Annotated in this window: 57 protein-coding genes and 1 tRNA gene (2 of these 58 running past the window's edge); 35 read left to right on the top strand and 23 right to left on the bottom strand. The window is 56.5% G+C overall.

The genetic code is table 11. The annotated features are described in order from the left end of the window. The 5 genes from W822_RS44455 to W822_RS44435 all read right to left on the bottom strand — a co-directional run. Nucleotides 1-338, bottom strand: the beginning of a protein-coding gene (locus W822_RS44455; RefSeq protein WP_024007291.1) for a class 1 fructose-bisphosphatase. The gene continues 745 nt to the left of window position 1, outside the view; 338 of the gene's 1,083 nt are visible here — the first part of the coding sequence; its start codon is at nt 336-338; the stop codon falls past the left edge of the window. 36 nt (nt 339-374) lie between these two features. After that, nucleotides 375-1,139, bottom strand: a complete 765-nt coding sequence (locus tag W822_RS44450) for an HAD family hydrolase (protein WP_024007290.1) — start codon at nt 1,137-1,139, stop codon at nt 375-377. Between the two features lies 1 nt (nt 1,140). Next, nucleotides 1,141-2,109, bottom strand: a complete 969-nt coding sequence (cbbX, locus tag W822_RS44445) for a CbbX protein (protein WP_081724479.1) — start codon at nt 2,107-2,109, stop codon at nt 1,141-1,143. Between the two features lie 71 nt (nt 2,110-2,180). Further along, nucleotides 2,181-2,600, bottom strand: a complete 420-nt coding sequence (locus W822_RS44440) for a ribulose bisphosphate carboxylase small subunit (RefSeq protein WP_024007288.1) — start codon at nt 2,598-2,600, stop codon at nt 2,181-2,183. Between the two features lie 103 nt (nt 2,601-2,703). Then, a complete protein-coding gene (locus tag W822_RS44435) occupies nt 2,704-4,167 on the bottom strand; it encodes a form I ribulose bisphosphate carboxylase large subunit (protein ID WP_024007287.1) in 1,464 nt (487 codons plus the stop codon). A 140-nt stretch (nt 4,168-4,307) separates the two neighbouring features. On the opposite strand from W822_RS44435, the gene W822_RS44430 reads away from it, so the two are divergent. The 17 genes from W822_RS44430 (at nt 4,308) to W822_RS44360 (ending at nt 19,809) form a co-directional block, all read left to right on the top strand. Beyond that, complete coding sequence (locus W822_RS44430) at nt 4,308-5,219, top strand: LysR family transcriptional regulator (protein WP_024007286.1); 912 nt, start codon at nt 4,308-4,310, stop codon at nt 5,217-5,219. A 325-nt stretch (nt 5,220-5,544) separates the two neighbouring features. Next, on the top strand, nt 5,545-7,452 hold the full coding sequence (locus W822_RS44425; RefSeq protein WP_024007285.1) for a methanol/ethanol family PQQ-dependent dehydrogenase: 1,908 nt from the start codon (nt 5,545-5,547) through the stop codon (nt 7,450-7,452). Between the two features lie 101 nt (nt 7,453-7,553). After that, nucleotides 7,554-8,438: a methanol oxidation system protein MoxJ gene (gene moxJ / locus W822_RS44420; RefSeq protein WP_024007284.1), complete on the top strand. Its 885-nt coding sequence runs from the start codon at nt 7,554-7,556 to the stop codon at nt 8,436-8,438. A gap of 58 nt (nt 8,439-8,496) precedes the next feature. Next, nucleotides 8,497-9,018 carry a cytochrome c(L), periplasmic gene (gene moxG / locus W822_RS0124190; protein WP_031243720.1) on the top strand — a complete coding sequence of 174 codons (522 nt, stop codon included), beginning with the start codon at nt 8,497-8,499 and terminating at the stop codon, nt 9,016-9,018. A 114-nt stretch (nt 9,019-9,132) separates the two neighbouring features. Next, the gene (locus W822_RS0124185) at nt 9,133-9,438 is read left to right on the top strand and encodes a methanol dehydrogenase [cytochrome c] subunit (protein WP_031243718.1); all 306 of its coding nucleotides are present in this window, start codon (nt 9,133-9,135) and stop codon (nt 9,436-9,438) included. 131 nt (nt 9,439-9,569) lie between these two features. Beyond that, complete coding sequence (locus W822_RS44415) at nt 9,570-10,604, top strand: AAA family ATPase (protein WP_024007283.1); 1,035 nt, start codon at nt 9,570-9,572, stop codon at nt 10,602-10,604. After that, nucleotides 10,601-11,479 (top strand): DUF58 domain-containing protein, encoded by an 879-nt coding sequence (locus W822_RS44410; protein ID WP_024007282.1) that lies wholly within the window; start codon nt 10,601-10,603, stop codon nt 11,477-11,479. Before W822_RS44415 ends, W822_RS44410 begins: the two co-directional genes overlap by 4 nt. Nucleotides 11,480-11,487: 8 nt before the next feature. Continuing rightward, nucleotides 11,488-12,411 (top strand): hypothetical protein, encoded by a 924-nt coding sequence (locus W822_RS44405; protein WP_024007281.1) that lies wholly within the window; start codon nt 11,488-11,490, stop codon nt 12,409-12,411. Next, the gene (locus tag W822_RS44400; RefSeq protein ID WP_031243714.1) at nt 12,408-13,457 is read left to right on the top strand and encodes a vWA domain-containing protein; all 1,050 of its coding nucleotides are present in this window, start codon (nt 12,408-12,410) and stop codon (nt 13,455-13,457) included. Before W822_RS44405 ends, W822_RS44400 begins: the two co-directional genes overlap by 4 nt. Beyond that, nucleotides 13,429-14,076 carry a hypothetical protein gene (locus tag W822_RS44395; RefSeq protein WP_024007279.1) on the top strand — a complete coding sequence of 216 codons (648 nt, stop codon included), beginning with the start codon at nt 13,429-13,431 and terminating at the stop codon, nt 14,074-14,076. The genes W822_RS44400 and W822_RS44395 overlap by 29 nt, the downstream gene beginning before the upstream one ends. Further along, entirely contained in the window at nt 14,073-15,140 is a 1,068-nt protein-coding gene (locus W822_RS44390) for a vWA domain-containing protein (RefSeq protein WP_024007278.1), read from the top strand. The genes W822_RS44395 and W822_RS44390 overlap by 4 nt, the downstream gene beginning before the upstream one ends. A gap of 11 nt (nt 15,141-15,151) precedes the next feature. Beyond that, complete coding sequence (locus tag W822_RS44385) at nt 15,152-15,679, top strand: SRPBCC family protein (protein WP_253272352.1); 528 nt, start codon at nt 15,152-15,154, stop codon at nt 15,677-15,679. 1 nt (nt 15,680) lies between these two features. Next, nucleotides 15,681-16,667, top strand: coding sequence for a YncE family protein (locus W822_RS44380; protein ID WP_024007276.1), 987 nt, complete (start codon nt 15,681-15,683; stop codon nt 16,665-16,667). A 22-nt stretch (nt 16,668-16,689) separates the two neighbouring features. Then, on the top strand, nt 16,690-17,313 hold the full coding sequence (locus tag W822_RS44375; RefSeq protein WP_024007275.1) for an amino acid kinase family protein: 624 nt from the start codon (nt 16,690-16,692) through the stop codon (nt 17,311-17,313). Nucleotides 17,314-17,549: 236 nt separating this feature from the next. After that, nucleotides 17,550-17,870 carry a DUF485 domain-containing protein gene (locus tag W822_RS44370; protein ID WP_024007274.1) on the top strand — a complete coding sequence of 107 codons (321 nt, stop codon included), beginning with the start codon at nt 17,550-17,552 and terminating at the stop codon, nt 17,868-17,870. After that, a complete protein-coding gene (locus W822_RS44365; RefSeq protein ID WP_024007273.1) occupies nt 17,863-19,581 on the top strand; it encodes a cation acetate symporter in 1,719 nt (572 codons plus the stop codon). Before W822_RS44370 ends, W822_RS44365 begins: the two co-directional genes overlap by 8 nt. A 152-nt stretch (nt 19,582-19,733) precedes the next feature. Next, nucleotides 19,734-19,809: transfer RNA gene (locus W822_RS44360), tRNA-Asn, on the top strand. 78 nt (nt 19,810-19,887) lie between these two features. On the opposite strand, the gene W822_RS44355 is transcribed toward W822_RS44360, so the two are convergent. Further along, complete coding sequence (locus W822_RS44355; protein WP_024007272.1) at nt 19,888-20,154, bottom strand: hypothetical protein; 267 nt, start codon at nt 20,152-20,154, stop codon at nt 19,888-19,890. Nucleotides 20,155-20,425: 271 nt separating this feature from the next. On the opposite strand from W822_RS44355, the gene W822_RS44350 reads away from it, so the two are divergent. The 8 genes from W822_RS44350 to ftsB all read left to right on the top strand — a co-directional run bounded on the left by W822_RS44350 (nt 20,426) and on the right by ftsB (nt 28,723). After that, complete coding sequence (locus W822_RS44350) at nt 20,426-20,803, top strand: hypothetical protein (protein ID WP_155848226.1); 378 nt, start codon at nt 20,426-20,428, stop codon at nt 20,801-20,803. Nucleotides 20,804-20,863: 60 nt separating this feature from the next. After that, the gene (locus W822_RS44345; protein ID WP_024007270.1) at nt 20,864-21,253 is read left to right on the top strand and encodes a cupin domain-containing protein; all 390 of its coding nucleotides are present in this window, start codon (nt 20,864-20,866) and stop codon (nt 21,251-21,253) included. Between the two features lie 9 nt (nt 21,254-21,262). Then, entirely contained in the window at nt 21,263-22,150 is an 888-nt protein-coding gene (locus W822_RS44340) for an NAD-dependent protein deacetylase (RefSeq protein WP_051401868.1), read from the top strand. A 230-nt stretch (nt 22,151-22,380) separates the two neighbouring features. Beyond that, nucleotides 22,381-24,033 (top strand): CTP synthase, encoded by a 1,653-nt coding sequence (locus W822_RS44335; protein ID WP_024007267.1) that lies wholly within the window; start codon nt 22,381-22,383, stop codon nt 24,031-24,033. 7 nt (nt 24,034-24,040) lie between these two features. Beyond that, on the top strand, nt 24,041-24,901 hold the full coding sequence (gene kdsA / locus W822_RS44330) for a 3-deoxy-8-phosphooctulonate synthase (RefSeq protein WP_155848225.1): 861 nt from the start codon (nt 24,041-24,043) through the stop codon (nt 24,899-24,901). A gap of 122 nt (nt 24,902-25,023) precedes the next feature. Further along, entirely contained in the window at nt 25,024-26,670 is a 1,647-nt protein-coding gene (locus tag W822_RS44325) for an MDR family MFS transporter (protein WP_024007265.1), read from the top strand. A gap of 255 nt (nt 26,671-26,925) precedes the next feature. Continuing rightward, complete coding sequence (gene eno, locus W822_RS44320) at nt 26,926-28,212, top strand: phosphopyruvate hydratase (protein WP_024007264.1); 1,287 nt, start codon at nt 26,926-26,928, stop codon at nt 28,210-28,212. Nucleotides 28,213-28,243: 31 nt separating this feature from the next. Next, nucleotides 28,244-28,723, top strand: a complete 480-nt coding sequence (ftsB, locus tag W822_RS46240; protein WP_024007263.1) for a cell division protein FtsB — start codon at nt 28,244-28,246, stop codon at nt 28,721-28,723. A gap of 143 nt (nt 28,724-28,866) precedes the next feature. Here the strand turns inward: ftsB and W822_RS44310 are convergent, their stop codons facing one another. The 13 genes from W822_RS44310 to W822_RS46470 all read right to left on the bottom strand — a co-directional run bounded on the left by W822_RS44310 (nt 28,867) and on the right by W822_RS46470 (nt 42,394). After that, on the bottom strand, nt 28,867-29,835 hold the full coding sequence (locus W822_RS44310; RefSeq protein ID WP_024007262.1) for a TadE/TadG family type IV pilus assembly protein: 969 nt from the start codon (nt 29,833-29,835) through the stop codon (nt 28,867-28,869). Nucleotides 29,836-29,993: 158 nt separating this feature from the next. Next, nucleotides 29,994-30,917, bottom strand: a complete 924-nt coding sequence (gene hslO / locus W822_RS44305) for an Hsp33 family molecular chaperone HslO (RefSeq protein ID WP_024007261.1) — start codon at nt 30,915-30,917, stop codon at nt 29,994-29,996. Between the two features lie 22 nt (nt 30,918-30,939). Beyond that, nucleotides 30,940-31,461, bottom strand: a complete 522-nt coding sequence (locus W822_RS44300) for a gamma carbonic anhydrase family protein (RefSeq protein ID WP_024007260.1) — start codon at nt 31,459-31,461, stop codon at nt 30,940-30,942. A gap of 14 nt (nt 31,462-31,475) precedes the next feature. Beyond that, the gene (locus tag W822_RS44295; protein WP_024007259.1) at nt 31,476-32,813 is read right to left on the bottom strand and encodes an AMP-binding protein; all 1,338 of its coding nucleotides are present in this window, start codon (nt 32,811-32,813) and stop codon (nt 31,476-31,478) included. 95 nt (nt 32,814-32,908) lie between these two features. Next, on the bottom strand, nt 32,909-33,439 hold the full coding sequence (locus W822_RS44290; protein ID WP_031243701.1) for an RDD family protein: 531 nt from the start codon (nt 33,437-33,439) through the stop codon (nt 32,909-32,911). A 10-nt stretch (nt 33,440-33,449) separates the two neighbouring features. Then, nucleotides 33,450-35,009: a THUMP domain-containing class I SAM-dependent RNA methyltransferase gene (locus W822_RS44285; RefSeq protein ID WP_024007257.1), complete on the bottom strand. Its 1,560-nt coding sequence runs from the start codon at nt 35,007-35,009 to the stop codon at nt 33,450-33,452. 11 nt (nt 35,010-35,020) lie between these two features. Further along, entirely contained in the window at nt 35,021-35,440 is a 420-nt protein-coding gene (locus tag W822_RS44280) for a CopD family protein (RefSeq protein ID WP_024007256.1), read from the bottom strand. A gap of 7 nt (nt 35,441-35,447) precedes the next feature. After that, a complete protein-coding gene (locus tag W822_RS44275; protein WP_024007255.1) occupies nt 35,448-36,728 on the bottom strand; it encodes a glutamate-5-semialdehyde dehydrogenase in 1,281 nt (426 codons plus the stop codon). 7 nt (nt 36,729-36,735) lie between these two features. Then, a complete protein-coding gene (gene holA, locus W822_RS44270) occupies nt 36,736-37,797 on the bottom strand; it encodes a DNA polymerase III subunit delta (protein ID WP_024007254.1) in 1,062 nt (353 codons plus the stop codon). 5 nt (nt 37,798-37,802) lie between these two features. Beyond that, on the bottom strand, nt 37,803-38,372 hold the full coding sequence (lptE, locus tag W822_RS44265) for an LPS-assembly lipoprotein LptE (RefSeq protein ID WP_024007253.1): 570 nt from the start codon (nt 38,370-38,372) through the stop codon (nt 37,803-37,805). A gap of 18 nt (nt 38,373-38,390) precedes the next feature. Continuing rightward, nucleotides 38,391-41,048 (bottom strand): leucine--tRNA ligase, encoded by a 2,658-nt coding sequence (gene leuS / locus W822_RS44260; RefSeq protein ID WP_024007252.1) that lies wholly within the window; start codon nt 41,046-41,048, stop codon nt 38,391-38,393. 148 nt (nt 41,049-41,196) lie between these two features. Then, a complete protein-coding gene (locus W822_RS44255) occupies nt 41,197-41,898 on the bottom strand; it encodes a helix-turn-helix transcriptional regulator (RefSeq protein WP_024007251.1) in 702 nt (233 codons plus the stop codon). 148 nt (nt 41,899-42,046) lie between these two features. Next, a complete protein-coding gene (locus W822_RS46470) occupies nt 42,047-42,394 on the bottom strand; it encodes a hypothetical protein (protein WP_034281056.1) in 348 nt (115 codons plus the stop codon). A 236-nt stretch (nt 42,395-42,630) separates the two neighbouring features. Here W822_RS46470 and W822_RS44250 point away from each other — a divergent pair, with 236 nt between their 5' ends. Continuing rightward, nucleotides 42,631-42,888 carry a hypothetical protein gene (locus W822_RS44250; RefSeq protein WP_024007248.1) on the top strand — a complete coding sequence of 86 codons (258 nt, stop codon included), beginning with the start codon at nt 42,631-42,633 and terminating at the stop codon, nt 42,886-42,888. Nucleotides 42,889-42,942: 54 nt separating this feature from the next. Here the strand turns inward: W822_RS44250 and W822_RS44245 are convergent, their stop codons facing one another. Next, the gene (locus W822_RS44245; protein WP_024007247.1) at nt 42,943-43,611 is read right to left on the bottom strand and encodes an LOG family protein; all 669 of its coding nucleotides are present in this window, start codon (nt 43,609-43,611) and stop codon (nt 42,943-42,945) included. On the opposite strand from W822_RS44245, the gene polA reads away from it, so the two are divergent. The 3 genes from polA to W822_RS44230 all read left to right on the top strand — a co-directional run bounded on the left by polA (nt 43,610) and on the right by W822_RS44230 (nt 48,568). Next, on the top strand, nt 43,610-46,327 hold the full coding sequence (polA, locus tag W822_RS44240) for a DNA polymerase I (protein WP_024007246.1): 2,718 nt from the start codon (nt 43,610-43,612) through the stop codon (nt 46,325-46,327). The genes W822_RS44245 and polA overlap by 2 nt on opposite strands. 116 nt (nt 46,328-46,443) lie before the next feature. Continuing rightward, nucleotides 46,444-47,742, top strand: coding sequence for an MASE1 domain-containing protein (locus W822_RS44235; RefSeq protein WP_031243695.1), 1,299 nt, complete (start codon nt 46,444-46,446; stop codon nt 47,740-47,742). A gap of 7 nt (nt 47,743-47,749) precedes the next feature. Further along, a complete protein-coding gene (locus W822_RS44230) occupies nt 47,750-48,568 on the top strand; it encodes an alpha/beta hydrolase (RefSeq protein WP_024007244.1) in 819 nt (272 codons plus the stop codon). Here the strand turns inward: W822_RS44230 and W822_RS44225 are convergent. Beyond that, a complete protein-coding gene (locus W822_RS44225) occupies nt 48,563-49,480 on the bottom strand; it encodes a LysR family transcriptional regulator (protein ID WP_024007243.1) in 918 nt (305 codons plus the stop codon). The genes W822_RS44230 and W822_RS44225 overlap by 6 nt on opposite strands. Nucleotides 49,481-49,660: 180 nt before the next feature. Here W822_RS44225 and W822_RS44220 point away from each other — a divergent pair, with 180 nt between their 5' ends. Together W822_RS44220 and W822_RS0124175 are read left to right on the top strand one after the other, a co-directional pair. After that, nucleotides 49,661-50,686, top strand: coding sequence for a TauD/TfdA family dioxygenase (locus W822_RS44220; protein ID WP_031243693.1), 1,026 nt, complete (start codon nt 49,661-49,663; stop codon nt 50,684-50,686). Between the two features lie 82 nt (nt 50,687-50,768). Continuing rightward, nucleotides 50,769-51,740 (top strand): Bug family tripartite tricarboxylate transporter substrate binding protein, encoded by a 972-nt coding sequence (locus W822_RS0124175; RefSeq protein WP_081724489.1) that lies wholly within the window; start codon nt 50,769-50,771, stop codon nt 51,738-51,740. 17 nt (nt 51,741-51,757) lie between these two features. Here W822_RS0124175 and htpX read toward each other — a convergent pair whose 3' ends face one another. After that, the gene (htpX, locus tag W822_RS44215) at nt 51,758-52,642 is read right to left on the bottom strand and encodes a protease HtpX (RefSeq protein ID WP_024007241.1); all 885 of its coding nucleotides are present in this window, start codon (nt 52,640-52,642) and stop codon (nt 51,758-51,760) included. A gap of 188 nt (nt 52,643-52,830) precedes the next feature. On the opposite strand from htpX, the gene W822_RS44210 reads away from it, so the two are divergent. Further along, nucleotides 52,831-53,715 carry a DMT family transporter gene (locus tag W822_RS44210; RefSeq protein WP_024007240.1) on the top strand — a complete coding sequence of 295 codons (885 nt, stop codon included), beginning with the start codon at nt 52,831-52,833 and terminating at the stop codon, nt 53,713-53,715. A 107-nt stretch (nt 53,716-53,822) separates the two neighbouring features. Here the strand turns inward: W822_RS44210 and W822_RS44205 are convergent, their stop codons facing one another. After that, the gene (locus W822_RS44205) at nt 53,823-54,980 is read right to left on the bottom strand and encodes an aromatic ring-hydroxylating oxygenase subunit alpha (RefSeq protein WP_024007239.1); all 1,158 of its coding nucleotides are present in this window, start codon (nt 54,978-54,980) and stop codon (nt 53,823-53,825) included. 304 nt (nt 54,981-55,284) lie between these two features. Here W822_RS44205 and xseB point away from each other — a divergent pair, with 304 nt between their 5' ends. The 3 genes from xseB to dxs form a co-directional block, all read left to right on the top strand. Beyond that, complete coding sequence (gene xseB / locus W822_RS44200) at nt 55,285-55,539, top strand: exodeoxyribonuclease VII small subunit (RefSeq protein WP_024007238.1); 255 nt, start codon at nt 55,285-55,287, stop codon at nt 55,537-55,539. Then, nucleotides 55,536-56,450 (top strand): polyprenyl synthetase family protein, encoded by a 915-nt coding sequence (locus W822_RS44195; protein WP_024007237.1) that lies wholly within the window; start codon nt 55,536-55,538, stop codon nt 56,448-56,450. The genes xseB and W822_RS44195 overlap by 4 nt, the downstream gene beginning before the upstream one ends. Nucleotides 56,451-56,525: 75 nt before the next feature. Beyond that, on the top strand, nt 56,526-56,772 hold the 5' end (the start) of the coding sequence (dxs, locus tag W822_RS44190; RefSeq protein ID WP_031243686.1) for a 1-deoxy-D-xylulose-5-phosphate synthase. 1,622 nt of this gene lie beyond the right edge of the window; 247 of the gene's 1,869 nt are visible here — the first part of the coding sequence; its start codon is at nt 56,526-56,528; its stop codon lies off the right edge, out of view.

The following is a 56,772-nucleotide window of genomic DNA, read 5'->3' as shown; positions in this document are numbered from 1 at the left end:
AGCAGGTATGCGCCGCGACTGTAGGGTTTGGGGATACGATAAGGTTCATCCAGTTCTTCCGAGACCATGCCGGCCAGCTGTCCGCCCCATTTGTTTCCTTCAATGAACAGATCATTGCTCAGCACATCCAGTTTCTTTTGCTCTTCGCCCTGCACATTGGTGGAATCGGCGCTTCCATTGATGCCCGCAAGGGCGCCGCAGGCAATAGCATGTGAAATTCTGCGGCAGACCAGCGCGATATTGAGTATCACGCTGTTGAAGTCTCCGCCCGCTTCGGGAAAGCGCTTGCGTTCGTCGATCAGAAACTGTGTCAGGGTAGGGCGTTGTGGGTAGGGCATGATCGTCTCCTCTTTCTGAATCATGGATATCGGTATTCAGCCGGCCTTGAGCAGCGGATCGGCATGCAGGCATTTGAGCGTGAGCAGATCCACCATCGTCTGGTGAAGGCCGTTGCCGGACGGCACTGGCAAATCCGGTTCACCCAGATGCGGCAGCACCAGCATGGCAGCGCTGAAATCCTGATCACGGGTGTAATGCGTCGGCGTAATGATGGTTGCAATACCGGCCTGTGTAGCCGCTTGCAGGCCGTTCGCGGAATCCTCAAAGGCGATGCAATTGGCCGGTTCCACCTTAAGCTGGGCGAGGGCGTGCAGGTAGACGTCGGGGTCCGGCTTTTTTTTGCCCGGGGAGCTGGCGTCGCAAATGACGGCAAAGAACTTTCGCCAATCTGCGCCAAGGCAATGCTCCAGCAGGGCTTGTACATTGGCTGGGGTGGTGGTGGTCGCAATGGCGACCGGCATGCCGGCGCAATACGCGTCAATAATCAGGCGATGGATACCGGGGCGCAAGGTCAGCTGTCCGTTGTCCACCAGGCGCGCATATTCCCGGGTCTTCAGTGCATGAATCTCACGAATTTTGCGTGCCGCTTCCAGTGTACTGGCGCCCCTGGGATCGATGGACAGCCAGTAATGGGCAATGCGCTCCTTGCCGCCACTGATGGCAAGCAGTTCCTTATAAAGATCCTCGTTCCAGTACCAGTCCAGGCCTGCAAGGATAAAGGCAGTGTTGAATGCGCGCAAATGGACCGATTCGGTATCGGCCAGTGTGCCATCTACATCGAAGATCAGTGCCTTGAGCATGTCATGTCTCCCTGTGGTCAGCCTTGTGGTTATTCTGTTCATGGGCGGCGTCTGTATCCGGAGCGGCTTCACTGAACACCCGGCTGGCCAGAATGTCCTGCGCGGCAATCGTCTGCAGTGCTTCGTCGCTGACGCTGTCGGGATTTTGCATGAGCCTGGAGGCGTGACGCAGGCGCGCCCGTTCAAGGGCGTTGCGCACGCTGCGGGCATTGGCAAAGTAGGGCTGTTGCATGCGTTTGACAATATAGTCGGCAAAGGCCTGTTGCGCCTGCGCGTCGAGCCGGTACTGCATGCCTTCGAGCATAATGCCAGCGATCTGTTCCAGTTCGCCGGGTGCATAATCCGGAAAATCAATGTGATGGGCGACACGTGAAGACATGCCCGGATTAGAGGAAAAAAATCGATCCATCCTGTCCTTGTAACCCGCAAAAATCACCACCAGATCATCACGATTGTTTTCCATGACCTGAAGCAGAATTTCAATGGCTTCCTGGCCATAGTCACGTTCATTTTCCGGGCGATACAGGTAATAGGCCTCATCGATAAACAGAACACCGCCCATGGCCTTTTTAAGAATCTCTTTGGTTTTTGGCGCCGTGTGCCCGATATACTGGCCGACCAGATCGTCGCGAGTCACGGCCACTAGATGACCGCGCCGCAGATAGCCCAGCCGATGCAGGATCTCGGCCATGCGCATGGCGACCGTGGTTTTGCCGGTGCCGGGATTGCCGGTAAAACTCATATGCAGGCTGGGCGCACCCGTACGCAGGCCGCGCTCGGCCCGCAGCTTGTCGACCAGAAGCAGGGCGGCAATATCACGAATGCGCTGCTTGACCGGCGTCAGCCCGATCAGCTCGCGATCGAGCTGCTGCAGTGTAGCGGCAATGGCCTGCCTGTCCTGGGCAGACGTGCTGTCGCTTGTCTTGCGTTCTGTGGGCGGGCGTTCTGCGGTGACCGTCGCTTGGGTCATCATGCTCTCCTTTTATTTGCAGTGATTTTCGTCAGGCGGCTTGATTTCCCGGTGCCGCCCGGGCAAGGCCATCAATAGCGGTTGCCTTCAGGTGCAGTCACGACGGCGTAGCTTTCGGTGGTGTAGCGCATGCGTCTACCGTCAATTTCCTGGCGAACCAGGCGGAAACCCGGCTCGTTTTCAGGGCGATTGACGATGAAGGACATCACAACAGACTCGACGGTATGGGTCGAATCAAACGCTGTGACCCGGATATAGTGATTCGGAAACGTATTGCGCGCCTGCTCGATTTCCTGCAATATGCCGGCGGCATCGCGCAGATCGAACATGGGGTTGCCGAACATCTCCCAGAAGGTATTGCGCGGGTGCGGATCATCGGTATATTCAATGCCCACCGCCCAGCCGTTATCCAGGCAATACTGGAGCTGTTTAGTGATCTGTTCGTTGGTCAGATCGGGAAGAAACGAGAAGGTGCCTTGTGTAATTCGCATGATGTTTTTTCCTGTCGTGAAATGCGGTAATTTTTGCCTGCCTGTGGCAACTGTGAATACAGCAACTGTGAGTTGAAAAACTATGATTCCAACAACTGTGACTTCAGGCAACAGAAGGCATGGGCGTGTAGTCGGACGTGTCGGTGGACTGATAATTGAAAGTGACTTCACCCCAGGTATCCAGGGCTGCGCGCAAGGGGCCGCAGTGTTTGGCGGCGTCCTTGAGAATTTGCGGGCCTTCCTCTGCGATATTGCGACCCTCATTGCGCGCCAGCACCATCGATTCGAGTGCGACCCGGTTGGCGACCGCGCCTGCCTGAATGCCATCGGGGTGACCAATGGTGCCCCCGCCAAACTGCAACACCACATCATCGCCGAACAAGTCCAGCAACTGGTGCATCTGCCCGGCATGAATGCCGCCAGAGGCTACCGGCAAAACCTTGCGCAATGCCACCCAGTCCTGATCGAAGAAAATACCGCGCGGCAAGTCGGTTTCTGTGTAAGACTGACGGCAGACGTTGTAGTAGCCCTGTACGGTCATGGGATCGCCTTCAAGTTTGCCGACCGCGGTGCCAGCATGCACATGGTCCACGCCGGCCAGGCGCAGCCATTTGGCAATCACCCGGAAAGAAATACCGTGATTTTTCTGGCGCGTATACGTGCCGTGGCCGGCGCGATGCATATGCAAAATCATGTCGTTCTGCCGGCACCAGTGTGAGATCGACTGAATCGCAGTCCAGCCGACCACCAGATCGACCATGACAATAATAGATCCGAGCTCCTTGGCAAACTCTGCGCGACGGTACATCTCTTCCATGGTGCCGGCGGTGATATTCAGATAACTTCCCTTGACTTCGCCGGTTGCCGCAGATGCCTTGTTGACGGCGTCCATCACAAACAAAAAGCGGTCGCGCCAATGCATAAAGGGTTGTGAGTTGATGTTCTCGTCGTCCTTCATGAAGTCCAGGCCGCCTTTGAGGCCTTCATACACTACACGGCCATAATTGCGTCCGGACAAGCCCAGCTTCGGCTTGGTCGTCGCGCCCAGTAACGGACGTCCGAATTTATCCAGGCGTTCGCGTTCCACAATAATGCCTGTCGGTGGGCCCGCAAAGGTTTTCACATAGGCTGGCGGAAAGCGCATATCTTCAAGGCGCGCGGCTTTCAGCGGCTTGAAGCTGAAGACATTGCCGATAATGGATGCGGTCACGTTTGTGATCGAACCTTCTTCAAAGAGCGACAGATCATAGGCGATATAGCAGAAGTATTGATTCTCGCCGTTAGGGACGGGCTCGACCTTATATGCTTTGGCCCGATACTTGTCGCAAGCAGTCAGCCTGTCGGTCCAGACGACAGTCCAGGTGGCAGTGGACGATTCCCCGGCCACGGCGGCAGCCGCTTCGATCGGGTCGACGCCTTCCTGGGGTGTGATACGGAACACGGCAAGAATATCGGTGTCGGAAGGCTCATAGTCGCCATCCCAGTAGCCCATTTGTGCATATTTGAGTACACCGGCGGCGTAACGTTTTTTCTGATCTCTGATCTGGACGTTGCTGATATCGTTCATTGTTTATCTCCTGAATGCCTTGTGTGATCAAGCCGGCAGGATGTTGCGTCTGACGGGTATGAACAAACTATACAAACGCGCATGCTTCAGGTCTAATAATAAATATCGGAAAAATCATAAGCGCAGGCTTATACATCACCATGCGACGTTACACACTGAGACAGCTTGATACTTTCCTGGAAGTGGCCCGCGCCGAGTCGGTATCGAAGGCGGCCGAGAAACTGCATGTCACGCAGCCGGCGGTATCAACGCAACTGAAGCAACTGGAAGAGGTGCTGGGAATTGCGCTGGTGGAGGCCAACGGGCGGCAGATCCGCCTGACCGATGCGGGGCGAGAGGTCGAGCAGTTTGCCATCGCGGCCACCTCGCAACTGAGCCAGCTTGATGATGTGGTCGAAGACCTCAAAGGCTTGCAGCGCGGTCGTATCAGCCTGGGTATAGTGGGTACGGCAAAATATTTCGTCCCCATGCTGCTGGTGCATTTCCGGCGTAAATTTCCGTCAATTGAAATTTCACTGCAGATACAGAACCGGGACCAGATATTCAGAATGCTCGAGCGCAACGAACTGGATCTGGCGATCACAGGTCGTGTGCCCGAGGCGCTCGATTGCCTGTCCGAGGCGTTTGCCACCAATCCGCTCGGGTTTGTGAGCGCGCCAGGCCACCCGCTGTCGCGGCGGCGGCAGGCGCCGCTGTCCATTTTCAACGATGTTGATTTTGTGGTGCGCGAGAACGGGTCGGGCACACGCGCGACCATGGAAAGTGTTTTTGAAAAGCACCAGATCGCTCCGCGCATTGTGATGGAAATGCCCAGCAACGAATCCATCAAGCAGGCCGTCATGGCAGGCATGGGCGTGACTTTTTTATCGTTGCGTACCGTACGTCACGAGCTGGCGGCAGGGCATTTGGTGCTACTCGATATGCAGGGGATGCCTATCGTCCGTCAGTGGCGGGTCGCCCATTTGAGAACCAAAAAGCTGGCGCCCGCCGCGCTGGGGCTCAAGGCGTTTCTGATCAGTGATGGTGCTGCACTCATTAATGTGTGGGCCTGAGCCGACGTGGTACACAGTGTCACGCATGCGTCACATCAGCGTGTGCGGTTGGGCAAGATGTCTCGATTTCGGTTGCAAGCCATCGCGGTCCTGCGATTGCGAAGCCGGTTTTCATATCCATTTGTTAACGTCAGGACGCGGCTGGCGCAAGAATAGATCGACTGTCTAAGGGTTTATCACTACTGCGGGCCGTCTGGTATGGATATTGCTTAAGAAGGAGCGCGAGAGGTTTAAACGCACACACTGGCAGGGGTGTTATCGCGCCGGCAGATCAGCGCGGGATAACGAAATGATACTTCTAAGCAATAATGGACGGAGACAATAGATGAAGCGAATACTGCTTTCTATCACGCTCGCGATGGGAGTTGCGGTTCCCTTCGCGCATGCGAACGACAAACTGATCGAACTTTCCAAAAGCGATGAAAACTGGGTGCTGCCCGGCAGAACCTATAGTGAAACCAACTACAGTCCGATGAAGCAGATCAACGTTGACAATGTCAAGACGTTGAAGCCGGCCTGGAGTTTTTCAACGGGCGTGCTGAACGGACATGAAGGAACGCCGCTCGTTGTGAATAATGTCATGTACATTCACACACCGTTTCCCAATACAACTTACGCGGTAGACCTGAAGGAACCGGGGAAAATTTTGTGGAAACACGTGCCCAAGCAAAGTGCTGCTGCCCGTTCCGTGGCTTGTTGCGACGTTGTTAACCGTGGTCTGGGCTATTGGCCGGGTGATGGTAAGACACCACCGCTGATTCTCAAGACTTTGCTTGACGGTCACGTTGTTGCATTGAATGCCGAAACGGGCGAGGAGTATTGGAAGGTCGAGAACTCGGATTATAAGGTGGGTTCAACACTGACCATCGCGCCTTATGTTGTCAAGGATATCGTGCTGATCGGTTCCTCGGGCGCGGAACTGGGTGTGCGGGGATACGTGACGGCGTATGACGTCAAAACCGGTGAGCAGAAATGGCGTGCCTATGCCACAGGCCCTGACGAAGATATTATCCTTGCAGATAATTTCAACGAGAAGAATCCACATTACGGTCAGAAAGGCCTGGGTACCGAGACGTGGGAAGGGGACGCATGGAAAATCGGCGGCGGCACCAACTGGGGCTGGTATGCCTACGATCCCGATACCAACATGGTGTATTTCGGTACCGGCAACCCCGCTCCATGGAATGAAACCATGCGTCCTGGCGACAACAAATGGACGATGGCGATCTGGGGCAGGGATGTTGATACCGGCCAGGCAAAATTCGCCTATCAGAAAACACCTCACGATGAATGGGACTATGCCGGCGTGAACGTCATGATGCTCAGTGAGCAAAAAGACAAGAACGGTAAAATGCGTAAGCTGCTGACCCATCCCGATCGTAACGGCATTATCTATACGCTGGATCGGGAAACAGGCGAAATGGTATCTGCCGACAAGATTGACGATACGGTGAACTGGGTCAAGAAAGTCGACCTCGAAACCGGCCTGCCATTGCGCGATCCTGAATTTGGAACCCGCATGGATCATAAAGGTCGTGATATCTGCCCATCCGCCATGGGTTATCACAACCAGGGGCACGATTCCTACGATCCCGAGAAGCAACGATTCTATATGGGTGTGAACCATATTTGTATGGATTGGGAGCCATTCATGCTGCCTTACCGTGCCGGCCAGTTCTTCGTGGGCGCGACCTTGAGCATGTATCCGGGGCCCAAGGGTGACCGCCAGAACTTTACTGGTCTGGGTCAGGTCAAGTCATATGATGCCATTACCGGCAAATTTGACTGGGAAGTGATGGAACGCTTTGCAGTCTGGGGCGGTACCATGGCGACTGCCGGCAATCTGGTGTTCTACGGTACCCTGGATGGGTATATCAAAGCACGTGACACCCGTAATGGCAACCTTGTCTGGAAATACCGGCTGCCTTCCGGCGTCATTGGCCATCCTATGACGTACATGCATGACGGCGTTCAGTATGTCGCTATTTTCTACGGTGTGGGCGGCTGGCCTGGCGTCGGCCTGGTGTTCGATCTGGATGATCCGACAGCAGGTCTTGGCTCGGTCGGCGCGTTCAAAAATATTCAGCACTACACCGCGATGGGTGGTGGGGTGATGGTCTTCTCACTCGATGGAAAAGGAGTGTACGACGATCCTAACCTGGGTGAATATGCCGCCATGAATACTTCTGCCAAGCCAGCAGGCAAGGCAGAGGACAAGAGCGCCAAGCAGTAACGGCAGCAAGGGTACACCCGCCGTTTCTGAGGGAAATGGCGGGTGGTTGGATAGGCAGATTAAAAAGAACCGGCAAACAGGCCGGGATAATGGAGACAAATATGTTGAAAGTGACGCGAGGGAAATGGGCCGGCTCATGTATACCTGCTTCGGCAATGTTCGTGGCGCTACTCTTGGCAGGAAGCAGCAGTGCGCAGCAGGTTGAAGGCGAAGTTCCAGCGTCGGCAGACACGTTGCGTATTTGTGCGTCATCTCACGAAAATCCCTATACCAGTAAAGACGGGACGGGTTTCGAAAATAAGGTGGCAGATCTGGTCGCAAAATCCATCAACCGGAAGCCTGTCTTCGTATACACAGACAAGCCGGCTATCTATCTGGTTCGGGATTTCCTGGATAAAAATCAGTGCGACGTGGTCATGGGATTGGATACGGGCGATGAGCGGGTACTGACGTCAAAACCGTATTACCGTACCGGCTACGTATTCGTGACACGTACCGATAGAAATATTCATATCAAGGACTGGGAAGACAGTCAGCTGGAGAAACTGACCAGCATCGCCATGTCGGTCGGTTCGCCTGCCGAGCTGATCCTGAAGGCTATCGGAAAATATGAAACCAATATGAATTACATGTATTCACTGGTCAATTTCAAATCGCCACGCAATCAGTATGTGCGGCTTGATCCTTCTCGAATGGTCAATGAAGTCATTCAGGGCAAGGCCGATGCCGCCATTGCCTATGGCGCCGAGGTGGGACGCTATGTAAAAGCGTCAAGTGTTCCCCTGACGATGGAGTTTGTGCCCGAAGACCGAATTGCCGACGGCGCGGGCAACAAGATCGAATTCAATTATTCACAATCGATGGCCGTTCGCAAGAACGATCAGGCGTTGATGAAAGAAATCAACGAGGCCATTGCCAAAGAGCAATCGCAGATTACCAAGTTACTGGAAGACGAAGGTATTCCATTGCTGCCCATTCCGTCTTGAGCGCGGTCGGCCGGTATGTTTCGCAAGACACGAAAAAATTTCAGGAGATAACCACAGTATGATGAAGCTAGCATTGATCAAACGTCTTGTATGTTGTGTAGCGATTGCTTCGGTTTATGTTGTGCCTGCTGCTGCCCAGCAGATGCCATTTATCAATATCGTAACAGGTGAGCCCCTGGACCTGAAGTCCGGTAAGGAAGAAGGTCGGGATACGCCGGCGGTCAAGCAATTCATGCAGACCGGCCAGAACCCTTATAACGAAGACAAGGAAGCTCTGGTGAAGGGAAAGGATATTTTCAATACGTCCTGTTCCGGTTGCCATGGACATCTGGCTGAAGGGAAAATCGGTCCCGCTCTGAATCACGGGAACTGGCATTATGATCTGGAAGAAGACAAAGCCATGTTTGAAGTCATTTTTGGCGGCGCTGAACGCCAGATGGGCCCGCAGAACGAATTTCTCACTCAGGATGAAATATTGCATGTTATGGCCTGGGTGCGCCATCTCTATACCGGCAAGGCTGAGGATGCCAGCTGGCTGACAGAAGAGCAAAGGAAGAACTTCAAGCCATATAAAGAATAATCCATCCCTGATGGGTGGATAGCGGATCTTGCGTTTCAAACGCGGGAAAATCGGAACCTGCGCTGTTCGGCCAGCAGTCGCCGTCTGGCAGGTATGACAAAAGAGGAGAAACTGATGAGACATTCTATAGTACGTTCGGCGCTCGTGCTGGCCGGGGCTGCAGCGATGACCCTGGGTTCACTGAACGCAATGGCCTATGACGGTACGAAGTGCAAGGCGCCAGGCAATTGCTGGGAGCCCAAACCTGGCTACCCGGACCAGGTGAAAGGATCAAAGTACGATCCCAAGCATGACCCCAAGGAGGTTGCCAAGCAGCAGGAAAGTATCCAGGCGATGGAAAAACGCAACAAATTGCGCGTGGATAACTTCAAAAAAACCGGCAAATTTGAATATGACGTCAAAAAAATTCCCGCTTCATAAGGCTTTGTCCGGTCGATGTGCCCATCCCCGGCCGGGTGTCGTCCGGGGATGGCTGGAAGGGAGGCATCAAAAAGCCGGCGTGTGATTGTCATAACGCAGAAACATGCGACGGCCGTCGGGAGAAGAATTTCATGATTCAAGGCACTGCCGAAGACGCGATTGATCTGGTGCAATGGCGCCAGCATGCGTTGTTGTTTGAGCAGGAGGTCGCGAAAGCGGCTATCGGGCAGACACGCGCTATCCGGTTAATTACGATTGCAATATTTGCCAGAGGCCATGTCCTGCTGGAAGGGGATGTCGGCGTTGGCAAAACGTTAATGCTCAGGGCAGTAGCGCGGGCCATTGGCGGTGCATACAGTCGCGTGGAAGGTACGATCGACCTGATGCCATCAGATCTGATTTACCATACCTATCTGAATGAAGAGGGCAAGCCGCGCGTCGAAGCCGGACCGTTACTGTCGCACGGCGAGGATATTTCGGTTTTTTTCTTCAATGAAATCAATCGTGCCCGACCGCAGGTGCATTCGCTATTGCTCCGGCTCATGGCAGAAAAGGCGGTCAACGCGTTCAATCGTGATATTCAGCTGCCCAATGTTCAGGTTTTTGCGGATCGCAATCAGATCGAAAAAGAAGAAACCTTCGAGTTGCCGGCTGCGGCCCGCGACCGGTTCTTCATGGAAATACCCGTACAGGCCCCGCGGGACAGGCAACTGCGCCGGGAACTGATTTTCAATACACGTTATCACGATGTCGATCTGTTAATTGAGCAAGTCGACCACAGGGTCTTGGATTACACCCGGCTCAATGACGTTGCCAGACACATTCAGAACCATGTTCAAACCAGTCGGACGCTGCAGGACTATGTCGTGACTCTGTGGGACGCCGTCAGAGAGCCGCAGCAGGCGGGTATCGACATTGCTGGCGTCGATACCGCCAGGCTCATCAAAGGGGGCGCCAGCCCGCGCGGAATGGCGGTGCTCGTGAGAGCCGCCAAAATTCTGGCGTGGCTGGAAGGGCGGGACATGGTTCTGCCTGAGGATGTGCGCGAAGTCTTCTATGAAACCGTGGGCCACCGCATATTCCTCAACCCGATTTATGAAATGCGCAGGGAGGATATCGTCAGCCAAATGTGTCGCCAGGTTTTCTCCAAAGTGGCGGTGCCATGAGTACCGTGAGTGCCGCGAGAGAGCAGGCCGGCGACAGCGGTGTGATTGATTATTCGTTGCGCTGGCGCGCACAGGGCGTGTATCCCGGTAGTCATCGTGGTGCCGGCGGCGCAGCAGCAGGTCTGTTTCGCGCGCTTGTTCCCTTTGAACGGGCGCCGGACATGCGTCGGCTGGACTTGCGACGCAGCATGCGCGATCCGTACGGACAGTGGTATGTAAAAGAGTATCAGCCACGCCTGTCGGTGCAGGTATATGCGCTTGTCGATGTGTCTGCATCCATGGCCTGGCGTGACGATAATCGCAGTAAGCTGGACGTGGCCGGTCAGTTTTGCGATTTGCTGGCTCGCGCGGCGCATCGCAATGGAGACAGTTTTGGTTTGTATGCCTGTGGCGGGGATATTCTGGAAGAGATCAGTTTGCCCTCCAATCGCAATCGTGCTGTTGTAAGCGATATTGTTTCCCGGCTCAGAACGCTGTTGCCCACCGCCGATAGCGCGGCCGCGCTGGAGACCGCCGCCGAGTATTTACAGGGACCCCGCAAGCTGGTCTTTCTATTTTCAGATTTCCTTTTTCCAGAGCAACAGACGGAGCGGATTCTTGCTGCGATTTCCAGTCATGATGTGATACCTGTGGTGCTGGAGGACTATTCCGTTGCCGATTTGCCCAACTGGGGGTTCACTGAACTGGCTGACCTGGAAACCGGTCAGCGCCGGTTTGCAATTGTCCGGTCATCGCTAAAGCAACGCTGGCTGCAGGAGAGCGAACATCGCCGGGTGCGTCAGGACGCCTTGTTCGCACGCTATGTCAATCGGCCTTTTCGGGTGGGGCGAACGCTGGATATTGAGTCCTTGAACACGTATCTGCTTGAGCGATAGGGGATGCAATGAGAGGACGCATTTGGCCTTTTCTCCGCTTGATCGTCGCGCTTTTTCTGGTCGCAGTCTGCTCCCAGGGACAGGCCGCAGACCTTCGTGTTCAGGTTGCTCCGCTGCGGCCTGCCGGCTGGCTGCTTGGCGATGTGGTGCCGGTTACCATCCGGATTGACAGTCCGAATGCGACGCTGCAACAGTCCTCGCTCCCCGTTCCGGGTTCCCTGAACTATTGGCTCGATTTGCGCTCGGTTGTCGTTGAGCAAAGTGGTTCGGGTGCAGATACCGTTTATACGCTGACACTGAATTACCAAACCTTTTATGTCCCGCTGGATGTGAACCGTCGCGAAATCCCGGCGCTTGATCTGCTTTTCAGCGACGGTGCGTCAGAGCAGACGATTAGGGTTCCGCCTCAGGTGTTTTACATGTCGCCCCTGCGCGGCGTGGCGCAATCGGGCACGGAAGTGTCGGAACAGATCCGGCCGGATGTGCCGGCCGGACGGATAGATGAAAAGCCCTTATGGCAAAGGGCTGGCGGGCTGATTGTGCTCGTCCTGCTCTGGCTGCTGCTACTCTCGATGCATTATTCAAGATGGCCTTTTCACCAGCGCCAGGCCCGTCCTTTTGCCCGTGCCTATCGAGCCATCCGAAAGAATCTGAAGCGTGCAGATCATGAATCTTACTCCCGCAGTCTGATTGAACTGCATCGCGCACTGGATGCAAGCAACCAGACGCGTCTGATGTCCAGTGATGTCAGTGCCTTCGTTGCCCGCAATCCGCGATTTGCGCCCGTGCAGGATGACCTTGCGCTTTTCTTTACGGCTTCGGCAAGCACCTTTTTTGGTGGTGCTCCGAGACAGACCGATCCGGGGCTGACGGCGGCAAGATTACTGGATATAGCCAGCCGTCTTGCGGCGACCGAAAGGAGAGGCTTATGAACGGGCTGTTGCGAGACCTGTCAGTTGACTCGCCTCATTTGTTGTGGCTGCTGCCGCTGGCCCTGCTGCCTTTTATTCTGCGGCCGCGCCGGCAGTCCGATTGGCCCTGGCTGGGAAGCGTGGGCACGGATCCTTTTTCCGAAATGGTCGACTGGGGGTTAAGAATCCTTGGCTGTGTTGCATTGCTTGCGCTTGTTCTTTGCATGGCCGGATTGCACTTGAAAGGCGGGACTGTTCAGAAAATCGGCGCGGGCGCGCATCTGGTTTTACTGATCGATCGCAGCTCAAGCATGAATAGCAGCTTTGCGGGCAGGATGCCGACCGGTCAGGAGGAATCCAAGGCGGCTGCAGCCAAACGTTTGCTCAAAGGGTTTGTCGATGAACGCGAACAGGACCGCATCGGGATGGTGGCCTTCTCGACCATGCCCCTGTTCGTATTACCGTTAAGCGACAAGCCTGATGCTGTCAACGCCGCTATTGACGCAATCGATCGTCCCGGTCTTTCGTATACCGATATTGGACGCGGGCTCGCAATGGCGCTGTCGGCATTCGACAATGACAATGATCCGCTGGCATCCCGAGTTATTCTGCTCGTATCCGACGGGGCGGCGGTTATTGACATGCGTGTGCAAAATGCACTGAAAAAGGCAGTGGCGGCCCGACCTGTACGGTTGTACTGGCTTTTTCTGCGCACAGCCGGTGCCGCAGGAATCTGGGATGCGCCTGCAGATCCGTCCGAGGACACCCCTCAGGCAATGCCCGAGCGTCATCTTGATATTTTCTTTAAATCGCTCGGGATCAACTATCGCGCTTTCGAAGCAGAGAATGCGCAGGAGGTGGGTGCTGCGATCGCGGAAATTGACAAACGCGAGAAGGCGCCCCTACGGTACACAGAACATATCCCGCGTCGCGAACTGTCGGGGTATTTGAGCGCGCTTGCGGCTGCCGTGCTGTTATTGCTGCTCGCGGTGCATTGTGCGCAAAAAGTGGTCAGTACAGGTTCGATAAGGAGCAGGCATGGCCGGCAATCCAAGCTCACTGCGTAGTCTGAACCGGTGGCCATTGTACCGTCGGGTGGGTGGCCGGGCGTTTGCCTGGATCCTGTGGCTCGGATTGGGCCTGACCCTTTGCGCGCTGCTCGCGACACTGATGCAATTGTATGGGGCCAGGTCTGATAATAAGACCATCGATGCACTGGAGCGCAGAGAGGACATCGTCGTGGTCGAACAGGCCTCGCCGGAGGTATCGTTTGCGCGCCTGCGTTTTCTGGCCGCCGTGGGCCGTCTGGATGAGGCGCTGCCGTGGGTAGAGCGGCTTGCCGCACAGGCGCTGGTGCAGGACGGAACGGTTGCCTCCGAAAAATCGACCGACATTGCCGTTTGGTCACTCTATAACATGGGCAACGCGCGATTGCGTCAGGCTCTGGAGTTGCTCGGCAGCACCAGGACAGAAGAAGCCCCGTCGCTGGTCAGGCTCGCCAAGGAATATTATGTTCGTGCCTTAAGACTGGACGCCAGTTTCTGGGATGCCAGATATAACCTTGATATCGCTTCACGCCTGGTGCGCGATTTGCCGCCTGCAGAGGTTTCCGAAGAAGACGAATCGCCGGAAAAACCGAAACGTCTCTGGACGGATTTGCCGGGCCTGCCCAAGGGGCTGCCATGAGACTGCCTTCAGTCCTGGATTATCGATTCTGGTTACTGCTTGCGGCCTTCTGTTTGAGCGTCATCGCCAGTTTTCAGCCTCAGTGGCGCACGCAACAGGACAGACCGGAAGTCCTGTTCGTCGTCGATATTACCGGCAGCATGAACGTGCGCGATTATGGTCCTGAAGGACACTTGCATAGCCGGCTTGACGAGGTCCGGCAACGACTGCAGCAGACACTCGTTCGCCTGCCTTGCGGCAGCCGTGTCGCCCTGGCTGTCTTCTCCGAGAGGCGGGCATTTTTGCTGCTTGAACCGATAGAGGTGTGTGAAAACTTCGCATCCTTGTCGGACACCATCGCGGAGCTGGACTGGCGCATGGCCTGGGAGGGAGACAGTTACATTACCAAGGGTCTGGAGTCCGCGCTGGAGATGGCAAAAGGTATGAATTTGAGCGTGGTCTATATGACCGATGGCCATGAGGCGCCGCCTTTACCTGCGGCGCAGACGCAAATCGGCCACATGATGATGCAGGGCGAAGCCGAAGTCCGGGCGCAGACGCTGAATAGATCGCCATCCCCGCGGGCTGACGCCTCTGCTGCAGAGGGCGTAATCGTGGGTGTGGGGGGGGCAAAACTGTCGCCCATTCCCAAATTTGATGAGACGGGGCACCAAATCGGTTTTTTTGGCGCTGATGAAGTTGAACAGGAAAACCGCAACGGCCCGCCTCCAGCCGACGCAGCCAACCGGGAAGGCTGGCATGCCCGAAATGCGCCTTACGGCGCGCGGCCCGCAACTGGTGTCGAACATTTTTCGTCGCTTAAGGAACCCCATTTGCGATCACTGGCAACGGCATATGGGCTGGCCTATACAACCTTGGGCAGTGCCATTGATCTGAGCAAGACCATCGTGGCGCATTCGAAGAAACATCAAGTGGCAACGCCAGTCCGCCTGACTCCCTATTTAGCTGGATTGGCGTGTGCATTGTCCGTGATTTTTTATATGTCGGCCTTTTCCGGGGTGCGCCGTCGCGGTCTGTTCCGCTCCGCCGGACACCCGGCCAAGTCTGTTTCTTTTACTTCCTGAAGGAGATGCAATTGATTAAAGCAACATTGATTACCGCACTTTTTTGTACCGTGGCCATTGCGCCTGCTGATGCCCACGGTCCGACACCCAAGAAAATCGAAGAGACGGTCAGTATTTCTGCACCCGTTGACAAGGTCTGGAAAACGGCCGGGCAGTTCGGCGAGATTGCCGCCTGGCATCCGGATGTGAGCAAAAGCAGCGCAACCAAGGGAAATGAACCGGGGTCAGTGCGTGAACTGACACTCGAAAAAGGCGTGATCAAGGAGAGCCTGGACGAATATGATGAAGGTGCTCATTCATACAGCTATCGGATGGATGGCGAAAATCTGGAAGCGCTGCCTGTCAGTTCCTACTCCTCAACCATGACTGTGCAGGCCGATGGCGAGGGGAGCAAGGTGTCATGGATCGGCCGATTCTATAGAGGGGATACAAGCAATGAGCCGCCTGAAAACCTGAACGATGAATCGGCGATCGCAGCGATGACGGCAATTTATAAGAACGGGCTTGCCGGTCTGAAGAAAACGGTAGAAGGCAAGTAGGATGCGCAAGGGCTACTTAAGCGGGCCGGCGCGGTTTGTTATCAGTCTTTGTGCCGGACTGGCAGTGTGCTGGCTGCCCGGTCCGTCCGGGGCGCTCGCGACCGCTGAGCCCGTTTATATAGTTAGCCAGGATGGCAATACCGTGAGCGTACTGGACACCGTCAATGGGTCTGTGGTCTCCCGGATTGAAGTGGCAGACAAGCCGGTATTCATCGCGGTCTCGGCCGATGGTAAGCGAGGCTATGTCACCCATCCGGACAGCGCGCGCATATCGGTCCTGAATCTGCCTGAAGAACGGGTGGAAAATACTTATGATTTTCCGGGCGAGCCTTTCTCGCTGGCTCTCTCTGCGGATGAACGATCGCTTTTCGTATCTGACTGGAAAGGCAATGCTGTCGTCAGGCTCAATGCCGAGGACGGCCGGGAGACCGGTAGAATTGCCGTGGGTAAGGCGCCTGCGGGACTGACGCTGGATAGTGCCTGCAAACGGCTTTTTGTGGCTGACCGCGCAAGCGCTACTGTGAGTGTGATTGACGCAGATGCGTGGACGCTTTTGCGCGATATTGAGGTAGGAGCTTCCCCTTTTGCCGTTGCGGCGCACGGCAGCCAGATTTATGTCGCTAATGTCAAGGATAATACACTGAGCCGTCTCGCCGCGGACTCGCTGCAAGAGGTGTGGCGTACCGGGATGCAGGCCATGCCTTACGGTATTGCCATTTCAGACGATGGTGAACAAATATGGGCGACTGCCCAGCAAAAAGGCGTGCTGCAGCGGATTAATGCTGACGGCAGTGCTACCCCGGTTTCAGTCAAAGTCGGTCGCTATCCGGAAGGGGTCGCCATTATGGGCGATCGTGGCTACGTCGCCAACTGGTTTGATGATGCCATTGCGGTCGTGGATTTGAACCAGGCGAAGGTGACAGAAAAAATTGAAGTCGCCGCGGGACCGCGTATCGTGGCGAGGCGTTCCTCGTGCAAAAAAGAATAGTCGGAAAGGCAGGGAGGCGGGTATGTGGGTAGTGAAGCTTGATGGTGATCTGGCGCACGACAGTACGCTTAATTTGTGGCTTGCACAATTGGGGACGTTGGGCGGCGGCAGAATCATTATTGTGCCGGGTCGATGGCGTGGCGGCGATTTTATTCGGGATATGAAAGCGCGCTGGGGGTTTGACAACGTGGTCGCCCATAACATGCTGGTGTTATCAAGGGCGCAGTACGGTCTGATGCTAACGGCACTGTCGCCACAATTGACGCCTGTTGTTAATGCCAGTGCTGTTCGTGATGTGCTTGCGCGTGGCGGCGTAGCAGTGTGGGTCCCGTTGTCTCTTATGCGGGAACGGCCGGATGAATTAACCTCGGTCTACATGTCATCAGATTGTATCGCAGCCTGGCTGGCCAACCATTTGAAGGCGGAACGACTGGTTCTGGTCAAGAGCCGTCCCTTTTTTCCGAGTGCCGGGATCTCCCAGCAAATTCGGGACGGCGTGTTGAATCCACAATTTGAACAATATGCGAAGCAGATTGCCTGCCCGATTAATTTGTTGCATAAAAGCGAATTGTCGCAGTTCCATGACATGCTGCTCAATGGAGATACAGCGGATCTATCTGCGGGCTATCCCCGTGATCTGCAGTAGTAGGAGAAGAAACGGTCCGCATTGGCCGGGCAGGAACGTATTACAAATGTGAAGGGCTTATGGCCGGACGGGCGAAAGTATAGCAAAGAGCTGGCCCGGTGCAATTGCAATGCTAGGGTATATCACTAATTGCGCAAACACTGCGCTGCGGGTAAAACGATTATCAATGCCCTCTAAAAAACGAGCAGTATATAACCATTAGTGAACATTTAACGATACTTTCTGGGAGGAAAGATATGAGTGAGGATATCGTTCAGCGGGTGATGGCAAACCCGAAATACAAGGAAATGACCCGCATGCGCAGCATGTACGGCTGGGTTTTTTCTGCCATTATTCTCGTGGCCTATTATGTCGGATTTATCGGCATTATCGCATTTGACAAACAGCTGTTTGCGCAGTCCATCAGCGGGGGCGCCATGACCTGGGGCATTCCTGTTGGCTTTGGCCTGATGATTCTGATTATCGCGCTTACGGGCATCTACATTCTGATCGCCAATTCCAAATTTGACGCGATGGAAAGAAGTTTGTTGAATGATGTAGGGGTATCACATGAATAAAGGTGTATCGCGATTTTTGATCGGTATCGCGTTTACCGGTCTGTTTCTTTCTCTTGCCTACGGCGCAGATGCCGTGGGGGAAACCACCAAGCAGCAGGTCAATTTAACGGCGATCATTATGTTCGTCGTTTTTGTTGGGCTGACGCTTTTCATCACCAAGTGGGCTGCGGCCCGAACCAAGTCGGCGTCAGACTTCTATACGGCCGGTGGCGGTATCACGGGCTTTCAGAATGGTCTGGCGATTGCCGGCGATTATATGTCTGCTGCGTCGTTCCTGGGCATTGCCGCCCAGGTCATGGCCAGCGGCTATGACGGGCTCATTTACTCTATCGGGTTTCTGGTCGGCTGGCCGATCATCATGTTCCTGATGGCCGAGCGGCTGCGCAACCTGGGCCGGTTCACGTTTGCCGATGTGGCCAGCTATCGTTTTGCCCAGGCACCGGTGCGCACGTTTGCCGCTTGCGGCACCATCGTGGTGGTGCTGTTTTATCTGATCGCCCAAATGGTCGGGGCAGGCCAGCTGATCAAGCTGCTGTTTGGTCTGGATTACTGGATTGCCGTGGTCATCGTGGGTGTGCTGATGATGGTGTATGTGCTGTTTGGCGGCATGACCGCCACGACCTGGGTACAGATCATCAAGGCGGTCATGCTGCTTGCCGGCGCGACGTTCATGGCTTTCATGGTCATGAAACTGAACAACTTCTCTTTCGAGGCCATGTTCGCCAAGGCGGTTGAAGTCAAGGCGGCAGGCGCGCAGGCGGCGGGCAAAACAGCTGAAGAGGCGGCTGCTGCGGGCTCGTCCATCATGGGGCCGGGCTCGTTCATCAAGGATCCGATTTCCGCCATTTCTTTCGGGATGGCGCTGATGTTCGGAACGGCGGGTCTGCCGCATATCCTGATGCGCTTCTTTACCGTTCCCAATGCCAAGGAAGCACGTAAATCCGTGTTCTGGGCCACAACCTGGATCGGTTACTTCTATGTGCTGACGTTCATTATCGGCTTCGGTGCGATTATTTTCGTGTCGACCAATCCCGAATTTCTGGATGCCAAGGGCGGGCTGATCGGCGGGGCCAATATGGCGGCCGTGCACCTGGCCGACGCCGTGGGTGGTCATATCTTCCTGGGCTTTATCTCGGCGGTGGCCTTTGCCACAATTCTGGCTGTGGTGGCCGGTCTCACGCTCTCCGGAGCCTCTGCCGTTTCCCATGACTTGTACGCATCGGTTTTCCGCAAGGGTAATGTAGATTCTGCGACCGAGTTGCGGGTCTCACGGATCACGACCTTTGTTCTGGGTATTCTGGCCATTCTGCTGGGCATTCTGTTTGAGAAGCAGAATGTGGCCTTTATGGTGTCGCTGGCCTTCGCCATTGCGGCATCGGCCAATTTCCCGGTCCTTTTCCTGTCTATCATGTGGAAGAGAATGACTACACGCGGTGCCGTGATCGGCGGTTTTCTGGGTTTGATTTCTTCGGTTATTCTGACGATCGTGTCTCCCGATGTCTGGGAGGTGACACTGGGTAATCCGGCGGGCAGCTCGCTGTTCCCATATAAATCGCCTGCGCTGTTTTCGATGATCATTGCCTTTGTCGGTATCTGGTTTTTTTCGATCAGCGACAAGAGCAAGCGTGCAGCAGTGGATATTGCCGGCTATGACGCCCAGCGCGTTCGTGCCGAAACGGGCATCGGCAGTAGCAAGGCATCAGCTCATTAATCAGGGTGTTTGCTAGATAAAAACGCGGCTTCGGCCGCGTTTTTTGTTGAATGCGTCGCTTAAAAGCAACGATTGAGACAAAGATTTAAAGCCAGAGGGCAGGGGGCTTGCAATAAAAACAGATTTCTCGCTATAATCATTTTCTTAATTGATCCCCGATAGCTCAGTCGGTAGAGCGACGGACTGTTAATCCGCAGGTCACTGGTTCGAACCCAGTTCGGGGAGCCATCAATTTACTCAGTACCTTGTACTTGGCAGTACAAACAAAGCCAACCACCTTTTCAGGTGGTTTTTTTGTGTCCAAAATCAGCGGGAAACCACCTTCACCGTGCGAACGCTTTTGGTCAACCTGAGTGTCTGGGCCTTATTCAAGCGCCTGGCTTCTTCTTCTGCAAACTTTCTTTCCCCTGACTCATACGATCCTTTAAAGATACAGCTGCTGCGCTTGCTGCATTCTTTGGTGATGGGTGCCGATGCGGTGGATGTGGCTTCTTCCCTGGAGGTGCCGCAGCCGACCGCTGAGGTCAATAGAAATAGCACGAATCCGTACCGGGTGAGCGCGCGCATAGGCATGTTTTCGGCTCCTGAGGGAAAAAGCCTTTTATAGCACGACCGTCAATGGATTCGCTTCATCAAAAGTGTAAAACCGATAACAGCAGCTTACAGGGGTAAGGCGCCCGGGAGTGCTGAATCAATTGCGTAAATTGTGGGATAATTCTTTGAGTTCTGATTAGCCGGGAATGTGTTTCGGAAATGACGCGGCTCATTTTGTCGGAGCGATGGTGGGAGTCGCTGCCATTCAACTTATGTTCAGGGGTGCAAGATGAAAGGATTTTTCCAGTATATGGCCATATGCCTCGTCAGTCTGGGTCTGGCCGCCTGCAGTGTGCCCGGCAAAACCGATATCATGGGGAATGCCGACTATTTTGATCCGGTCTTCCTGAACAGCCATCTGGTCAAGGACAAGACAACGGTGTCCGAAGCCGTGCAGGTGTTCGGCGAACCGGATCGGACCACTCGCAATTCCAACAATGAAACCACGCTGAAGTACGTGCGCAAATCATCCGGCAATATGGCGGGCAATATGGTGGGCGCCGTGCCGATCGTTGGCCCGGTTGTCGATTCGGCAGGCAAACTGCTGAACCCGGGCAAAACCGATATGGGTCAGCAGGTGCTGGAGATTAAGTTTGTCAATGATGTTTTTCAATCCTGGGAAATGTAATGCCCGGGACCCCCAGGTGACCGGGATCCGGCCGCCTTTATTTTTTATGGAGTATGCCGTATGAAAGGGTTTGTCGATGATATCGAGGAATTGACGTTAAACAATGATCTTTACCGCAAGGTGTTATACACGGGCAAAAATCTGCAATTGGTGTTGATGACCCTGCAGCCTGGCGATGAAATCGGCGAAGAGGTGCACGAGGGTCATGACCAGTTCTTTCGCATCGAAGAGGGCGAAGGCAACGTGGTCATTGATGGCGAGACGCATGCCGTGAGCGATGATGACGCGGTCATTGTGCCTGCCGGTGCCCGGCATAATGTGATCAACTCAGGGGATCATCCCTTGCGTCTGTACACCATTTACGGACCGCCCGAGCATCGTGACGGCGTGGTGCATGCCACCAAGGAAGATGAGCAGGAAGAGCACTTTGATGGTAAAACCACAGAGTAAAGCGGCGCAATGAGTGCCGCGGCAATCACCGAGTTACAGACCTTCGTGCACCGGCACGCGGGTCTGCTGGTGATTACCGGTGCCGGTTGCAGTACTGACTCGGGTATCCCTGCCTATCGGGATACCGACGGTGCCTGGATGCGGCCTCCGCCCATGACGTTCCAGAAATTCATGAGCGGCGAACCGGCACGCCAGCGCTATTGGGCGCGCAGTATGGTGGGCTGGTCGCTGTTTTCGGGCGGCAGGCCCAATGCCGCGCACCAGGCCCTGGCCTCGCTTGAGGCAAAAGGCTATACCGGCCTGCTGGTCACACAAAATGTCGATGGCCTGCACCGGCAGGCGGGTCAGTCCCGCTTGCTGGAGCTGCATGGTTCTTTGGCCAGCGTCATTTGCATGCAGTGTCAATGCCGGCTTGATCGCGCTGATTTTCAACAGCAATTGCAGCAATGCAATCCCGACTGGGTGCACATGACAGCGGTCATGGGTCCCGACGGGGATGTGGATCTGGAGACGGATTTTTCGGCTTTTTGTGTTCCGCCCTGTCCGCGTTGTGGCGGTATCCTCAAGCCGGATGTGGTATTTTTTGGAGAAGCGGTGCCGCGACCCCGCGTCGATGCTGTTTATGCGGCGCTGGATAAGGCCAGCGCAGTCCTGGTGGTGGGCTCTTCGCTGATGGTATATTCCGGCTATCGGTTTGTACGGGATGCAGTCAGGCAGGGCAAACCGGTGGCGGCAATTACCCAGGGTCGTACCCGTGCCGATAACGTGCTGGCATTCAAATTGAACACCGCTTGTGCACCTGTGCTGTCCGCGCTGGATACGGTGCTGGAGCCGTTCGCAGTGGCTGAATCCGGATCGGAAGCCCCGGCGGGACCCTTTGATTTATTTCAGGTATAGCGTGGTTGCCCACAGTGAGAGCAGGCCAATGGTGACAAAAAAGGCCAAGACATAGCCTAACAGCATGAGCAGGGTTTTACGTTTTCGGTCCATGATCGTTTCTTTAAATTTCCACCTGTCATTATACGACCTGTTTTGAGGGGAAGGCTGCTGCCGCCTTACAAAAGAGGCGGGCTCAAGCTATAATTCAAATTTCCTGCTACGGCCCTTTTCGCGGGGCCCTTATTCCAATGACAAAGTATGTATTCGTTACGGGCGGCGTGGTCTCTTCGTTAGGCAAGGGAATCGCCGCCGCGTCATTAGCGGCTATCCTTGAATCGCGTGGCCTGAAGGTCACCATGCTCAAGCTGGATCCCTACATCAACGTGGATCCCGGCACAATGAGCCCTCTGCAGCACGGTGAGGTCTTCGTGACCGAAGACGGTGCCGAGACTGACCTGGACCTGGGACATTACGAGCGGTTCATTTCCGCCCGTATGCACAAATTCAACAATTTCACGACAGGCCAGATCTACGAATCCGTACTGCGCAAAGAGCGCCGTGGCGACTATCTGGGCAAGACTGTCCAGGTCATTCCGCATATCACAAATGAAATTCAGGACTTCATCATCCGCGGCGCCCGCCAGGCGTGGGATGGCCAGACCGATGTCGCGATCGTAGAAATCGGCGGCACAGTCGGCGATATTGAATCCTTGCCGTTCCTCGAGGCCGTTCGACAGATGAGTCTGCGCCTGGGGCGCAATGGCGCCGCATTCGTGCACCTGACGCTGGTGCCGTTCATTGCCTCTGCCGGGGAACTGAAAACCAAGCCCACGCAGCACTCTGTACAGAAATTGCGCGAGATCGGCATTTATCCGAATGCGCTGTTGTGTCGCGCCGATCGTGAAGTGCCTGAAGACGAACGCGCCAAGATTTCGCTGTTCTCCAATGTGCCGCTGGACGCCGTGATCTCCGTATGGGACGCCGATTCCATTTACAAAATTCCGTCCATGCTGCATCACCAGAAGCTCGATGACCTGGTGTGTGATGCCCTGGCGATTTCTCCGCCACCGGCCGATCTGTCCATGTGGGATGGTCTGATCGATGCGCTGGAGCATCCGCAGCATGAAGTGCATATCGGTATGGTCGGCAAATATGTTGATCTGACTGAATCCTACAAGTCGCTGATTGAAGCCCTGCAACATGCGGGCATTCACACCCGCTCAAAAGTGATTATCGACTATATCGATTCGGAAGACCTGGAAGGTGGCGCAACCGACAAACTGTCATCGCTGGACGCCATCCTGGTGCCAGGCGGCTTCGGCAAGCGCGGAACAGAAGGCAAGATCCGCGCGATTCAGTATGCGCGTGAACACAATGTGCCTTATTTGGGTATTTGCCTGGGTATGCAACTGGCCGTGATTGAGTTTTCGCGTCATGTCGCCCAGCTGGGCGGCGCCAATAGCACTGAATTTGATCCGGCTGCACCACACCCGGTAGTGGCCCTGATCACCGAATGGATGGACCGCGAAGGCAAGGTTGAAAAGCGCACGGCGTCGTCCGATCTGGGCGGAACCATGCGCAAGGGCGCGCAGCGTTGTCCTGTGAAGGAAGGCACGCGCGCCTACGAGATCTATGGTCCTGAAGTGAACGAGCGGCATCGTCATCGCTACGAAGTCAACAACGTTTACGTGCCGCGTCTTGAAGAGGCCGGCATGGTCATCAGTGCCCGTACGCCCACCGAGAATCTGCCGGAAATGATGGAACTTCCAGCTCATCCGTGGTTCATGGGCGTACAGTTCCATCCCGAATTTACCTCAACGCCGCGCAACGGCCATCCGCTGTTCACGAGCTACATCAACGCCGCGCTGGAATACCAGAAAAAGCGGCAGAACCAAGGATAGGGTACAGATCATGAATCTATGCGGCTTCGACGTCGGTCTGACGAAACCTTTTTTTCTGATTGCCGGACCCTGCGTGATCGAATCGCGCGAGATGGCGTTCGACACCGCGCGCACCCTGATTGAGATCACCGGGCGTCTTGGCATTCCCTTTATCTACAAAAGCTCTTTTGACAAGGCCAACCGCAGTTCCGGCAAGTCTTATCGCGGTCCCGGTATGGACGAAGGCCTGCAGATCCTGGCCGATGTGCGGGAACAGCTGAACGTGCCGGTGCTGACCGATGTTCACGACATCACCCAAGTGGCGCGGGTTGCCGAGGTCGTCGATGTCCTGCAGACGCCGGCATTCCTGTGTCGCCAGACGGATTTCATTTCGGCCTGTGCTGCCACGGGCAAGCCGGTCAATATCAAGAAAGGCCAGTTTCTGGCGCCGGCCGATATGCTGCAGGTGGTCGCCAAGGCCAAAGCCGCAGCCATCGAGGCAGGCGGCGACGGTTCCAATATCATGGTGTGTGAACGGGGCGCCTCTTTCGGCTATAACAATCTGGTGTCGGATATGCGTTCGCTGGCCATCATGCGCGCAACCGAATGCCCGGTCGTGTTCGATGCCACGCATTCGGTGCAGTTGCCGGGCGGGCAGGGCACGTTTTCGGGCGGGCAGCGCGAGTTTGTACCGGTGCTGGCGCGCGCGGCCGTCGCGGTCGGGGTCGCGGGGCTGTTCATGGAAACCCATCCGGATCCGTCCGTGGCCCTGTCCGACGGACCCAATGCGGTGCCGCTCGGGCATATGGAAGCCTTGCTGCAATCGCTGTCAGCGATCGACAGCATCGTGAAAAAACAGGGTTTTATCGAAGATCAGTTCAGCGCCTAGCTTGGTGCTGTCACCCATACAATTATCGGCGGCGCCGATGACTGACTGAATCGCCGTACTGCCTCAGGGCGGCAGGCCGTCCCGGTGAAGTACGATGCCGGTGCGTACGAAGAACGGGAAGCATGGTTACCAAAACGATCGAAGTGAATGAGGAACAATCGGCAACGGGGCGGCTGCTGCCGTTTCGACAGTCGTTGATGGCCGTGCTGGGCATCTGCTTCGTGGGTATGCTGGTTGGCCTGGACCAGACCATTGTGGGTACCGCGTTACCCACCATCGTGGCTGAGCTCAACGGGTTTGAGCTTTATGCCTGGGTCGGGACTTCCTATTTGCTGACCTCCGTCATCACCGTTCCCATCTGTGGCCGATTGAGTGATTATTATGGACGCAAACCCTTTGTGGTGGCGTCCGTTATTATTTTCACCATTGCCTCAATGCTTTGCGGCATGGCGGGCGACATGACGCTGCTGGTCCTGGCCCGGGCGCTGCAGGGGATCGGCGGCGGTATGCTGGTCGGCACGGCCTTCGCCTGCGTACCCGACCTGTTTCCGGACGCCAAAGTGCGGCTGCGCTGGCAGATTCTGCTCAGTTCCTCTTTCGGTGTCGCTTCAGCCGTCGGCCCCTCTCTCGGGGGATTTCTGACGGAGTATTACGGCTGGCGATCCGTATTCTATGTGAATCTGCCGGTCGGACTGATCAGCCTGTTCTTTATCTGGCAATATCTGCCCCTGATCCGCTATCGCCGTGATCAGGCGATTCGGCTTGATTGGCAGGGGGCCTTGCTGATTGCACTGTTCCTGGGGTGTTTGCAGTTGGCAGTCGAGCTGTTCGCGACGCATGGGGTTTCGTGGCAGGTGGCCGTGTTTTCTGTGGCCTCTGTGCTCGCCTTTATCTCTCTCATTCTCTGGGAGCGCCGTTGCGCGTATCCGCTGCTGCCACTCGAAGTATTCCGGGATCGCAGCCTGGCGACCATGTTCATTCTGTCGCTGCTGACCGGTTTTGTCATGTTCGGCATGTTGTTTTATATTCCGCTTCTGCTGCAAAGCGGGTTCGGGTTGTCGCCCAATGACGCCGGCATGCTGGTAACGCCGCTGGTTGTCTGTATCACGTTTGGCAGCATACTGAGCGGACGCGTGGTCATTCGTCTGGCGCGGCCCAATCTTATCCTTTATATGGGTTTTGTGCTGACGGGCATTGCAGTCGCTGGCGTTGTGCTTTACGATCGGCATATGTCGCAGTGGCTTTTTGTGGCGTATATGACGCTGGGGGGTGTCGGGCTTGGTTTTATCATGCCCAATTTGACCATTTTCAGCCAGGAACTGTCGGGACGGAGCAATCTGGGTATCGTGACTGCGCTGGTACAATCCATTCGCATGATTGGCGGTATGCTCGGAACGGCTATTATCGGCGCCATGGTCAATTTTTATTTTGTGGCCGGCATACAGCAGGAAGCACGCACCATGCCTTCTCAGGAGATGGTCGGCGCATTGTCCGACCCGCAATTGCTGGTGCGCCCGGATAGTCAGACGGAACTGATCGCGCAAATGGCAGCGCTTGGCCAGGACGCCCGGCCATGGCTGCTGGCGGCACGGGAACACATGGTGGGCGCGATCGAGTCGGGCCTGATCGTGGTGCTGATTGTAAATGTGGTGGCCTTGCTGTGGCTGTTCAGGCTGCCGCTGATCCGCTTTAACAGCCTGGTGAGCACCCGGGTTGAACAGGAGCCGCGCAGGCGCCGCCGGCGTCTGCGGCGTCGTAGAGAAAAGTAACGTCCCGCCAGGTGGTGAGCGCTACGACGGGTAGTGAGTGCCTGACCGGGAGCGCTGCAACTGGCAGCTGACGGGACAGGACGGTGGCCTTGACAGTCAAGTTCCGAGCCGGTGGCATCAGGCAAAAATTGTAAAAAATACGATACAAGTTTGATTGCCCCTGCGTGCAAAATTACAAGATTGGCTGAGTAAGGTACAATCTACGCAATCAAATCCCATCAAAATTACTGTTTATCAGGCAGGAAAGTCATAACCATGAGTGCAATTGTTGATATTATCGGTCGCGAAATTCTGGATTCCCGCGGGAATCCGACGGTAGAGTGTGACGTGTTGCTTGAATCCGGCGTTATGGGTCGGGCTGCGGTGCCCTCTGGCGCCTCAACCGGCGCGCGTGAAGCCATTGAGTTGCGCGACGGCGACAAATCCCGCTACCTGGGCAAGGGCGTATTGAAGGCGGTAGAAAACGTCAACACCGAAATTTCCGAAGCACTGATGGGACTGGATGCTCAGGAGCAGACCTTTATCGATCATACGTTGATCGATCTGGACGGCACCGAGAGCAAGGAACGCCTGGGCGCCAACGCATTGCTGGCCGTCAGTATGGCCGTGGCCCGCGCAGCTGCCGATGAATCCGGTCTTTCCCTGTATCGCTATTTCGGTGGCAGCGGCCCCATGAGCATGCCTGTACCCATGATGAACGTCATCAATGGCGGTGCGCATGCAAACAACACGCTGGATATGCAGGAATTCATGATCCTGCCGGTCGGCGCCACCAGTTTCCGTGAATCGCTACGCATGGGTGCAGAAGTATTCCATGCCCTGAAAAAACTGATCCACGGCCATGGCATGTCTACGGCAGTAGGTGATGAAGGTGGTTTTGCGCCCAATGTGGCCAACCACGAGTCAGCCATCCACCTGATTCTGAACGCCATTACCGAAGCCGGCTACGAGCCGGGCACACAGATCGCGCTGGGTCTCGATTGCGCCAGCTCGGAATTTTTCCGTGACGGCAAATATCATCTGGCAGGCGAAGGCAATATTTCCCTGACTTCAGCGGAATTTGCCAATTTGCTGGCATCCTGGTGCGATAAGTACCCCATCATTTCCATCGAAGACGGCATGGCCGAAAACGACTGGGATGGCTGGAAAGTGCTGACCGAGCAACTGGGCAAGAAAGTGCAGTTGGTGGGCGATGATCTGTTCGTGACCAACACCAAAATTCTGAAGGAAGGGATCCAGAAAGGGGTTGCCAACTCTATTCTGATCAAGATCAACCAGATCGGTACGCTCACAGAAACCTTTGCTGCGATTGAAATGGCCAAGCGCGCGGGCTACACCGCCGTGATTTCACACCGCTCCGGAGAAACCGAAGATTCAACCATTGCCGATATTGCCGTGGCCACCAATGCCATGCAGATCAAGACCGGTTCGCTGTCGCGTTCCGATCGTATGGCCAAATACAATCAGTTGCTTCGGATTGAAGAAGAACTTGCAGAAGTGGCCCGCTTCCCGGGTCTGGATGCGTTTTACAACATCCGCTAAGCGCTTTTTGCGCGAGCATTGAGACCTTGTCATGCGCTTACTCTACCTTGCCCTGATGGTCGCTTGTGTTGCCATTCAATACCCGTTGTGGTGGGGCGAAGAAGGTTGGGCGCGCGTGACAGTGCTCAAGCAGCAGCTGGAGCTGCAGGAAGAAAAAAACAAGGCTCTGCTGGCACGTAACAACGCAATGGACGCCGAGGTTCATGACCTTAAAACAGGCACGGACGCGCTGGAAGATCGTGCGCGCATTGAGATGCGCATGATCAAGAAGGACGAGACCTACGTCCAGATCCTGACGCCTAATGAGCCGCAGCCGCAGGTGCCGGTCAGCTATGAAGTACCGGCGCCGGCTGACGGCAAAAAAGCTGAAGTAGCGGCCGCAGACAAACCCAAGGCGGCGGCCAAAACAACCGCCAATGCCCGGACGCAGGCAAAATCCGGCGCGAACCAGGGGCGCACAAAATCTGCACAGCCCAAATCAGCCACGTCGTCCAGATCTCAACAACAATAATCTGTAGAAACAATAGCTTGAACGACTGAGTACCAAGTCCCCGTAGATTGACGGCCCCCGAACCGGGTACGAATCAGTGACCTGCGGATTAACAGTCCGTCGCTCTAACGGCCGAGCAGTTGAGAATAAATTAAGAAAATGATTCAAGGCCGGCAGGCCGATTCGTTGATCAGCAGATCTTCAGGCGCACCTTGTATACCAGCACCATTGCGCGAGGCTACCTCCGGCGCCGAAGCGTTCGAGGCATCACTGGCTGCAGTCGAGACCGATGGTTTTGCGCCGGATGTCTGCCCGGCGGGTTCGGTCCGGTTGTGGACACCAGAGGTCTGCGGCTTTTGCGGCGTATGGGGGGGTGCTGCGGGTCTGTTGGCAGCCAGGCCCGCACGCTGCGCATAATGCACGTGGCGGGTTTCGCCGGACTGCCAGAATACGGGGTGCGACTGCATTTCGATTGCGATTGCCGAGACGATGGGCAAGGCTCCTTGAGTCGCCGCTGCTGAGTTGGCGAGACCCGTGGCTGAAAAGACGCTGCGCAGCAGGGTACGCATGCCCGGCACCACAGGCTGGTACAGATAGCGCACCTGCAATTGAAGCGTGTTGGCATCATAGATCGTGCTGCCTGACAGCTGACCTTTGCCGTGCTGTTGATGTTGCCGGAATTGATAGTGATTATTGATGGCCGGCAGGCCGGTTGTCAGGGCGATGGGCAGGTCTTTTTGCATAAAGTCGGCAAATTCCGCTGCCGACGGATGCAGGATGGTGATGTCCCATGCCAGACCACCGCTTGTCTGTTCAAATTGATCCAGCTCGAACATCATGCGGGCTTGCGGGTTGCGACCCTGTCCCGCAGATGCAAATAAAGGCGTCAGGCCGTTCAGAAAGGCGTTTTCAATCGCTTGTGGTCGTGCATGTGCGACACTGCCCGCGCGAGCCGCCTCAAGCAGCGCCAGATTGACGGCTTCGCGCGTCATATACCAGCGCGACGCTTCAAAGGTGGCCATGGCGGAAAACAGCAGTGGAACAGCGGCGACAAGAAATTCAATAGTGCCGACGCCGCGCTGGCGTCGCAGCAAAGCCCTGTCGGCATGCCGAGGTTTGCCGCGGCGTGTCATGGCAGATAAGTGCTCAGGCGGGCAAGGGCAGGTGCGCAAAGAGGTAGCAGGCAGAATGTTCATCATTCTGCCAGTGTGCGCAATTGATGAAAAAAAGTATAGTGTGGCTTGTGGCACTGGATCATCTGACCCAGCACCGGATGGCAGGCAGCGCCCCGTCAGTGTTCGACGGGTTTGTCCGGGTCTGCGCTTGACTGCCCGTCGATAAACAGACGGGCGCAATCGATGGCGTCGAAAGAATAGGGTTTGCCGCAGAAGTTGCAGGCAATATCGACTTTTTCCTGTTCGCTCAGAATGCTTTCGATTTCAGCCTGCCCCAGCATTTTCAGCATATTGGCGACACGCTCGCGGGTGCACGGGCAGAACCAGCGCACCGGCTGGGGTTCGAACGTGAGCAGCGGCTCTTCCCAGAACAGCCGATGTATAAGGGTATCGGGTGATTCGCTCAGCATTTCCTGGGTAGTCAGCGTCTGGGCGAGAATACCGGCGCGTTGCCACGACTCGTGGTGCGTTTCCGTATCTTCGGCTGTCCCGCCATGATCGGGCAGCCTTTGCAGCAGCAGGCCGGTCGCACGGCTGCCGTTGGCGGCCAGCCAGATCCGGGTATCCAGTTGCTCGGACTGCTTCATGTAATGCTCCAGGACCTGGGCCACCGAATCACCCTGCATGGGAACAACGCCCTGATAGGGTTGCTGGCCTTCCTGGCGGTCTGCTGGGTCCAGAATGACAATGAACCGGCCATTGCCGTTACTGTTGAGCAAGGATTGGAAGGTGGCATTGTCGGGCACCACCAGTTCCTGTCGCAGTTGAACCGTGGCGCGCAGGCTCAGGTCGGACTGACACTCAACCACGATCAGCGCCAAAGGCCCGTCGCCCTGCAGCTGCAGAACGAGTGAGCCGTTGAATTTGATATTGGAGGCGAGCAGTACCGAGGCGGCGCACAGTTGACCCAGCAGGTCGCGTACGACCGGCGGGTAGCTTTGGTGGGCCAGACCGGTCAGCCAGGTTTCGGTCAGGTCGACGGTCTGGATGCGGGTGCTGCGATCTTCCAGGAGGTACTTCTGTAAATGGTCAGTTGTCATGATAAATGGCGCGCAGCCGGTGTTACGCCAGGCGTTTGAGACTCCGGCTGTAGCGCTGGCCCTGTTTTACGTAGTGAGCCGTATTTTTGTGGATGGTCGCGATTTCCTCGTCGCTCAGGGTACGGGCAATCTTGCCGATACCGATCACGAGTGAACCATCGGGAATGTCTTTGCCTTCGGTGACGATGGCACCGGCGCCGATAATGCAGTTTTTGCCGATGCGCGCATTGTTCAGTACGATGGCCTGCATGCCGATCAGTGAACCTTCGCCGATGGTGCAGCCATGCAGCATGGCCTGGTGGCCAACGGTGACGTTCTTTTCAATCGTCAGCGGAACGCCTTCGTCAACATGAAGAACACTGCCTTCCTGAACATTGCTGCCTTCCTGGATAACGATCGGCGCATTGTCGCCGCGAATGGCCACATTGGCCCAGATACTGACGTCTTTTTCCAGCGTGACGTTGCCGATAACCGTTGCGCTTTCGAAAACAAAAGCGCTGGGATCAATCGTGGGTGCCAGCTCATCGATCTGATATACCGCCATGGTTTATTACTCCGTTACTCGCCCGTTGTGGTCGTGGTGTCGCGCCATACGTAGCCATCTTTATCAATATGGCCGCGAATCGCGGTGGGAATCCATTCCAGGGGTTCGGCCTGCAACGGGTGAATCTGGGCACCGGACCAGTATTGCAGCGCGACGGCCGGATCGGGATAGTCATTCTGATCAGTCCGGTTGACGGCGATCCAGCCATTCTGGCCCGTTTTCACGGGTTTGCCGGCTTCATCGACCACCATGATACGGTGGCCCGGATAGACGCGGCCCATGCTGCCGGCGCGAGGCGCCCATTTTTCCTGGCTTTCACCAATAATATAGCCAAAGCCCAGCGGGGCCGCGACGATGTTGATATCGATACCAAAGCGTTGTCTGGCCCATTCGCCCAGGGCCGGCTCGTAGTCGGTATCCTGGCAACTGATGCTGCGGATGGCCAGTTCGAATTCTTCCAGGGCATCGGGATAAGCGCGAATACGCTCCAGATCCTGGCCCGAGGCGTAAATATTGGTGATCTGGTAATGTTCGAGCAGGGTGAATAGTCGCGGAATGGTGCGCCCGGCCGGACAACCGACAATGGATTTGCCGAAGTACAGGGTCGGCAGCAGCGCATTCAGCAGCCCGTTGGGACTGTTCCAGTCGTAGGAGGTCCAGAAAATATCGTTGGTTTTGGGAAACCAGTTTTGAGACGCGACAAAGCCAGGCAGGGTGCCGATCAGGGAACTGTGATCGAGCAGCACACCGCGCAATGGCTGGTTTTCCGAGGGGGCCGGATAAATCAGGATTGCCGGGGTCGCGGCGCTCACCACGTGCGGGGTAAAGGTAGAAGGTTGCCGCGCCAGCAGGGTGCGCCAGGAAATAATACGATCATCATCAGTGTGAATGCCGATGATCTGTTTGACCGACGAGTGATTATCCACGGCAGACATGAGCGCCGTGATGGAATGCTTGTCCACCACCGCTACCCGCGCCTGTGAGTCATGCAGTCTTTCCGCATATTCAGGACCCGTCAGCGAGGCGGTCAGGGGCACGACGATAGCGCCGACCGTCAGGACGGCCAGCTGGGTGATGGCGCTTTCGGCCGAGTGCTGCAGGGCAACGGCAATGCGGTCTTGCGGCTGAATACCCATGCGGATAAAGCCGTTGGCCAGCTTGTTGACCTTTTCGGACAACTGCCCGTAGGTCAGTAATGTCAGCTGCCCTACCTGATCTTCGAAATAAACGGCGACCTGACGGGCTTCGTGCGGGCTGGAGGCCCAGCGATGACAACAGGCATCGGCTATATTGAATACCGTGGGCACCAGCCATTCAAATGATTTGTAGAGTGACGAATAATGATCGGTCATAAGGTGGCGTAAAGAATCAGAATCGGGAGTGCTAATAAAGTAGGGCAATGCGTGCAAAAATGATCCTGCACGTTGCCCATGGACCTCTGATTCTATCATTGAATCGCCGCCGGGGATAGATCGACCAGACGGGTGCCGGCCAGCCTGTCATGCAGCATCAGACCGTTCCGGTCAAACCAGCTATAGACAAAATTCAGAAATGGCGTGACCACAATGAACATGGTGACCGACGGCCAACCCAGGGAGGCCGAGACGACGTAGACAAGATAGGCGCCTGCCAGCGGGATCGGCCAGCACAGGAGATAGCGCAGCACCAGCTGTCCCCAGGTGGGCTTGCCGCCCTGGCGGTCAACCAGGCGGATATTCCAGGTTTTCATGGGCAGCGTCTGGCCGTGCTTTCTCCAGCACAGCACGAAATACAGACCGATGGCCACAAACAGCACGGCCTGGCGCGGGCCAAGCAGCATCAGGCCACTGCGGCTTTGCGTCAGGGTGTCGAAAATATAATCGGTAAAAAATACCACGCCAAACAGCAGGACGGCTTCGTACATCATGCAGGCAAAAAGGCGCAGGCGGGAAGGGCGGCGCGACAACCGGGTCGCGTCAGAAGGAGCAGAGGAGTTCATGCGGTCAATATCAGGGTTTGCGGTAGCTGTCGGCAACCATTTCAAATGCAAAAAGGCGGCAGTCAAGGGCGCCATTGTACAGTGGCGTACGGCGCCGGGGTTTGAGGCGCAGTTTTCCGGGCAGTTCCAGGTCGCTGGAAATCACGTGAACCTGCCATCCCGCAAATTCCTGTTTCAGGCAGGCAGACCAGTCGCGCCAGAATTTGTCGTCCTGCTCGTCCAGGCGTTCGCCGTAGGGCGGGTTGGTGACCAGCCAGCCTCTATTCATGGGCGGCTGCAGATCCAGCGCGTTGGCCCGCGCAAACTGAATAGAATCGGGCGCCAGATTGGCGCGCGCCAGATTTTCACGGGCGGCTTCCAGCGCGTGGGGGTTCAGGTCGCAACCGAAAAGCGGAGTCTCCAGTTGCGGCGCGATTCGACTGTGGGCGTCTTCCTTGAGTGCGGACCATTGTCGGGCGTCAGCGTTGCGCAGTCGCTCGAATCCGAAAGGACGGTTGATGCCCGGCGGCACACCCTGGGCGATCCAGGCGGCTTCAATCAGAATGGTGCCGCTGCCACAAAAGGGGTCCAGTAACGGTTGGGAAGGATCCCAGCCGGCCAGGGCCAGAATGCCGGCCGCCAGATTTTCACGCAGCGGGGCCTCGCCCTTGTCCAGGCGCCAGCCGCGCTTGAACAGTGACTCGCCCGAGGTATCCAGGTACAGCGTGCCCGAATCCCGGGTCAGGAACAGGTGGACCCGTGCGTCGGGCCTGACGGTATCGATACTGGGTCGTTCGCCTTCACGGTCGCGCAGACGGTCGCAGATTCCGTCTTTGGCCTTCAGGTTGCAGAACATAAGGCTTTTCATCGGGCTCTGTATGGCAGACGTGTCAACCCGCAGCGTATGCTCGGCGCCGAACCAGCGTTCCCAGGGCGTATCGTAGGCCAGTTCGTAAATGTCGTCTTCCTTGAGTACCAGGCCGTGTCCCACCTGCACCAGAATGCGGGTGGCCAGCCGGGAATACAGGTTGGCGCGCAAAATACCGGCCCAGTCTGTTTCAAAGGCGCAGCCTGCGCGCCCCTTTTCCACGTGTTCGAAGCCCAGCGCCTGCATTTCTTCACACAGAATTTCTTCGAGACCCTGCGGGCAGGGCGCAAAGACGCGAAAGGTTTCGGTCAGGCGTGAGGAAGGGCGGGAAGCCGATTGCCTTTGTGTGCGTCCGGTACGCTCGGTGTTGTCTTTGGGTCTGGCCGTACTGCGCTTGTCCTGCACGCCGTCGCCCTTGGCGAAACTGCGCTTGTGATCGACAGGACGGGCGGGTGCGCCCCGGTTGAGACGCGGTCCTTGTGCTTCGCGTACCGGGTTTGCGCGCTGTGCGCGTGTATCCGATTGTCGCTCCGGCAGGGCGCGCTGAGGCCGGGCAGGCCTGGCCTGGGCTTGGGCCTCGCCTGTACGCAGGCGATTCTGGGCCACAGCGCGTGCCCGGGCGCCGGACCGTACCCGGGGTTTGTCCTCACTGTCGTTTTCAGGGCGTGGAGAACGACCAAGGCTCAGTTTCTTGCGGGCAGGAGGCGTATTATCGTCGGTCATGGCTAGGTTTTTCAGAAAGGTTTGGTGACCACAAGAATGACCACCACCAGCAGCAGCAATACCGGTACTTCATTGAACCAGCGGTAAAAGACATGGTCGCGCTGGTTGCGGCCCAGTTCAAACTTTTTATAGATGCGAAAACAGGCGTGATGGTAGCCGATAATCAGCAGAACAAACAGCAGCTTCGCGTGCAGCCAGCCATTGGTCAGTCCGATCCGGTAGTACAGCATCAGAATCAGTCCAAACGCCACAGCGGGGACTGCCAGCATGGTGGTAAAACGCAGCAATCGCTTGGCCATGCCCAGCAGGACCGGGTAGACCGGGCCGTCCTGGGGTTGCTGGGCCAGGTTGACAAAGATGCGCGGCAGATAGAACAGCCCGGCAAACCAGGCCACCACGAACACAATATGAAGCGATTTGATCCAAAGCATACGATTTTTACCCGCGCAACTGACCGTTGCCTTCGAGTACCCATTTATAAGTTGTCAGACCCTCAAGGCCAACCGGCCCCCGCGCATGCAGGCGATTGGTGGAAATGCCGATTTCGGCTCCCAGGCCGTATTCAAAGCCGTCGGCAAATACCGTTGGTAAATTCACATACACCGAGCTGGAGTCGACTTCCCGCTGAAACCGGTTGGCCGCGGTCAGACTGTCGGTGACGATGGCTTCCGTGTGGCCGGAACTCCACCGGGCAATATGCACCATGGCCTCATCAATGGAATCGACAATGCGAATGGCCAGGATGGCCGCCAGGTATTCGGTCGCCCAGTCTTCGTCTGTAGCCGGCGCGGCCTGGGGAACCAGTTGCCGGGTGCGCTCGCAGCCTCTGAGTTCCACGTCTTTTTCGATATAGGCAGCGGCCAGCGCAGGCAGGATTTGTTGCGCGACATCCTGATGCACCAGCAGTGTTTCCATGGAGCCGCAAACGCCATAGCGATAGGTTTTGGCCTGAAAGGCGATGTCATGGGCCATTTTCAGGTCTGCGTCACGGTCAATATAAACATGGCAATTGCCATCGAGGTGGCGGATCATGGGCACGGTCGCCTCGGCTTCAAGACGCCGGATAAGCCCCTTGCCACCGCGCGGAATGATGACGTCCACGTAGTCCGCGAGGGTGATCAGGCGCCCTACGGCTGCGCGGTCGGTGGTGTTGATGGTTTGGACGGCATGCGTGGGCAGCCCGGCATGGGCCAACCCTTCCTGGATGATCTGGCCCAATGCCTGGTTGGAGCAGAAGGCTTCACTGCCGCCGCGCAAAATGGCCGCATTGCCGGATTTCAGGCATAGCGCCGCTGCGTCGACGGTGACATTGGGACGCGATTCATAAATAATACCGACTACCCCAAGTGGAATGCGCATTTTTGACACGCGCATGCCGTTGGGCCTGATCCGAGTTTCGCTGCGACTGCCGACCGGGTCTTCCAGTGCGGCGATCTGGCGCAGGCCGGTCGCCATCAGCGCGAGGGATTTGTCAGAGAGGGTCAGGCGATCGAGCATGGCCGGTTCCAGGCCATTTGCTCGGGCTTTTTCAACATCCTGGGCATTTTCTGCCTTGAGCACCTCGGCCTGCGCTTGCAGGCGGCTGGCGATATGAAGCAGGGCGGCCGATTTCTGGGCGTCGTCGGCGCGCATCAGTAATCGGGAGGCGGCCCTGGCCTGCTGGCCGTAAGCCAGCATGTCTGCATCCAGGGTCGTTGTTGTACTCGTGTCGGTCGTCATAATGGAATCAGTGGGTAGTTACGGTTGCGTCGGCCATACGCAGCACCAGTCGGGCCATTTCCTGCCAGGGGTCGGTCAGCCGCCCGTCTGCCGGGAAGCCCTTGAACAGGCGGTCAATGTCGTGAGCGTGCTGGACCAGCCCCATGATCTGCGAAAACGGCAGCCGGTCCAGTGTATTGATGATTAATTGGTCCTTGGGCGGAAACAGGCCGAGCTTGCGTGTCAGATTGCGCGGATTGTGTCCATTTTGCCTTTCCTGCGCCAGCGTGTAAAGATTGCGGATGTCATAAGTGAGCAGCCCCAGTACCATGGGCAGCGCTTCGCCTTCGGCCTGCAGGCCATGCAGCACTTTGAGTGCGCGCTGGCCGTCGCCACGCAGAATGGCATGGCTCATGTCAAAGACATTGTAGCGGCTGACGTCCAGAATGGCGTTTTCCACGTCTTCCAGCGTCAGGTCACCCTCGGGATACTGAAGTCCGAGTTTGAGTATTTCCTGATGGGCCGCCAGCAGGTTGCCTTCAACCTTGTCGGTAATCCAGGCCAGTGTGGCGGCATCGGCGCGCTGCTTTTGCCGTTTGAGCCGACTCTGGATCCAGGCGGGCAATTGCTCACGGCTGATGACCGGCGTGCTGACAACCACCGCCTGCTGTGCAACGGCGGTATACCATTTGGCCGAGGACATGGCCTTGTCTGCACGCGGCAGGACCAGGACTACGGACAGGTCGCTCAGTTGCTGGTTTGCGGCACGCGTTGCCAGCGCCGTCAGCGCTTCGCCGCCGGTTTTGCCCGGCTTGCCGGTAGGCAGTTCGATTTCCATCAGCTTGCGATCGCCGAATAGGGAAATGGATTGCGCGTTTTCTTCGATGGCATTCCAGGGGCCCGTCGCGGTCAGGCTGAGCGAGACCCTTTCGGTATACCCCTGCAGTCGGCAGGCGGCACGCAATGCATCCAGGGCTTCATTACGCAGCAACAGTTCGTCGCCGCTGATCACATAAAGTGGCTGCAACGAGACGTCCGGTTTTGCCAGATCGGCGATGAAGCGCTCGTAACTGAGGGTCTGTCCGGCCATTGCGCCTACCGCGCGAACTGCGCATCACTGCTTGTTGCGCCGCCCTGGTTGTAGCCGTTGATGACGTCATCGGAACTGATACGCCGGACCAGCTGATTGACCATCTGCGCTTCCATGTCCTGGTACAGCGTGACCATTTCCTGGGCCTTGGCCTGCGAATTGGCTTCGTCGTACGGCAGGGTACGCGTGGCAGTCAGGGTTGACGGGGCAATCAGCAACTGGCCGCTGCTGGTGGTCAGCTGAAAGGTCAGGCGCAGGGTCAGTTCGTATTCTTCGACCTGGCCCTGGGCGTTAAGCGAGACCTCGCGTTGCGACTGTGTTCTTTCCAATTGCGACAACGTGACTTGCGCGCCGGCTGTTGAATCTACAAATTGCAAAGTTGGCGAACTGGCCCTGAGCGAGCGGCGCAAATAGGCGCCAAATCGGGAGTTTTCGTCAATATTGGTGTACATGGTGGTAAAGGGCAGCGGCTTGGTGCCACGCAGTTTGAAGCCGCAGCCGGCCAGCACCAGGCACAGCAGGAGGGCGGCCAGCGCAGCCTGATACCAGCGCAAGGAAGAAGTAGAATACACCATGGTGTTCACCTGCTCAAATTAACCAACGATATTGACGAGTTTGCCGGGTACCACGATAACACGTTTCGGTGGACGTCCTTCCAGGAACTTTTCCAGGGAAGGATGGCTTTTGGCCACGCTTTCAATATGTTCGCGATCGGCGCCATTGGGAATCTGGATCGAACCGCGCAGCTTGCCGTTGATTTGCAGCATGAGTTCGATTTCATCCGCAACCAGTGCGCTCTCGTCGATCTCGGGCCACGGAGCGTCAAGCAGATCACCGTATTGCTGCGCGTAACCCAGCTCGTTCCACAAATGCCAGGTGACGTGCGGCACGATCGGGTACAGCATGCGAATCAGAATGCCCATGACTTCGCGCAGGGCTGCGTTTTCGACGGCCCCTTCGGCAAGTGTTGCACTGTCAATGGCATTGAGCAGCTTCATGTTTGCAGACACAACGGTATTGTACTGGATGCGTTCGTAATCGTAATTGGCCTGACGCAGCAGGGAGTAGGCCTGCAGGCGCAAATCCTTGACGGCTTTGTCGGCCTGGCTGAAATCGCAGATGTCGGTCGGTGCCGCCAGTATCCGTTCTTTCAGGTTATGGGCAATAGACCACAGGCGTCGCAAAAAGCGGTGTGAACCGTCTACGCCGGAATCGGACCATTCCAGCGTCTGTTCAGGCGGGCTGGCAAACATGACAAACAAGCGTGCCGTGTCGGCGCCCATGGTGTCGATCAGGGCCTGAGGATCCACGCCGTTGTTCTTGGATTTGGACATGGTGCCGACGCCGCCATACTGCACGGCAGAACCGTCCCGGTTCAGTGTGGCGCCTGAAATTGCGCCTTTTTCGTCGTAGGTATTGGTGACTTCTTCAGGCCAGAAATACTCGACGGCCCCCTGGGGCGTGCGGCGTGAATAGATGTGGTTCAATACCATGCCCTGACACAGCAGGCGGGTGAACGGTTCATCAAAGTTCAACAATCCCAGATCACGCATGACCTTGGTCCAGAACCGGGCATATAACAAATGCAATACCGCGTGCTCGATGCCGCCGATATATTGGTCCATCGGCATCCAGTAATCATTGCGCTGGTCGACCATGGCCTGATCGTTACCCGCAGAGGTATAGCGCATGAAATACCAGGAGGAGTCCACGAAGGTATCCATGGTATCGGTTTCGCGTCTTGCGGGTTTACCGCAGGACGGGCAGGTGCATGACAGGAAGGCCTCGTCTTTGGCCAGCGGATTTCCGCTGCCGTCCGGAATGAGGTTTTCAGGCAGGCGTACCGGCAGATCAGCCTCGGGCACCGGTACCGGGCCGCAGCTGTCGCAGTGAATAATCGGGATGGGCGTGCCCCAATAGCGCTGTCGGGAGATGCCCCAGTCGCGCAGACGCCAGGTTGTCTGTTTTTCGCCCAGCCCTTTTTCGTTTAATGCACGGGCAACCGCGTCAACGGCTTCACTGTATGTCAGGCCATCGAACTGGCCGGAGTTGACCACGCGCCCCTGCTGCTTGTCGCCATACCAGTCCTGCCATTCGGTCTGGCTGAACGGTTTGTCGGCGACCTGCACCACCTGTTTGATGGGAAGCGCATATTTGAGCGCAAAGGCAAAATCGCGTTCGTCATGCGCCGGCACGCCCATGACGGCGCCATCGCCGTAACTCATGAGTACGTAATTGCCGACCCAGATTTCAACCGACTCGCCGGTCAGGGGATGCACCACGCTCAGGCCGGTTGGCATGCCTTCTTTTTCACGAGTGGCCATTTCGACTTCGGTCGTGCCGCCCAGCTTGCATTTTTCAATGAAGGCGGCCAGGGCCGGATTGCCAGCTGCAGCATGCGCGGCCAGCGGATGTTCGGGTGCGACCGCGCAGAACGTGACGCCCATAATGGTGTCGGGCCGTGTCGTAAAGACGTACATGCGCCCGTCCTGGATCAGCGTACCCTGTTCATCACGAATGTTATGGGTAAACGCAAAGCGAACCCCTTCGCTTTTACCCAGCCAGTTTTCCTGCATGAGGCGCACGCGCTCGGGCCAGCCCGGCAGGTTGTGGTTCACCTGATTCAGCAGTTCTTCGGCATAATCTGTAATGCGCAAGTAATAGCCTGGAATTTCGCGCTTTTCGACCAGCGCGCCAGAGCGCCAGCCACGACCGTCAATCACCTGTTCATTGGCCAGCACCGTCTGATCCACCGGATCCCAGTTCACCACTTGCGTCTTGCGGTAGGCAATGCCTTTTTCCAGCATTTTCAGAAAAAGCCATTGATTCCATTTGTAATATTGCGGGTCACAGGCGCACATTTCCCGTGACCAGTCGATGGCCAGTCCCATCGCCTTCATCTGCTTTTTCATGTAGGCGATATTGTCGTAGGTCCACTTGGCGGGCGGCACTTTCGATTTGATGGCCGCATTTTCTGCAGGCATGCCGAAGGCGTCCCAGCCCATGGGCATCAGCACGTTGAAACCACGCATGCGCAGCTGACGCGTCATCATATCGTTGATGGTGTAGTTGCGCACATGTCCCATATGCAACTTGCCGCTGGGGTAGGGCAACATGGAGCAGGCGTAGAATTTGGGTTTTTCGTTGCCGCTTGCGTCCTTCGCATGTTCGGTCACGAGATAGGCGTCGCGTTCCTGCCAGTTTTTCTGGGCCGCTTGTTCAAGGTCGGTGGGATGGTAGTGATCCTGCATGTATAAGTTCGCACAAAATGGGACGCAGGCAGCTGCGGGCCGGCAATGGCCGGGCGACACGATTCGGCGTCCGAAAAGAATGGGATTAACCCATTATTATAGAGGCTACGCGATCGAACCGTGTGCGATGCCGGTCCAACTGCAAATTCTATGCAGGAATGACGCCGGCGGCCAGTGCGCTCATAGCCGCGTTATGCCGGTTCTGAGTCCCGGTTTTGTCCAAAATCTGCTGGATGTGGTAATTGACCGTATGGGTGGAAATGCCCAGGATCAGGGCGATATCGTCGTTGCTTTTGCCATCGGCGATCCAGTTCAGTATCTCGATCTGCCGGCGGTTCAGATCCCATCCTTCCTGCTGCCGATGGCGTCGGGACAAAATCATCTGGCAGGTGTGCAGCAAGGCGTAGACGAGCAGCCCGCAAGCGGTTCGATCGCTGGCAAACTCCTGCGCATTGATGGGACGGTTTAATCGGATCAGTGTGAGTGCCGCCCGGGTATTGCCCACCAGATTGGAGCAGGGGGCAACCAGGCCATAAAAATTTTCGCCGGTCTGTTGCGCCAGTTCGGGATGGCTGGCATAAAAGTCCTTGCGTTCCCATATTTGCATGGTTTCGCGCTGCATCAGCAGTGGAATGACCGTGTCGTGGATCAGATGGTAGTCACCGACCCGGATCAATGCATCGGGAATGGTGCCCAGGTGTTGGTAGCGCGGCGAGGTAAAGGGAACAGGAAATCGCTGTACATAATCAAAGCAGTCGAAATCCAGCATGGCAAGTGCGCGATTGATAAAGGCCATTTGTGCCGGTTCGTCCTGTGTAAGGCTAAAAACGGTGTGTGTATCGGTAGACATACTGACCCCTTATTCGAATACGGAATATTGATCGTATCGGAACAGGGGTGAAAGTGAATGGTCAATTTGCGCATGAAGGGACAGGGAGTATCCCATAGCGCCGCATGGGCGGTGCCGGGCCGGCCGCCGGTCGGAGCACGTCTTGTGGTCAGTTGCCGCCGTACAAATCAGCCTTGGTCTGGGGCGCCGCTTCAGTCGGAGCCTGCGGGTCATACAGAACGGTGCTGGTACCCACGCCGGTCCCGACACCCGCAGTGGCGCCGCCGCCGAGACCCGCGCCGACACCCACGCCTACACCGGCTCCCGCCGATACCCGCCCGCCATGACCAATACCCACACCGGCACCGACAGGTCCCAGCCCGGTCCCCAGACTGACGCCGCCGCTGCCTATGCCCAGGGACAGGCCACTGACCAGCGGCACACTGACGCCAAAGCCGGTGGAGCAGCCGGTCAACAGCAGAACGCCAAGAAAAAGAAGGGCAGGTTTGGATTTCATTGACATTGCGCGCCGGAAAAGAATGGAGTGAGAGTATCGAAAATCTAGCATACTACGTGTCGGCTGGTTGCGGAAACAAATGCAATTGTTTGCAAGCATTGTAAAAAATGCAGGATGGCTGGTTGTGCCGGCGCCATGCGCACGGTGGCTGGGTTATGATGCTGCATCAGTTATGGGTCTGAGCCGGATGCGTATGTATCTGTGAGTGTGCGGGTCAGGCTATTACAGGAGATCCGATGCTTCGTCATTTCATGTTACCGGTCGTGGCGGTTGTGGCGCTGTCCGGTTGCGCATCGAAAGCCATCTATGACCAGAATGATATCCATTTTATTTTGCCCTGCAAAACCGATACTGCTGCGTGCATGAAAAAAATGGAGCAGTCCTGCGCACAGGAAAAAGGACAGGTCATGTCGCGCGATATTGTTCAGGAAGAGCTGCCCGTTGTGCAGGTGATTTGCCGGCCCCCGCCAAAGCAAAAACCACCTGCCGAATAAGGGTTGTCACCTGCGCGTGAACGCTGACTGACGCGCACCGCCCCTGCAGACGGGTCAGCAAAGCCCGATGCAGGTCGCATCCAGTACGTATTGCTGGTGGCGGGTCTGGATGTGTTCGACCACTTTTTGCGGATCGTCTTCGACAATGAACAGATCCAGATCGTGTTCCGAAATCAGCTTGTTCGTTACCAGCTGATCCCGTATCCAGTCCATGAGGCCTTGCCAGAATTCGGTGCCGACAAAGACGACCGGCGCGCGGCTGGCTTTGCCGGTCTGGATCAGTGTGAGCGCCTCGAACATTTCGTCCAGCGTTCCAAATCCGCCTGGCATAATGATGTAGCCTGCGCTGTTCATGAAAAAGGTGGTCTTGCGCGAGACGAAGTATTTGAAGTACAGGCTGTCGGTCTGGTAGCGGTTGTCTTTTTGTTCGTGAGGCAATTCGATGTTCAGGCCGATGCTGGTGCCACCGGCTTCATGGCAGCCTTTATTGGCCGCTTCCATGATGCCGGGACCGCCACCGGAAATAACATTGAAGCCGGCCTTGGCAAGAAGGCCGCTGATCTCCTGCGTTTTGGTATAGTAGGGCGAATCTGACCGGATCCGTGCACTGCCAAAAATGCTCACCGCTGCGGTCAAATCCTTGAGACGGACGGCGGCTGTTTCCAGCTCGCTGGTAATCTCTTTTATCTGACCCTGAATCGTTGTTGCTTTTGTTACTGACATGAAAAAAACCTTGTTACTTGTTGACGGATCAAGCTATTTGTACCGCGCTTTCTATGCCATGCCCGACTTGCGCAACGCGCGGGGGGAGCCGACTGGCGCGCTTTATGGCGTGATAAACATGATGCGCAAATGCATTGATGATTATAAGGCCGATTACGCCGCATGTATTTTCGACGCAAAGGGGAAAACCTTCAGGGATGATCTGTACCCGGAATACAAAGGGGACAGGCCGCCCATGCCGGACGATCTTGCTGTGCAGACTGCACCTATTCATGAGGCCATACGCGCAATGGGCTGGCCGGTTATTGCTGCAGCGGGCGTGGAAGCGGACGATGTAATTGCAACACTGGCGGATCTGGCCGCCCGATCCGATATCCATACCATTATATCAACTGGCGACAAGGATTTGGCCCAACTGGTCAATTCCCATATTACGCTGGTCAACACCATGACGGGCGAAAAGCTGGACGAGGCCGGGGTGCTTGGCAAGTTCGGCGTGCGGCCAGATCGGATCGTGGACTATCTGATGCTGATCGGCGATGCCGTGGATAATGTGCCAGGGGTCACCAAAGTAGGGCCCAAGACTGCCGTGAAATGGCTCAGTGAGTATGACAGTCTTGATAATCTGGTGGCCAATGCCGACAGTATCAAGGGCGTCGCGGGCCAGAATCTGCGTGATGCCATTCCCCAGTTTGAGCTGACCCGCAACCTGATTACCGTCAGGCGCGACTGCGAGCTGGCCGAGTTCATGCAGGGAATCGGGGACCTGTTGCCCAAGGCACCCGATGTGCCCACGCTCACCGCCATCTATGATCGTTATGGTTTTCGCACCTGGCTGCGCGAGCTGACCGGCGATGCCGACCGGATGCCGGAGCAGGATGCCCGTGTGGCGCAGAATCTGCCCGAGGCGCCGGCGCAGGTCAGTTATCTGACGGTCGACACCGAGGAAAAATTCCGTGCCTGTTTCGATGCCATCCGACAGGCAGCGCTGGTCGCCATTGATACCGAAACCACGTCCCTGAACCCGATGCAGGCGCGTTTGGTTGGTATTTCACTTGCCATCGAACCCGGGTCTGCCTGGTACATTCCGCTGGCCCACCGTGGTACGGGAGCCGGTGTGCAACTGGATAAAACCCAGACACTGGCAGCGATGCGCGGCTGGCTGGAAGATGCGGCGGCCGCCAAGGTGTTGCATAACGCCAAGTACGACAGCCATGTCTTTCTGAACGAAGGCATTCAACTGGCAGGCATTGAAGACGACACCATGCTTATGGCCTATGTGCTTGAGTCGCATCGCAATGTGGGCATGCAGGAACTGGCGCAACGCTACCTGGGCCGTACCGGCACCACCTACGAGGACATTTGCGGCAAGGGGGCCAAACAGATCTGTTTTGACGAAGTAGATATCGAAACAGCGACCCACTATGCGTCCGAAGATGCCGACTTCACGCTGCAGCTTTATCGGGCACTTGCGCCTCTGGTGCAGCAACAGGAAGGCCTGCAGCGTATTTATCGTCTGGAAGTGCAGGTTTCCCGAGTTCTGACCCTGATCGAGCGCCAGGGGGTTCGCATTGACGAGTCCATGTTGCGCCAGCAGAGTGCGCAGATCGGTGCAACCCTGGTTGATCTGGAAAACAAGGCCTACGAACTGGCTGGCCAGCCGTTCAACCTGAATTCTCCCAAACAGCTGGGCGAGATTCTGTTTGTCAAAATGAATCTGCCGGTGGTGCGCAAGACGCCCAAGGGCGCGCCCTCTACTGATGAAGATGTGCTGGCAAAGCTGGCCGCAGATTACCCATTGCCGCGCACCCTGCTGGATTATCGGGGGCTGGCCAAGCTGAAATCGACCTATACCGATAAATTGCCGAAGATGATCAATCCGGCGACCGGGCGGGTGCACACCGATTATGCGCAGGCCGCCGTGATTACCGGCAGGCTGGCGTCCTCGGATCCCAATCTGCAGAATATTCCAGTGCGTACCGAAGAAGGGCGGCGCATTCGCATGGCGTTTGTTCCATCGGACGGGGGCGTGATTGTGTCCGCCGACTATTCCCAGATCGAGTTGCGGGTGATGGCGCATTTGTCAGGCGACGTCAATCTGCAGCGTGCGTTCCGCGAGGGGGAAGATATTCACCGGGCAACCGCCGCCGAGGTGTTTGGCGTGGCGCCCGCTGACGTCAATGCCGAACAGCGCCGGGCCGCCAAGGCCATTAACTTTGGTCTGATCTATGGCATGAGTGCGTTCGGACTGGCCGCCAATTTGGGTATTACCCGCGATGCGGCGCAAACCTATATTGACCGGTATTTCGCCCGCTATCCCGGCGTCGCCGAATATATGTCACGCATCAAGAAAGAGGCCTCGGCCAACGGATACGTGGAAACTGTATTCGGCCGGCGCTTGTGGTTGCCGGAAATCAATGCAAAAGGTCCGCGCCGCGCCGGCGCCGAGCGGGCGGCCATCAACGCGCCGATGCAGGGCACATCGGCCGATCTGATCAAAATGGCCATGGTGGCCGTGCAGGACTGGCTCGAAAAGGAAAAACTGGGTTCACGTCTGGTCATGCAGGTCCACGATGAACTGGTGCTGGACGTGCCGCATGCAGAGCAGGACCTGGTCAGCCAGGCCTTGCCGGGCCTGATGTGTGATGTGGCCAGTCTGGCCGTGCCGCTGGTGGCCGAGACAGGCGTGGGTAACAATTGGGAAGAAGCGCATTAGACCGGGCTTGCCGGATACGTGCTTTGCTTTGACCGCAGGCGGACTTGCGTTATGATGGGCGTCAAGCGCGCGACGTACCTCAGAGCGGCGGCAAAAGCGGATACTGGACCCGATATATGAAAGATACCCTCGTCTTGAGAATGGCGTTATTTGCTGTCGTCTATGGCGTTCTGGCTTTTTTGTGCATTGGCATCAGAGATCCCGACAGCCAGTCCACTTTGCTCTGGCCCGCCGGCGGCATCCTGCTGGGGGCATTGATGGCCAGTCGTAGAAAAGACTGGCTAGGCTGGGTGCTGATCGCGGGCGCGTTGCACCTGCTGGCGGGCATGTGGACCGGCAGGGCCTTGCCCGTGTCACTGGTCTACATGCTCACCGATCTTGTGGTGATGTGCGGGATAGCCGCAGTCTGGCGCAAGCGTGTGCTGCCTCACTTTAATCTGCAAAGCCCTTCCAATCTGGCGTACTTTCTTGGCCTGTTGCTGGTCGGGGCGATTGTCGGTACGGTGTTGAACAGTCTGGGGCTCAGCCTGGTGAATGCCGGAGCGTCAACGCGCGTCTACACCTGGTTTGTTGCCGATTTGATCGGCAACCTGGTGGGAGCGCCTCTCGTTATTGCCTGGTCTGCGTTCCGGGCCAGACGTTCGGGCGGATCAACGCAAACCAATTTCTACTTCGGCCTGATCTGGTTTGTGCTGCTGGTCGCCTCTGCGGCCCTGGCCTTTGATGGGCCGACCAGCGTTGCGGTGCTGGGCTCCCAGAGCTATGAGCTGTCGTATCTGCCATTGCTTTTCGTTGTTCTGGTGGCGCTGGTCTGGGACCAGCGCGGGCTGACGCTGGCGACCCTGGTGCTGGCTCTGGTGGCGGCCTTCAACACGGCCCAGAACGAGGGGCCTTTTGCAGATTCCATGGCGTTTTTCGGCAACGGTCTGCTCGAAGTACAGGGTTATATTGGCGCGGCCTGCCTGGCCGGTTTACTGATGACGGCGATTATTTCCACGCGCAATCGCGCTTTGCGCGACGCGGCGGTCTGGAAGCTGCGGTTCGAGGCGGCGTTGCAGGGCAGCCAGCATCTGGTGTATGAGTATGACCCGGCCAGCCAGCAGTTTATCTGGGCCGGAGATACACGCGGCCTGTTGGGTCTGACGCCATCTGATCTGGCGACACTGGATGCTTTCCTCAAACATGTGCATCCGGCTGATCGCCCGCAGGTTGTTGAGGGCTTCGATGCGCGGAGCTCGGTGCGGACGGCGGCGGCAGCCGCCGAATTGCGTTTTCGCATATGCAGCGCGACGGATCAATGCTTTCGCGTCGTCGATACCGGCGGGCCGCTGGCAGATCTGGATGATCAGGTGTACCGGATCAATGGATTGTTGCGTCTGCCGGGAAATGACGACGTCGGGCATAATCCAGGCTAGTGCACCCATGGAAAAGGCATCCAATTCGGTTGGCGCGCTGCTGATTCATGGTTTGGGAGGGACTCAGTTCGATCTGGGATCTTTGCACAAAATCTTGAATCGTGCCGGTGTCCAGACGCATGCATTGACGCTGCCGGGCCACGGGGGCGATCCCACAGATCTGCTGAATGTGAGTGCCGAAGACTGGATTGATGCAGTGCAGGCCAAGTACCGGGAAATTGTCGATCAATATGAAACCGTGCACATCATGGGAATGTGCATGGGATCGCTGCTGGCCGCGGAACTGGCCAAGCGCGAACGCCATGCCAAGGGCCGGCTGGTATTGCTTGCGCCTCCGGTCTATCTGGATGGATGGTCAACACCGTGGTATCGCCACTTTCGTCATCTTTTGTATGCAATCCCGTATATCGCGCAGCGTATTCGGGTCGAGGAAGAAGAGCCCTATGGGATCAAAAACGAACTGGTGCGCCGAATCGTCAAGTCGCGTTTTGCCAAGGGCGACAGTTTTCATTATCAATGGGTGCCGCTGGCAGTAGTCAGGCAAGTGGACCGTTTGCGCAACTGGGTCAGGCAGAGTCTTGAACACATCGGCTGCGCGACGCTGATCGTGCATGCCAGGGAAGACGAACTCACTTCAATCAAATCCGCCTATTACCTGCAAAAACAGATGACCGGCACGACAGTCAATGTCGTCGTTCTGGAAAACAGCTATCACATGATTTGCGTCGATAACGACCGGGAGCAGGTGGCGGTCTGCGTGCTGGAGCATTTTATGCTTGATCCGGCCCATGCCCGCCGTGCCGACAGGCAGCGTTCCGCTTCATAAAGAGACTGGTTGATTCCCGGTGGATTTCAGGTACGCCAGACATAATTGTATGAAAGGTTCGACGGTGGGCGCAGGCGAACGGGTATTGGGCGTGGTGGCACAGATGGTCCAATAGGGTGCGGCCTGAGCTTTGAATTGACCGGCATGCATACCGGTCATATTGACTGTATGAAAAAGCGAGGATGGGACCACGCCAATGCCCAGCCCTGCGCTAATCAATCCTAACGCGGTTCCGACGTGATTGACTTCGAATGCCGGTCGAAGTATCTGGCCGTGTTGCAAATACTGCGCTTCCAGCAATTGTCGCACACTGCTATTTTGCCCTCTCACAATGAGATCGTGAGCAAAAATGTCCGGCCAATCCACCCACTCGAGCGACGCCAGCGGATGATTCGTTGCGCATAATACGATCAGGGGGTCCTGAAATAGAACATGCTGGTCAAGATCGTCGGCATCGGGTTGCTCGGGCAGTAGCGCGATATCAGCGCTGCCATTTCGCACCATGTCAATCCCGATATTGGTCAATACATCATGCACGTGCAGGCGGATATTTGGATACGCCTGTCTGTATCGCACCAGCACGTTGGGAAGGACACCGGCGGCAACCGATGGTGCGACCGCAATACTCAGATGCCCGTGGGTGCCGGACACTACCTCATGCATATGTTCCAGTCCGCGCGTCAGTTGATTGGTCAGTGCGCAGGCAATGTCAAAAAACTCCAGTCCGACGACAGATAGGGTGACAGATCGCGTGTCGCGATCAAAAAGACGTGCGCCCAGCGTTTGCTCCAATCGCTGGATATTGGCACTGAGAGCCGGCTGTGACAGATGTACGGCGTCGGCGGCCTGACTGAAGCTCAGGGTTCGGGCGACAGCGAGAAACGCTTCAATCTGTTTTAACGTGATCGACATCGCGTATGCCTTGTCTAATTTATCCAAATATCAGATAAGTTTATCAAAAAATGGAAATAGACAAATAAATTTCAGCCTCCTATAGTCTTTCTGATGAGCGGTGTAGCGGTTTGTTGCTCGGTGGCGTGCGATGCGCGCGCCAGTATCTGAAACCGCATTTTGTCTTAAAAAGGAAATGCAATGAACGACGGTGTGACAGGCCCCTTGATGGGCCCGGAAGTATGGACAGGTGCGCAATTGAGCGAACGACAGGACTGGATCGAACGGCTGGAAGTGCAAGAACTCGCAGAACTGGAAGCCATGCTGCAAAATTTTGGACCAGACGTCGTTGAACCCGAACAGCTTGGACTGCAGGATTTTCAGCTATCGCATCTGCAGGCGAGGTTTGCGCGTGTACGGACACAGCTCGAAGGGGGGCGGGGCTTTGCGCTGATACGAGGGGTCCCGGTCACGCGCTATACACTGGCACAAAACCGTCTCATTTTCTGGGCGCTTTCTTTACTGCTTGGTGAGCCACAGGCACAGGACAAGTTGGGCAATCGCATGCATAGCGTAACCAACACGAATTTGCGCGTCGAAGGATCTGACGAGGTACGCAGTTATCAGACTGACGATGAGTTGACCTTTCATAACGACGGCGGCGATGCTTTCATGTTGCTGTGCCTGAGAACGGCGGTTTCCGGCGGCATGAGCAAGCTGGTGAGCGTCGGTACAATTTACAACGAAGTGCTGGCGCGCCGGCCTGATCTGCTTGAGGTGTTGCAGCAGCCATTTCACTTCGATGCGCGCGGCCAGCATCCGAGCGGATTGAAGATACAAAGCGCACCGATTCTGAATTTTTTCGATGGTCGGCTCAGTGTGCTGTATAAAAAACGGTATCTGATGGCGGCGCAGCGCTTTCCCGAGGTACCCAGGCTTACCCTGGCACAGCAGGAAGCGATCGGGCTGGTTGAGGAAATCTGTAACGATCCCGCAATTCAGCTGGGTTTTTACATGGAGCCGGGCGATATTCAGATCGCCAACAATTACGCGGTTCTCCATGCGCGCACCAAGTATGAGGATGCCCAGGATCCCGAGGCGCGTCGACATCTGCTGCGCGCGTGGCTGACATTACCTAATGGTCGTGCGCTGCCACCCGTGTTCGCCCAGACCCGGGAATTTGCAACATCCTATCAAAGTCGCCACGGAACGGCAGTGCGTGCGTGAGCCGGCTTGTTCAGGCCTGGTTGCCGCTGCGTCGCCTTTAATACATACCGCCTTCAATACAAATAATGAGAACACAAAAATCATGAGACATTTTCTTCGTTCCCTTCTTCTGCTCTCTGCCTTCGCCTGTAGTACTGTGATCAACACCTTGGCGATGGCCGCAGAGCCTTATCCCGGCAAACCGATCCGAATTGTTGTTCCTTACACGCCCGGCGGCAACACCGACCTTCTTGGTCGCCTGGTTGCACAGCATCTGGGGCAGGCGTGGAACGTCCCGGTCGTGGTGGAGAATAGGCCCGGCGCAGGCGGTACGATCGGGGTCAGTCAAGTTGCCAAATCCAAACCCGATGGCTATACCATGATTTTGGGGGCGTTTGGCAATATTCTTGTCGCCCAAAGTCTATACAAGGATCTTTCATATGATCCGGTGAAGGATCTCAAGCCGGTGATTCTGCTGGCGACCCCGCCGACCATCCTGACGGCAACGGCCAGCCTGCCGGTCTCCAATGTGACACAGCTGATCGCCTATGCGAAGAAAAATCCGGGCAAACTGAACTATGGTTCCTCTGGCAAGGGAACGTCCAATCATCTTTTTGGTGAGCTGTTCGCATCAATGGCCGGGATTGAGCTGACCCATGTTCCCTATAAGGGAAGCGGGCCGGCTGTCAACGATCTTGTTGCGGGCATGACTCAGTTGAATTTTGCGCCGTTCCCACTGGTGCTGCCGCAGATTCAGGCGGGCAAACTTAAGGCACTGGCTGTCACGGGCGCGGCGCGTTCGCCCGCGCTTGCTGATGTGCCGACTGTGGCCGAGTCGGGGCTGCCCGGTTATGAGGGTGTGGGTTGGTTTGGCTTGCTGGTTCCGTCAGGCACGCCGGACAGTATTGTTAATAAGTTGAATCAACAGATTAACCAGATACTGAGCGACCCGCAGGTGCGGGAGACCTTGTCCGCAGAAGGTGCAGTACCCATCGGGGGCTCACCGCAAGAGGCCGCGGCGTCCGTGGCGGCAGGGATCAAAAAATGGCGCGGCCTGGCAGAAAAAATCCAGTGAAGCCAGGCCTGTTATGTTCAGGACTGAACGATACGTGCGCGCAGCGCGTTAATGCGGTGTTCGATCGGCGGATGGGTCGCGAACAAGGCGGCTACGCCCTGGCCACCGCTGATCCCGGACGATTCGAACTGTTTGGGCAGTTCGCCGGGATGCATGCCGCCCAGCCGGGCCAGCGCGTTGATCATGGGAGAGGCAGACCCCAGCATCTGTGCCGAGCCGGCATCGGCGCGGTATTCGCGCTGACGGGAAAACCAGGCCACGATGATTGAGGCCAGAATGCCGAATACGATCTCACAGACGACAACCGTGATGTAATAGCCCGGGCCGACCCCGCGTTCGTTGCGGAAAACAGTCTTGTCAATGAAGTAGCCTACGACGCGGGCCAGGAAAACCACAAATGTGTTGACCACGCCCTGGATGAGGGTCAGGGTGACCATGTCTCCGTTGGCAATGTGCGCGACCTCATGACCCAGGACAGCCGTCACTTCCTCTTCGCTCATTCCGTTGAGCAGGCCGGTTGAGACGGCGACCAGCGAGTCATTCTTGAACGCGCCGGTGGCGAATGCGTTAGGCTCGCCTTCATAGATCGCCACTTCCGGATGCCCGATGCCGGCCCGGTCAGCCAGTTGGTGTACGGTGTCCACCAGCCACATTTCCTGCTGGTTGCCGGGGGAGGCCGGGTTGATGATATGCAGGCCCATGGTCCATTTGGCCATGGGTTTGCTCATCAGGAGTGAAATAAATGCGCCGACAAAGCCCACCACGGCGGAAAAGGCCAGTAACTGCCCCATGTTGATGCCGTTGGCGTCCATATAGCGGTTGACGCCCAGCAGGTTCAGCGTGAAGCCCAATACCACCATGACGGCCAGATTGGTCATAAGAAAAAGAATAATGCGTTTCATACAGCAGGTCCTTTTAGGAAGGGATCAATCCGCAAAGTGGGCGCAGAGCGTAAAAACCGGTCCGGCCTCCAGGGGCTTAAAAATAACTGAATTTAAATCACATCCATTATATAAGGGCAATCTTGTCCTTTTATAGTGTGGTTGGCAGTAGAATGTTATATTCTTTTCAGGCGATTTCCGGATTTATCATGCAGGCATTGTGGATGTTGGTGGCTTCTTTTATGTTCGCCATCATGGGGGCATCGGTCAAACTGGCGTCCGAACATGCCGCTTCACTTTCGCTGGTGATTTTGTTTCGCGGGTTGCCGTCGGTTGTGCTGCTGGTTATCTGGGCGCTGTTGACGCGCAAGTCTCTTAAGCCTAAAAGTATACGCCTGCATTTAATGCGAAATGTATTTGGCGTGGGTGCCATGTGGATGGCGTTTTACGGCTATAGCGTATTGCCCCTGGCGACCAGCACCAGTCTCAATTACACCTCTCCCTTGTTCATTGCCGGTTTTCTGCTGCTCTCGGGCAGGGCGGCCAATGATATCGTGCGCACGATTGCGGTGGGTCTGGGTTTTGCTGGCGTGTTGCTCATTTTGCGGCCCAGTATTACCGAAGATCAGTGGTTTGCGTGTGCGCTGGGCTTGACAGCCGGTGCCTGCGGCGCCGTTGCCATGATGCAGGTGAGGCAACTGGGCACCATCGGTGAGCCGATCTGGCGTACGGTCATGTTTTTCTCTATCTTTGTGACCGGCACCAGCCTGGTCGGCATCAAGGCCCATGGCATTGGGGAGCCCGATATCGTGGCCTGGGTCGCCTTGCTGGTGTGTGGATTGTCGGGACTGTTCGGGCAGTTGGCGCTGACGCGTGCTTTCGGTTCGGGCTCGCCGCTGCTGTCGGCCGCCCTGCAATACACCACCATTATCTTTTCTGCCTGCATTGGCATTCTTGTCTGGCAAAACGCGCCGGATGTGCTGGCGTGGCTGGGTATGGCGATGGTGATTATGGCGGGTCTGCTGTCGGCCTGGCGTACGCTGGCGCTGGCTGACAGACAGAAGAAAACGCAAGTGGTGGAAACAACGTCATAAGGACCGTTGGCCAGACCGCGCGGCATGGCGTGGCGTTGCGCGCACGCCAGCGGCGCCGGCCCACACTTGTGGCGGCATAATCCTAAAGGACCACGCCGTCAAAAGGGCTATGCCATCAGTTTGTTGTACCACTCGTGGAAGTGTTGCATGCCATCTTCCATGGGTGACTGATACGGGCCGACTTCCGACGTGCCGCGCTTATACAGCGCCAGTCGCCCGGCATCCATGCGTTCGGCAATTTCATCGTCTTCAATGGCCGTTTCCATATAGGCGGCCTGCTGGGCTTCGATGAAGTCGCGCTCGAACATGGCAATTTCTTCGGGATAATAGAATTCCACCAGATTCACGGTTTTTTGCGGACTGACCGGGTATAGCGTGGACAGCACCAGCACATGAGGATACAGCTCAATCATATGCGTGGGGAAATAGGTAACCCACATGGCGCCAAAGTCGGGCGCTTCTCCCTGGCGGAATTTGAGCAGTTCGTCATGCCATTTTTTGTACACTTCAGAACCGGGATTAGCCAGCGCCTGATGGATACCGACGCGCTGCAGGCTGAAGTTTTCTGCAAAATCCCAAGTCAGGTCGTCACAGGTGACAAATTTGCCCAGACCAGGGTGGAAGGGGCCGACGTGATAGTCTTCAAGATAGACTTCAATGAAGGTTTTCCAGTTGTAATTGCATTCGTGCACGATGGCGCGGTCAAATACATAACCTGAAAAATCGAATTCAGGACGTGAGAACAGCGACGCCATATCGGCAGCGGGGTCGCGCGGGCCTTCAAACAGCAGGCCGTGGCAGTGCTGTAGCGGAAACTGCTGCAGGTTTTTACAGGGATTGCTGTCAAACTGCGGCGCGCCCAGCAGGGTTCCCTGATTGTCGTAGGTCCAGCGGTGCAGCGGACAGACAATGTTGCCGCCGGAGCTGCGCAGGTTGCCATGGTTATGGGTTGTGCTGGTGACATCTCCTGCATGACCGCCCAGCATGATTGCCTGCCTGTGACGACAGACGTTTGACATCAGGCTGACTTCACTGCCGTTGCCGGCGGCGCTGTGGTTGCGCACCAGCACCCGTCCGGCCTGCTCGTGCGCCAGGGTGCGCCAGTCTCCGGGTTCGGGCACCAGTTTCTCATGTCCGACGTACAGCGCCGAGGCATCGAAGATGCGGGCCTGCTCCTTGTTAAAGATATCGTCGTTGAAGTAGACGTCGACCGGTAGTTGAGTCGTCGCCGGTGATACATGCGCCAGTTTGGCAATGTCAGACATGAGATGCCCCCCGAGGAAAATTAATGCCGCCTCACCAAGGGTCATGAGCCGGCATAAAGGTTAAAACGTTTAAAAGGAGGGCAATTTTAAAGAAAATCAAGACCTTAGTCAAGATATACCTTGAGCGCCATGATCGCGGGGGGAGCGATATATCGGATGCCTCAGAGGCATACTCGGTGCGACTACGGGGCGAAAGTCACCGGGCGCGCTGTCTTTGCGGAAAAAGTGGCAAATCCGCAACCGAAGGCGCCGCTGATTTCGTACAATGACCCCATTGCATAACAGAAAGCATTGGAGATTGGTTTTGACCGAGAATGCAAAATCCGACACTGCAGCGTTGCCTGATCAGTTCGAAGCGGCGCTGGGCGAGCTCGAATCGATCGTGGCGCAAATGGAAGACAACAGTATGTCGCTGGAAGCGTCCATTGCCGCCTATGAACGGGGTGTAAGGCTTGCGCGCGTGTGTCAGGACAAACTGGATACCGCTGAACAGCAAATCAGTGTGCTGCGCAACAATATGCTGGTGCCCCTGGCCGATCCCGGGTCGTCTGAATCATGAGTGCCATGATCGTATCGTTTAACGATTGGCTGCCTGCCTGTATTGAAAAAATCGAAGCGGCGCTTGAAAAGGCGCTGCCTGCTGCCGATGAGGCCCCTCAAAAGCTGCATCAGGCCATGCGGTATGCTGCGCAGGGTGCGGGCAAGCGCCTGCGGGCCGCCCTGGTGTATGCCGCAGGGCAGGCCAGCGCACAGCAAAGCGCCTTGCCCTCGGCACTGGAGCACACGCTGGGCCGCGCGGCCGTTGCCGTTGAACTTATTCATGCCTATTCACTGATTCACGACGATTTGCCGTGCATGGACGATGACGTCTTGCGGCGCGGCAAGCCCACGGTGCACATTCAGTTTGACGAAGCCACCGCCATGCTGGCCGGTGATGCGTTGCAGCCGTTGGCTTTTGCGCAGCTGGCGCAAATGTCGGTTGCGCCGGCCCTGGTTGTGCAGGCCGTCAATGTGCTGTCGCAGGCGGCAGGCAGCCAGGGGATGGTGGGCGGACAGGCCATTGATCTGGCCAGCGTCAATACGCGGCTTGACCCCGAGCAGCTTCAGCATATGCATCGCCTCAAAACAGGTGCCCTGATCGAGGCCAGCGTACAGCTGGGCGCGATCGTGACGGCGGCCAATTCGGATATTCGCATGGCGCTGGAAAACTATGGTTCGGCCATCGGATTGGCGTTCCAGGTTGTTGATGACATTCTTGATGTCACCGCCGACCAGCAGGCGCTGGGCAAAACGCCGGGCAAGGACGCCGCAGACAATAAACCCACGTATGTATCGGTCATGGGCCTGGAGCAATCGCGCGCTTTTGCACAGCAGTTGCACGAGGCCGCGCTTGACGCCATCAAGCCCCTGGGAGAGCCTGCCTGCCGATTGCGCGAACTGGCCGATCTGATTATTCATCGCCAATCCTGACGATCTTTTGATGTCAACCCGAGACTCACTGTGCCTGATCTGCCTGCTGCAGGGCGCGGCACCCAAGACGATTTCATGACAAAGTTACTAGATACACTCGATTCACCCGCAGATGTGCGAAAACTGAGCCAGCCCCAACTGAAAGCTGCGGCAACCGAGCTGCGCGCCTTCATTCTGGACTCGGTATCGCGCACCGGTGGCCATCTGTCGTCCAATCTGGGCACGGTGGAGCTGACACTGGCGATTCACCATGTTTTCAATACACCGCACGACCGGGTGGTGTGGGATGTGGGGCACCAGTCGTACCCGCACAAAATCCTGA

This window comes from Advenella kashmirensis W13003 (assembly GCF_000506985.1).
Lineage (GTDB): Bacteria > Pseudomonadota > Gammaproteobacteria > Burkholderiales > Burkholderiaceae_B > Advenella > Advenella kashmirensis_A.
Note: the sequence above shows the minus strand (reverse complement) of the source record. Positions and strands in the feature narration are given on the sequence as shown.

Excerpts from the sequence above, each read along its gene's own strand:
- cbbX (WP_081724479.1), bottom strand. The coding sequence starts at position 2,109 with ATGACCCAAGCGACGGTCACCGCAGAACGCCCGCCCACAGAACGCAAG.
- W822_RS46470 (WP_034281056.1), bottom strand. The coding sequence starts at position 42,394 with ATGAAATCCAAACCTGCCCTTCTTTTTCTTGGCGTTCTGCTGTTGACC.
- W822_RS44195 (WP_024007237.1), top strand. The coding sequence starts at position 55,536 with ATGAGTGCCATGATCGTATCGTTTAACGATTGGCTGCCTGCCTGTATT.
- W822_RS44395 (WP_024007279.1), top strand. The coding sequence starts at position 13,429 with ATGGCCGGCAATCCAAGCTCACTGCGTAGTCTGAACCGGTGGCCATTG.
- W822_RS44415 (WP_024007283.1), top strand. The coding sequence starts at position 9,570 with ATGATTCAAGGCACTGCCGAAGACGCGATTGATCTGGTGCAATGGCGC.
- W822_RS44350 (WP_155848226.1), top strand. The coding sequence starts at position 20,426 with ATGGCCATATGCCTCGTCAGTCTGGGTCTGGCCGCCTGCAGTGTGCCC.
- W822_RS44425 (WP_024007285.1), top strand. The coding sequence starts at position 5,545 with ATGAAGCGAATACTGCTTTCTATCACGCTCGCGATGGGAGTTGCGGTT.
- W822_RS44285 (WP_024007257.1), bottom strand. The coding sequence starts at position 35,009 with ATGACCGACGATAATACGCCTCCTGCCCGCAAGAAACTGAGCCTTGGT.
- W822_RS44365 (WP_024007273.1), top strand. The coding sequence starts at position 17,863 with ATGAATAAAGGTGTATCGCGATTTTTGATCGGTATCGCGTTTACCGGT.
- W822_RS44235 (WP_031243695.1), top strand. The coding sequence starts at position 46,444 with ATGAAAGATACCCTCGTCTTGAGAATGGCGTTATTTGCTGTCGTCTAT.
- W822_RS44400 (WP_031243714.1), top strand. The coding sequence starts at position 12,408 with ATGAACGGGCTGTTGCGAGACCTGTCAGTTGACTCGCCTCATTTGTTG.
- W822_RS0124175 (WP_081724489.1), top strand. The coding sequence starts at position 50,769 with ATGAGACATTTTCTTCGTTCCCTTCTTCTGCTCTCTGCCTTCGCCTGT.
- W822_RS44370 (WP_024007274.1), top strand. The coding sequence starts at position 17,550 with ATGAGTGAGGATATCGTTCAGCGGGTGATGGCAAACCCGAAATACAAG.
- ftsB (WP_024007263.1), top strand. The coding sequence starts at position 28,244 with ATGCGCTTACTCTACCTTGCCCTGATGGTCGCTTGTGTTGCCATTCAA.
- eno (WP_024007264.1), top strand. The coding sequence starts at position 26,926 with ATGAGTGCAATTGTTGATATTATCGGTCGCGAAATTCTGGATTCCCGC.
- W822_RS44380 (WP_024007276.1), top strand. The coding sequence starts at position 15,681 with ATGCGCAAGGGCTACTTAAGCGGGCCGGCGCGGTTTGTTATCAGTCTT.
- W822_RS44345 (WP_024007270.1), top strand. The coding sequence starts at position 20,864 with ATGAAAGGGTTTGTCGATGATATCGAGGAATTGACGTTAAACAATGAT.
- lptE (WP_024007253.1), bottom strand. The coding sequence starts at position 38,372 with ATGGTGTATTCTACTTCTTCCTTGCGCTGGTATCAGGCTGCGCTGGCC.
- W822_RS44310 (WP_024007262.1), bottom strand. The coding sequence starts at position 29,835 with ATGACACGCCGCGGCAAACCTCGGCATGCCGACAGGGCTTTGCTGCGA.
- W822_RS44355 (WP_024007272.1), bottom strand. The coding sequence starts at position 20,154 with ATGCCTATGCGCGCGCTCACCCGGTACGGATTCGTGCTATTTCTATTG.
- W822_RS44440 (WP_024007288.1), bottom strand. The coding sequence starts at position 2,600 with ATGCGAATTACACAAGGCACCTTCTCGTTTCTTCCCGATCTGACCAAC.
- W822_RS44435 (WP_024007287.1), bottom strand. The coding sequence starts at position 4,167 with ATGAACGATATCAGCAACGTCCAGATCAGAGATCAGAAAAAACGTTAC.
- W822_RS44430 (WP_024007286.1), top strand. The coding sequence starts at position 4,308 with ATGCGACGTTACACACTGAGACAGCTTGATACTTTCCTGGAAGTGGCC.
- W822_RS44340 (WP_051401868.1), top strand. The coding sequence starts at position 21,263 with ATGAGTGCCGCGGCAATCACCGAGTTACAGACCTTCGTGCACCGGCAC.
- W822_RS44375 (WP_024007275.1), top strand. The coding sequence starts at position 16,690 with ATGTGGGTAGTGAAGCTTGATGGTGATCTGGCGCACGACAGTACGCTT.
- W822_RS44335 (WP_024007267.1), top strand. The coding sequence starts at position 22,381 with ATGACAAAGTATGTATTCGTTACGGGCGGCGTGGTCTCTTCGTTAGGC.
- moxG (WP_031243720.1), top strand. The coding sequence starts at position 8,497 with ATGATGAAGCTAGCATTGATCAAACGTCTTGTATGTTGTGTAGCGATT.
- W822_RS44295 (WP_024007259.1), bottom strand. The coding sequence starts at position 32,813 with ATGACCGATCATTATTCGTCACTCTACAAATCATTTGAATGGCTGGTG.
- W822_RS44225 (WP_024007243.1), bottom strand. The coding sequence starts at position 49,480 with ATGTCGATCACGTTAAAACAGATTGAAGCGTTTCTCGCTGTCGCCCGA.
- polA (WP_024007246.1), top strand. The coding sequence starts at position 43,610 with ATGAAAAAAACCTTGTTACTTGTTGACGGATCAAGCTATTTGTACCGC.
- W822_RS44220 (WP_031243693.1), top strand. The coding sequence starts at position 49,661 with ATGAACGACGGTGTGACAGGCCCCTTGATGGGCCCGGAAGTATGGACA.
- W822_RS44275 (WP_024007255.1), bottom strand. The coding sequence starts at position 36,728 with ATGACGACCGACACGAGTACAACAACGACCCTGGATGCAGACATGCTG.
- holA (WP_024007254.1), bottom strand. The coding sequence starts at position 37,797 with ATGGCCGGACAGACCCTCAGTTACGAGCGCTTCATCGCCGATCTGGCA.
- W822_RS44280 (WP_024007256.1), bottom strand. The coding sequence starts at position 35,440 with ATGCTTTGGATCAAATCGCTTCATATTGTGTTCGTGGTGGCCTGGTTT.
- W822_RS44210 (WP_024007240.1), top strand. The coding sequence starts at position 52,831 with ATGCAGGCATTGTGGATGTTGGTGGCTTCTTTTATGTTCGCCATCATG.
- hslO (WP_024007261.1), bottom strand. The coding sequence starts at position 30,917 with ATGACAACTGACCATTTACAGAAGTACCTCCTGGAAGATCGCAGCACC.
- W822_RS44410 (WP_024007282.1), top strand. The coding sequence starts at position 10,601 with ATGAGTACCGTGAGTGCCGCGAGAGAGCAGGCCGGCGACAGCGGTGTG.
- W822_RS0124185 (WP_031243718.1), top strand. The coding sequence starts at position 9,133 with ATGAGACATTCTATAGTACGTTCGGCGCTCGTGCTGGCCGGGGCTGCA.
- W822_RS44300 (WP_024007260.1), bottom strand. The coding sequence starts at position 31,461 with ATGGCGGTATATCAGATCGATGAGCTGGCACCCACGATTGATCCCAGC.
- W822_RS44405 (WP_024007281.1), top strand. The coding sequence starts at position 11,488 with ATGAGAGGACGCATTTGGCCTTTTCTCCGCTTGATCGTCGCGCTTTTT.
- W822_RS44390 (WP_024007278.1), top strand. The coding sequence starts at position 14,073 with ATGAGACTGCCTTCAGTCCTGGATTATCGATTCTGGTTACTGCTTGCG.
- W822_RS44230 (WP_024007244.1), top strand. The coding sequence starts at position 47,750 with ATGGAAAAGGCATCCAATTCGGTTGGCGCGCTGCTGATTCATGGTTTG.
- leuS (WP_024007252.1), bottom strand. The coding sequence starts at position 41,048 with ATGCAGGATCACTACCATCCCACCGACCTTGAACAAGCGGCCCAGAAA.
- W822_RS44290 (WP_031243701.1), bottom strand. The coding sequence starts at position 33,439 with ATGAACTCCTCTGCTCCTTCTGACGCGACCCGGTTGTCGCGCCGCCCT.
- W822_RS44255 (WP_024007251.1), bottom strand. The coding sequence starts at position 41,898 with ATGTCTACCGATACACACACCGTTTTTAGCCTTACACAGGACGAACCG.
- W822_RS44250 (WP_024007248.1), top strand. The coding sequence starts at position 42,631 with ATGCTTCGTCATTTCATGTTACCGGTCGTGGCGGTTGTGGCGCTGTCC.
- W822_RS44450 (WP_024007290.1), bottom strand. The coding sequence starts at position 1,139 with ATGCTCAAGGCACTGATCTTCGATGTAGATGGCACACTGGCCGATACC.
- htpX (WP_024007241.1), bottom strand. The coding sequence starts at position 52,642 with ATGAAACGCATTATTCTTTTTCTTATGACCAATCTGGCCGTCATGGTG.
- W822_RS44325 (WP_024007265.1), top strand. The coding sequence starts at position 25,024 with ATGGTTACCAAAACGATCGAAGTGAATGAGGAACAATCGGCAACGGGG.
- W822_RS44245 (WP_024007247.1), bottom strand. The coding sequence starts at position 43,611 with ATGTCAGTAACAAAAGCAACAACGATTCAGGGTCAGATAAAAGAGATT.
- moxJ (WP_024007284.1), top strand. The coding sequence starts at position 7,554 with ATGTTGAAAGTGACGCGAGGGAAATGGGCCGGCTCATGTATACCTGCT.
- W822_RS44205 (WP_024007239.1), bottom strand. The coding sequence starts at position 54,980 with ATGTCTGACATTGCCAAACTGGCGCATGTATCACCGGCGACGACTCAA.